Annotated in this window: 44 protein-coding genes, 1 pseudogene and 2 riboswitches (1 of these 47 cut by a window edge); of the genes and pseudogenes, 25 read left to right on the top strand and 20 right to left on the bottom strand. The window is 42.4% G+C overall.

Going from position 1 to position 54185, the window contains the following annotated elements; translation table 11 throughout:
- Positions 1-384 precede the first annotated feature (384 nt).
- On the bottom strand, positions 385-759 hold the full coding sequence (locus ACFQ1M_RS11420; RefSeq protein ID WP_386408298.1) for a hypothetical protein: 375 nt from the start codon (positions 757-759) through the stop codon (positions 385-387).
- Positions 760-870: 111 nt separating this feature from the next.
- Positions 871-2112 carry a 3-deoxy-D-manno-octulosonic acid transferase gene (locus ACFQ1M_RS11415; protein WP_386408296.1) on the bottom strand — a complete coding sequence of 414 codons (1242 nt, stop codon included), beginning with the start codon at positions 2110-2112 and terminating at the stop codon, positions 871-873.
- 101 nt (positions 2113-2213) lie between these two features.
- On the opposite strand from ACFQ1M_RS11415, the gene ACFQ1M_RS11410 reads away from it, so the two are divergent.
- Genes ACFQ1M_RS11410 through ACFQ1M_RS11400 form a run of 3 tightly spaced genes read left to right on the top strand, consistent with a single transcriptional unit; the run spans position 2214 to position 5684 of the window.
- Positions 2214-3347, top strand: coding sequence for a DegT/DnrJ/EryC1/StrS family aminotransferase (locus ACFQ1M_RS11410; protein ID WP_386408294.1), 1134 nt, complete (start codon positions 2214-2216; stop codon positions 3345-3347).
- On the top strand, positions 3344-4369 hold the full coding sequence (gene galE, locus ACFQ1M_RS11405) for a UDP-glucose 4-epimerase GalE (protein ID WP_386408292.1): 1026 nt from the start codon (positions 3344-3346) through the stop codon (positions 4367-4369). The genes ACFQ1M_RS11410 and galE overlap by 4 nt, the downstream gene beginning before the upstream one ends.
- 40 nt (positions 4370-4409) lie before the next feature.
- On the top strand, positions 4410-5684 hold the full coding sequence (locus tag ACFQ1M_RS11400; RefSeq protein ID WP_386408290.1) for a metal-dependent hydrolase family protein: 1275 nt from the start codon (positions 4410-4412) through the stop codon (positions 5682-5684).
- Positions 5685-5768: 84 nt separating this feature from the next.
- On the opposite strand, the gene fabD is transcribed toward ACFQ1M_RS11400, so the two are convergent.
- The gene (gene fabD, locus ACFQ1M_RS11395; protein ID WP_386408288.1) at positions 5769-6656 is read right to left on the bottom strand and encodes an ACP S-malonyltransferase; all 888 of its coding nucleotides are present in this window, start codon (positions 6654-6656) and stop codon (positions 5769-5771) included.
- A 329-nt stretch (positions 6657-6985) separates the two neighbouring features.
- Positions 6986-7915, bottom strand: a complete 930-nt coding sequence (locus tag ACFQ1M_RS11390; RefSeq protein ID WP_386408286.1) for a dihydrofolate reductase — start codon at positions 7913-7915, stop codon at positions 6986-6988.
- 57 nt (positions 7916-7972) lie between these two features.
- Here ACFQ1M_RS11390 and ACFQ1M_RS11385 point away from each other — a divergent pair, with 57 nt between their 5' ends.
- Together ACFQ1M_RS11385 and ACFQ1M_RS11380 are read left to right on the top strand one after the other, a co-directional pair.
- The gene (locus ACFQ1M_RS11385; RefSeq protein ID WP_386408284.1) at positions 7973-9049 is read left to right on the top strand and encodes an aminotransferase class V-fold PLP-dependent enzyme; all 1077 of its coding nucleotides are present in this window, start codon (positions 7973-7975) and stop codon (positions 9047-9049) included.
- A gap of 153 nt (positions 9050-9202) precedes the next feature.
- Complete coding sequence (locus ACFQ1M_RS11380; protein WP_386408283.1) at positions 9203-9499, top strand: isoamylase early set domain-containing protein; 297 nt, start codon at positions 9203-9205, stop codon at positions 9497-9499.
- Between the two features lie 82 nt (positions 9500-9581).
- On the opposite strand, the gene ACFQ1M_RS11375 is transcribed toward ACFQ1M_RS11380, so the two are convergent.
- The 12 genes from ACFQ1M_RS11375 to ACFQ1M_RS11320 all read right to left on the bottom strand — a co-directional run bounded on the left by ACFQ1M_RS11375 (position 9582) and on the right by ACFQ1M_RS11320 (position 23456).
- Complete coding sequence (locus ACFQ1M_RS11375) at positions 9582-12290, bottom strand: T9SS type A sorting domain-containing protein (RefSeq protein WP_386408281.1); 2709 nt, start codon at positions 12288-12290, stop codon at positions 9582-9584.
- Between the two features lie 256 nt (positions 12291-12546).
- The gene (locus tag ACFQ1M_RS11370; protein ID WP_386408279.1) at positions 12547-12828 is read right to left on the bottom strand and encodes a DUF427 domain-containing protein; all 282 of its coding nucleotides are present in this window, start codon (positions 12826-12828) and stop codon (positions 12547-12549) included.
- Between the two features lie 11 nt (positions 12829-12839).
- Complete coding sequence (gene egtD / locus ACFQ1M_RS11365) at positions 12840-13814, bottom strand: L-histidine N(alpha)-methyltransferase (protein ID WP_386408277.1); 975 nt, start codon at positions 13812-13814, stop codon at positions 12840-12842.
- A gap of 16 nt (positions 13815-13830) precedes the next feature.
- A complete protein-coding gene (gene egtB, locus ACFQ1M_RS11360; RefSeq protein WP_386408275.1) occupies positions 13831-14997 on the bottom strand; it encodes an ergothioneine biosynthesis protein EgtB in 1167 nt (388 codons plus the stop codon).
- A 95-nt stretch (positions 14998-15092) separates the two neighbouring features.
- Complete coding sequence (locus tag ACFQ1M_RS11355) at positions 15093-15974, bottom strand: energy transducer TonB (protein WP_386408273.1); 882 nt, start codon at positions 15972-15974, stop codon at positions 15093-15095.
- A 12-nt stretch (positions 15975-15986) separates the two neighbouring features.
- Positions 15987-16811, bottom strand: a complete 825-nt coding sequence (locus ACFQ1M_RS11350) for a thymidylate synthase (RefSeq protein ID WP_386408271.1) — start codon at positions 16809-16811, stop codon at positions 15987-15989.
- A 103-nt stretch (positions 16812-16914) separates the two neighbouring features.
- A complete protein-coding gene (locus tag ACFQ1M_RS11345; RefSeq protein WP_386408269.1) occupies positions 16915-18345 on the bottom strand; it encodes a S41 family peptidase in 1431 nt (476 codons plus the stop codon).
- 149 nt (positions 18346-18494) lie between these two features.
- The gene (locus tag ACFQ1M_RS11340; RefSeq protein WP_386408267.1) at positions 18495-19280 is read right to left on the bottom strand and encodes an AraC family transcriptional regulator; all 786 of its coding nucleotides are present in this window, start codon (positions 19278-19280) and stop codon (positions 18495-18497) included.
- A gap of 17 nt (positions 19281-19297) precedes the next feature.
- Complete coding sequence (locus ACFQ1M_RS11335; protein ID WP_386408265.1) at positions 19298-21010, bottom strand: nucleoside transporter C-terminal domain-containing protein; 1713 nt, start codon at positions 21008-21010, stop codon at positions 19298-19300.
- A 12-nt stretch (positions 21011-21022) separates the two neighbouring features.
- Positions 21023-21652, bottom strand: a complete 630-nt coding sequence (locus tag ACFQ1M_RS11330; RefSeq protein WP_386408263.1) for a bifunctional nuclease family protein — start codon at positions 21650-21652, stop codon at positions 21023-21025.
- 78 nt (positions 21653-21730) lie between these two features.
- Complete coding sequence (locus tag ACFQ1M_RS11325) at positions 21731-22696, bottom strand: electron transfer flavoprotein subunit alpha/FixB family protein (RefSeq protein WP_386408261.1); 966 nt, start codon at positions 22694-22696, stop codon at positions 21731-21733.
- 19 nt (positions 22697-22715) lie between these two features.
- A complete protein-coding gene (locus tag ACFQ1M_RS11320; protein WP_386408259.1) occupies positions 22716-23456 on the bottom strand; it encodes an electron transfer flavoprotein subunit beta/FixA family protein in 741 nt (246 codons plus the stop codon).
- A 181-nt stretch (positions 23457-23637) separates the two neighbouring features.
- Between ACFQ1M_RS11320 and ACFQ1M_RS11315 the strand changes: the two genes are divergently transcribed.
- From ACFQ1M_RS11315 to ACFQ1M_RS11300, 4 genes and pseudogenes are all read left to right on the top strand, one after another.
- Complete coding sequence (locus ACFQ1M_RS11315; protein ID WP_386408257.1) at positions 23638-24615, top strand: pyruvate dehydrogenase complex E1 component subunit beta; 978 nt, start codon at positions 23638-23640, stop codon at positions 24613-24615.
- Positions 24616-24691: 76 nt separating this feature from the next.
- Positions 24692-27205: a DUF5686 and carboxypeptidase-like regulatory domain-containing protein gene (locus ACFQ1M_RS11310; protein ID WP_386408255.1), complete on the top strand. Its 2514-nt coding sequence runs from the start codon at positions 24692-24694 to the stop codon at positions 27203-27205.
- A gap of 278 nt (positions 27206-27483) precedes the next feature.
- A complete protein-coding gene (locus ACFQ1M_RS11305; protein ID WP_386408253.1) occupies positions 27484-28011 on the top strand; it encodes an inorganic diphosphatase in 528 nt (175 codons plus the stop codon).
- 229 nt (positions 28012-28240) lie between these two features.
- A pseudogene (locus ACFQ1M_RS11300) lies at positions 28241-30403 on the top strand (sodium-translocating pyrophosphatase); the annotation flags it as partial.
- 137 nt (positions 30404-30540) lie between these two features.
- On the opposite strand, the gene ACFQ1M_RS11295 reads toward ACFQ1M_RS11300, so the two are convergent.
- Complete coding sequence (locus ACFQ1M_RS11295) at positions 30541-30960, bottom strand: CBS domain-containing protein (RefSeq protein ID WP_386408251.1); 420 nt, start codon at positions 30958-30960, stop codon at positions 30541-30543.
- 232 nt (positions 30961-31192) lie between these two features.
- Here ACFQ1M_RS11295 and ACFQ1M_RS11290 point away from each other — a divergent pair, with 232 nt between their 5' ends.
- Complete coding sequence (locus ACFQ1M_RS11290) at positions 31193-32332, top strand: MBL fold metallo-hydrolase (RefSeq protein WP_386408249.1); 1140 nt, start codon at positions 31193-31195, stop codon at positions 32330-32332.
- Positions 32333-32337: 5 nt separating this feature from the next.
- Here the strand turns inward: ACFQ1M_RS11290 and ACFQ1M_RS11285 are convergent, their stop codons facing one another.
- From ACFQ1M_RS11285 to ACFQ1M_RS11275, 3 genes are all read right to left on the bottom strand, one after another.
- Complete coding sequence (locus tag ACFQ1M_RS11285) at positions 32338-32952, bottom strand: deoxynucleoside kinase (RefSeq protein WP_386408247.1); 615 nt, start codon at positions 32950-32952, stop codon at positions 32338-32340.
- A 1-nt stretch (position 32953) separates the two neighbouring features.
- Positions 32954-33745, bottom strand: coding sequence for a hypothetical protein (locus ACFQ1M_RS11280; RefSeq protein WP_386408245.1), 792 nt, complete (start codon positions 33743-33745; stop codon positions 32954-32956).
- 262 nt (positions 33746-34007) lie between these two features.
- Positions 34008-37301 carry an amidohydrolase family protein gene (locus ACFQ1M_RS11275; RefSeq protein ID WP_386408243.1) on the bottom strand — a complete coding sequence of 1098 codons (3294 nt, stop codon included), beginning with the start codon at positions 37299-37301 and terminating at the stop codon, positions 34008-34010.
- A gap of 265 nt (positions 37302-37566) precedes the next feature.
- Between ACFQ1M_RS11275 and metK the strand changes: the two genes are divergently transcribed.
- From metK to metF, 15 genes are all read left to right on the top strand, one after another.
- Entirely contained in the window at positions 37567-38826 is a 1260-nt protein-coding gene (gene metK / locus ACFQ1M_RS11270; RefSeq protein ID WP_386408241.1) for a methionine adenosyltransferase, read from the top strand.
- Positions 38827-39034: 208 nt separating this feature from the next.
- A riboswitch (SAM riboswitch) is annotated at positions 39035-39144 on the top strand.
- 110 nt (positions 39145-39254) lie between these two features.
- Positions 39255-40547, top strand: coding sequence for an O-acetylhomoserine aminocarboxypropyltransferase/cysteine synthase family protein (locus ACFQ1M_RS11265; protein ID WP_386408239.1), 1293 nt, complete (start codon positions 39255-39257; stop codon positions 40545-40547).
- A 96-nt stretch (positions 40548-40643) separates the two neighbouring features.
- Positions 40644-41645 (top strand): alpha/beta fold hydrolase, encoded by a 1002-nt coding sequence (locus ACFQ1M_RS11260; protein WP_386408237.1) that lies wholly within the window; start codon positions 40644-40646, stop codon positions 41643-41645.
- A gap of 42 nt (positions 41646-41687) precedes the next feature.
- The gene (locus ACFQ1M_RS11255; RefSeq protein WP_386408235.1) at positions 41688-42809 is read left to right on the top strand and encodes an aspartate kinase; all 1122 of its coding nucleotides are present in this window, start codon (positions 41688-41690) and stop codon (positions 42807-42809) included.
- A gap of 4 nt (positions 42810-42813) precedes the next feature.
- Positions 42814-43242 (top strand): OsmC family protein, encoded by a 429-nt coding sequence (locus ACFQ1M_RS11250; RefSeq protein WP_386408233.1) that lies wholly within the window; start codon positions 42814-42816, stop codon positions 43240-43242.
- The gene (locus ACFQ1M_RS11245) at positions 43220-44440 is read left to right on the top strand and encodes a trans-sulfuration enzyme family protein (protein WP_386408231.1); all 1221 of its coding nucleotides are present in this window, start codon (positions 43220-43222) and stop codon (positions 44438-44440) included. The genes ACFQ1M_RS11250 and ACFQ1M_RS11245 overlap by 23 nt, the downstream gene beginning before the upstream one ends.
- A gap of 142 nt (positions 44441-44582) precedes the next feature.
- Complete coding sequence (locus tag ACFQ1M_RS11240; protein ID WP_386408230.1) at positions 44583-44843, top strand: DUF2061 domain-containing protein; 261 nt, start codon at positions 44583-44585, stop codon at positions 44841-44843.
- Positions 44844-44889: 46 nt separating this feature from the next.
- Positions 44890-46983, top strand: coding sequence for a nitrite reductase (locus ACFQ1M_RS11235; protein WP_386408228.1), 2094 nt, complete (start codon positions 44890-44892; stop codon positions 46981-46983).
- Positions 46973-47737: a uroporphyrinogen-III C-methyltransferase gene (gene cobA / locus ACFQ1M_RS11230; RefSeq protein ID WP_386408226.1), complete on the top strand. Its 765-nt coding sequence runs from the start codon at positions 46973-46975 to the stop codon at positions 47735-47737. Before ACFQ1M_RS11235 ends, cobA begins: the two co-directional genes overlap by 11 nt.
- Positions 47738-47741: 4 nt before the next feature.
- Positions 47742-48314 carry a precorrin-2 dehydrogenase/sirohydrochlorin ferrochelatase family protein gene (locus ACFQ1M_RS11225; protein ID WP_386408224.1) on the top strand — a complete coding sequence of 191 codons (573 nt, stop codon included), beginning with the start codon at positions 47742-47744 and terminating at the stop codon, positions 48312-48314.
- A gap of 90 nt (positions 48315-48404) precedes the next feature.
- A complete protein-coding gene (locus ACFQ1M_RS11220; RefSeq protein WP_386408222.1) occupies positions 48405-49460 on the top strand; it encodes an NAD(P)/FAD-dependent oxidoreductase in 1056 nt (351 codons plus the stop codon).
- Between the two features lie 133 nt (positions 49461-49593).
- Positions 49594-49694: riboswitch (SAM riboswitch) on the top strand.
- Between the two features lie 104 nt (positions 49695-49798).
- Positions 49799-50806: a homocysteine S-methyltransferase family protein gene (locus tag ACFQ1M_RS11215; protein ID WP_386408220.1), complete on the top strand. Its 1008-nt coding sequence runs from the start codon at positions 49799-49801 to the stop codon at positions 50804-50806.
- Between the two features lie 9 nt (positions 50807-50815).
- Complete coding sequence (locus ACFQ1M_RS11210; protein ID WP_386408218.1) at positions 50816-51169, top strand: four helix bundle protein; 354 nt, start codon at positions 50816-50818, stop codon at positions 51167-51169.
- The gene (metH, locus tag ACFQ1M_RS11205) at positions 51170-53878 is read left to right on the top strand and encodes a methionine synthase (protein ID WP_386408216.1); all 2709 of its coding nucleotides are present in this window, start codon (positions 51170-51172) and stop codon (positions 53876-53878) included. It begins immediately after the preceding gene.
- Positions 53879-54072: 194 nt separating this feature from the next.
- Positions 54073-54185, top strand: the 5' end (the start) of a protein-coding gene (gene metF, locus ACFQ1M_RS11200; RefSeq protein ID WP_386408214.1) for a methylenetetrahydrofolate reductase [NAD(P)H]. It continues 841 nt past the right edge of the window; the window shows 113 of its 954 coding nt (coding positions 1-113); it begins with the start codon at positions 54073-54075; its stop codon lies beyond the right edge, outside the window.

The following is a 54185-nucleotide window of genomic DNA, read 5'->3' as shown; positions in this document are numbered from 1 at the left end:
CTACTCACTCCTGACTCATAAGGCTTCGCTCTTTGGATGTTTTGGAAGAAATTAAAAAGGACAAGAAGCATGGCTTCTTGCAACTTTGCATTTGCAGCAGTGGGTCTTTTCTGGAAGGCTCGGCGCAGGCCGAGCAATCCTACTCACTCCTGACTCATAAGGCTTCGCTCTTTGGATGTTTTGGAAGAAATTAAAAAGGACAAGAAGCATGGCTTCTTGCAACTTTGCATTTGCAGCAGTGGGCCTTTTCTGGAAGGCTCGGCGCAGGCCGAGCAATCCTACTGTTTTCGGGGTATAGCTGAACGTTAATTGAACAAGATCAACTTCTTTAAAACAAAAAAGCGCCCCATCAAAGGGCGCTTCTATTTTTATTGTGGAGATGACTTATTGCTCCACTTGTTCTTTTAAGTCTTTGGCGGCCTTTTTAGTATCTTCTACAGCCTTATCCGCAGCGTCCTTAACATCAGATGCCGCTTTTTCAGCAGCCTCCTTAGCGTCACCCGCAGCTTCTTTGGCATCTTCCACAGCGCCGTCTACTGCTTCTTTGGCATCTTCGGCAGCTTCTTCCGCTTTATCCATCGCGTTCTTAGCGGCATCGTTAGCCTCATCTATCGCCTCATTAGCTGAGTCTTTTGCGTCTTCTGCCATCTCTTCAACTTTCTCAGAGACCTCTTCAGACTTTTCCTTAGTTTCTCTACATGATACAAATGATACGCTTAGGGCAAGTATCATGGTCAATGCAAAAATCACTCTTTTCATAAACTTAGATTTTAAAGTTAATTTATTGATTTGCTCCAATGTTAACATAATTTATCTTTAACTCAAAATATGTGTTAACATTTTTTTAAGAAATCGACAAACAACATGTTTCTATACCCTTGTACGTAGAAAATCCATGATTTGGATGGTTGCTCCTCTATTTTTTTGTGTGAATTCTCTATTAATGGTACCAATTCGATCACGCTCAGCGTTGTCAGTGAGCAGTCGGTGTAGTGTTCGAGCCAATTCCTCTTTTGACGCTATCGAAAGAATACCGCCAATGCGAACCAGGTCTTTAGCTTCTTTGAAGTTCTCATACACTTTGCCGATGACGACCGGAATACCAAAAACAGCAGGTTCCAAAGTATTATGAAGCCCAGTACTTCCCATACCACCTCCAACATAGGCGATGTCTGCATAGCTGTAGACCTTTGTGAGCAATCCAATGCTGTCAATGATCAGTACTTCATAGTCTTCTAGCTCCTTATCTGTTTTTTCTGAGAATAAGACCGTCTTTTTGGTAATGGCATTTTTTAGACTTGCCACCTGCTCAGCTTTTACATGGTGCGGCGCGATAATGAACTTTACATCGTTAACTGCTGTTTCATTTATAAATGGCACCAACAACGCTTCATCCTCTGGCCAAGAACTCCCAATTGTGACACATAGATTATTTTGCTTGAATGCTTCGACAAACTTCAATGTATTATCGCGCTCCAAGATCTCTGCAACGCGGTCGAAACGTGTATCTCCGCTAACACTGACATTCTCAAATTGAAGTTCGTTGAGAAGGGTTTTAGAATTTTCATCTTGTACAAAGAAATGGTCGAAAGTCCTTAATGATCTTCGCATCCATCCACCATAGGATTTAAAAAAGGCCTGCTCTTTTCGAAAGATTCCAGAGATAAGGATAGTTCTTATGTTTCGGTGTCGTAATCCTGAAAGATAATTGGGCCAAAACTCGTATTTCACAAAGACCGCGAGTTTGGGCTGGACAAGATCCAAAAATTCAGAAACATTTCTTTTCGTATCTAGAGGCAAATAGGTAATAAGGTCTGCCGCCTTGCTATGCTTCTTCACTTCATATCCAGAAGGAGAGAAGAAGGTTACCAAGGTCTTATAGCTTGGAAATTCCGTTTTCAATTTTTCGATGACTGGCAAGCCTTGTTCAAATTCTCCCAAGGAAGCCACATGGAACCAAATAATGTGGTCTTCTGTATCGATATGGTTTCTTAGCTGTTGAAAAATCGTCTTTCTTCCATCGACAAAAAGCTTGATCTTGGGACTAAAAAATCGAATGATCTTTAAGGCAAAACCAACGATGATAACAGCGATATTATATAAGACACTCACAGGCAAAACTAGTTGAAGCTAAAATACAAGTTCTGCATGAAAATCATTGGCTACCCCTGTACAATTTCGTAATATTGTTAGAATAATAGTATGAAGATATCATGAAGAAAATTCAGATGGTAGACCTAAAAGGTCAATATGCACATATAAAGGATAGGGTAGATGCTTCTGTATTGGAAGTCATAGAATCTTCTGCCTTTATCAATGGTCCTGAAGTACATTCGTTCCAAAAAGAATTGGAAGAGTATCTAGGAGTTAAAAACGTGATCCCTTGTGCCAACGGTACCGATGCCCTGCAGATAGCCATGATGGGATTAGGTCTTAAACCTGGCGATGAGGTGATCACAGCAGATTTCACTTTTGCTGCTACCGTTGAGGTCATAGCACTCTTAGGTTTGACACCAGTATTGGTGGATGTCGACCCTATTAACTTCAACATTGACATTCACGCGGTACAAAAGGCGATCACACCGAGGACCAAGGCAATAGTTCCTGTGCACCTCTTTGGTCAATGTGCCAACATGGATGCCATTATGGAAATTGCCGAGGAGCACAACCTTTTCGTCATTGAAGACAATGCACAGGCCATAGGGGCAACCTATACTTCGAAGGATGGTACTAAGAAAAAAGCTGGAACCATCGGACATGTTGCATCGACCTCATTTTTTCCTTCCAAGAACCTAGGATGTTACGGTGACGGAGGCGCAATATTTACCAATGATAATGATTTGGCACATACGATTCGCGGGATAGTCAACCATGGGATGTACAAACGATACCATCATGATGTAGTAGGTGTAAACTCGCGATTGGATTCTATACAGGCGACCATCTTAAGGGCGAAACTCCCACACCTCGACGCCTATAACAAAGCGAGGCAAGATGCTGCCAGAAAATACTCGGCGGCCTTTTTGGATAATGAAAAGATCATTACCCCTTTTATTTGTGAAAGTTGCGATTGCCATGTATTTCATCAATATACCTTGCGATTAAAAGGCGTGGATAGAGATGCCTTAGTAAAGCACTTGAACGATAACGATATTCCTTGCGGCGTCTATTATCCCATTCCATTGCACAAGCAAAAGGCCTATGCAGACGACCGCTATGATGAAAACAATTTTAAGGTTACCAATCAGTTGGTCGAAGAGGTCATCTCCCTACCGATGCATACGGAGTTGGAAGATGAACAAATTTCCTTCATCACGGCGAAGGTCTTAGAATTCGTAAACAAATGAAAGTACTAGTTACCGGAGGACTTGGATTTATCGGCTCGCATACGGTCGTTGAGCTTCAAAACGAGGGATTTGAAGTGGTGATCATCGATGATTGCTCTAATGCCAATGAAGATGTCTTGGAAGGTATTACTAGCATTACTGGAACACGGCCTTTGTTCGAAAGGTTTGACCTGAAAGACAAGAACCGTGTTAAAGACTTTTTCAACAGACATGATGATCTTGATGGTGTCATACATTTTGCGGCCTCCAAGGCAGTTGGAGAAAGCGTTGAGAAACCTTTGTCCTACTACGAAAATAATATTAACACCTTGATATATCTTCTTCAAGAGCTGAAGAACAAAGAAAAGGCATGTTTTATCTTTAGCTCGTCATGTACCGTGTATGGACAGGCAGAAAAACTTCCTATTGGCGAATCGGCCCCGATCAAACCAGCCGAATCTCCTTATGGAAACACAAAGCAGATAGGAGAGGAGATCATTAGGGACACTTGTAAGGTAAATGAACACTTGAATGCAATCTCACTGCGATATTTTAATCCTATCGGAGCGCACCCCTCGGCCGAGATCGGCGAGTTGCCTATCGGTGTTCCCCAAAACTTAGTGCCATTCATCACGCAATCGGCCATAGGTATTAGAGGTGAACTTTCTGTTTTTGGAGATGACTATCCAACAGAAGATGGTACCTGCATCCGTGATTATATCTATGTAGTAGATCTTGCAAAGGCTCACGTGGTGGCCCTTCAACGATTGATCAATGAGAAAAGTGCTTCAAACTATGAGGTATTTAACGTAGGGACAGGAAAAGGTAGTTCTGTATTGGAGGTCATACAAAGTTTTGAGAGAGTATCTGGAAAAAAACTTCAATATCGTATAGCGGATAGGAGGGCAGGAGATGTTGTAGCAGCCTATGCCGACACAACGAAAGCCAACAAAGAATTGGGATGGAAAGCAATGTCGACATTAGATGGAGCCATGGATTCTGCCTGGAAATGGGAACAGAAATTAAGATTAAAAACGCACTAACATAGCATTAATTGATTCAAAAAAGTAAATCAACTAAGAAATGAAAAGATCACTATTTATTTTCACATTTCTCCTATCCTTAGGAATGTTTGCCCAAAAGGCTTACCTACATTGCGGGAAATTGATCGATACCGAAAAAGGAAAGGTGTTGACAAATAAGACCGTTATCGTTGATGGAAATCAGATCATGGCGGTAGAGAATGGTTTTTCAAAGGTTCCCAGCGATGCTGTCGCCATAGATCTAAAAGATAAGACCGTGATGCCGGGACTGATAGACATGCACGTGCATATCGAAGGAGAGACCAATCCAGGAAAGTACCTTGAACCATTTACCTTAAATGAGGCCGATGTGGCTTTCAACGCTGCAGAGATCGCCGAACGTACGCTTATGGCAGGGTTCACTACAGTAAGAGACCTCGGAGGTAGTGGAGTTAATGTTGCATTGAGAAATGCCGTTGCCAAAGGAAAAGTGAGAGGACCTCGAATCTTTACCGCAGAAAAAGCGCTGGGAACCACAGGTGGACATGCCGACCCTACCAATGGTCGCAAACGCGAGCTCATGGGAGACCCGGGGCCTAAGGAAGGTGTTGTAAATGGTGTTGATGATGCTAGAAAGGCGGTAAGGCAACGCTACAAGAATGGGGCCGACTGGATAAAGATAACCGCTACTGGCGGTGTTCTCAGCGTTGCCAAAAGTGGCCAGAATCCTCAATTCACGGAAGAAGAGATATTGGCGATCACTACCACCGCCAAAGAATACGGAATGCAGGTAGCGGCACATGCGCATGGTGACGAGGGGATGCAGCGTGCGGTTCGCAATGGCGTTAAGACTATCGAGCATGGAACATTGATGAGTGAAACGACGATGGACTTGATGAAAGAAAAGAATGCCTATTATGTGCCAACTATTACCGCAGGAAAGTTCGTGGCAGCAAAGGCAAAAATAAAGGGATATTATCCAGAGATCATCGTTCCTAAAGCTTTAGAAATTGGTCCGAAGATCCAAGACACCTTTAGAAAAGCCTATAAAAGAGGTGTTGGTATCGCCTTTGGTACAGACGCCGGAGTATTTCCGCATGGAGAAAATGGTAAGGAGTTTGGTTATATGGTCGAAGTTGGCATGTCTCCTATGGAAACCATACGATCGGCCACGGTTACCAATGCCGAGCTGTTAGGCATGAAAGATAATTTGGGAAAATTAAAGAAAGGGTATTTGGCGGATATCATTGCGGTAAACGATGATCCTACAGAGAACATCAGCACCATGGAGAATGTGGTGTTTGTGATGAAGGAAGGAAAGATATTCAAACGATAACGATCATTGATCAAGAAAAAATACGAAGGCCCGAAAAGTAAGTAACTTTCGGGCCTTTTTATATGTCAAAGTTCATTTATTGCTTTATTCTTCAATTGTTGCACCAGCGGTCTCGGCATTTCTGTCGATCTTTTTCACCAATCCCTGTAATACTTTTCCTGGGCCAACTTCAGTGAATAGTGTGGCACCATCGGCGATCATGTTTTGTACAGACTGTGTCCATTTTACTGGTGCCGTGAGTTGTGCCATCAGATTTTTCTTTATTTCATCAGCACTGGTGACGGCTGTGGTCGTTACATTTTGATATATTGGACAATTAGGTGTATTGAAAACGGTGCTCTCAATTGCTGCTGCCAATTCTTCTCTAGCAGGCTCCATCAGTGGAGAATGAAATGCCCCACCAACAGGCAGTACCAAGGCTCTTCTGGCACCGGCATCCTTTAGAGATTCACAAGCTTTGTTGACGGCCTCAACTTCACCAGATATCACCAATTGTCCAGGACAGTTATAATTTGCTGGGACCACAATACCATCGATCGATGCACAGATCTTTTCTACAGCATAATCATCTAAACCTAAGACCGCAGCCATGGTACTTGGCTTTAGTTCGCAAGCCTTTTGCATGGCCATAGCGCGCTGTGCGACCAACTTCAGGCCATCTTCAAACTGAAGCGTGCCATTGGCAACCAAAGCAGAGAATTCCCCTAACGAATGACCTGCCACCATGGCTGGTTTGAAGCTATCGCCCAAGACTTTGCTTAGAATCACCGAATGCAAGAAAATAGCAGGTTGGGTAACCTTGGTTTCTTTTAGATCATCAGCAGAACCTTCAAACATGATATCGGTGATAAGAAAACCCAAGATATCGTTGGCCTGCTCGAAAAGCTCCTGTGCAACAGGTGATCTTTCATAAAGGTCAAGCCCCATTCCCGTATATTGTGCTCCCTGTCCAGGAAATATGTATGCATTCATGCGTCTTTGGTTTTATAAGACAAAAATAAGAATATAAATTGAAGGGAAGTGAATACAAAAAGTGCAAAAAAACGAAGAGATTGGCCAACCACAACCAATCTCTTCTGAGGCTTTCATAAAGTGTTAAATCCAGTTCTAAACATCAAAATCATCACTCCAACACTTTAATTCTACCACTAGACCAATAACCAATTAATCTAAAAAAATAAGATCTAAAAACTTTCTTAGTTCAAAGGTATTTGGTTGGTAGTAAAAACAGTGATAGGCTTGTTTGGAAATACTTTTTTTAGATAAACGACCAAAATCATAGATAAACGGAAGACGAGCAGCTAAGCATCACGACGTTCATATCTTATGAAAGTGAACTCAAATAGATGTTTTTCATCTTTTGGATGAAACTTTTCATCCACTACCTTCCATATCGATTCGTTGATCTCTGGAAAATAGGTATCGGCTTCGAACTCATGATGTACGCGTGTCAATTCTATTCTATTGGCAAACTCCATAGCTTGCTTGTAGATCTCTCCCCCGCCGATGATAAAAGGTTGCTTGTCGCTTTGTGACACCTTAAGGGCTTCTTTAAGAGAATTTACCACAATGGTATTCTCGGGAGAGTAATCTGTTCTTCTCGTGATCACAACATTGGTTCGATTTGGCAATGCACTTGGCATGGATTCGAATGTCTTCCTTCCCATGATCACATGATGCCCTTTTGTTAGCTCTTTGAAATGTTTTAGATCATCGGATAAATGCCAGATCAAATCGTTGTCTTTGCCTATTGCGTTATTTTCATCAGCTGCAGCTATAATGGTGATGGTTTGTTTTTTGGTAGGCTCGGAGGCTGTTAATTTTAATTTATCCCGTTGGATCTCGGATTCGGCCATGAGCTTTTCCTCATTCAAAAGTGAGGTCTTTAACTTTTGAATGCGTTCTTGCTGTTTCACCATCAATTTTTGCATCTGTCTATGTTCCCACGCGGCTCCCATAAATCTGCTGGTTACGAACACATCAAAGAGATGCGCTAAAAACAATGTGCCCCAAACAGCGATAGCTAAAATCGACCAGTTAAGACCAAAGGGCTTTACTTCCCTACCATAATCCAATGCCAGATTTACAAATAAGAGAGCGATACATCCAACGATGAAAAATACAAAGTGATAATATAGGCGTTTTTTTTGCCTGATCCTATTTTGAGCATATTGTGCCAATTCGAGTTGGTCCGAATCAATGGCGGTGGACTTATTCTTTTTGAAGAGCATAAATTGATACCTTTAGGTCGTTATAACAAAGCTACCACTTTTAGGGCATATTCATCCATGGAAAATTTTAGAAAACAATTTCCCGCAATACGAAATAGAATCTATTTAAATACGGCGGCAGCTGGGTTGCTTCCAGAGTCGATTGTAGAATGGCGTCAAGAACATGATCTGGACCTTATGCTAAGAGGTAGTGTGTTTAGAGAAGAACAAGCGAATGTAATTGAGGATGTGCGTCATGTCTTGGCCAATTTTTTTAACGCTAAAAAAGAAAATATAGCCTTATTGCCAAATTTCTCCTATGGCTTTAACCTGCTTTTGGAAGGTGTGGACCAGGCAACAAAGTTTCTTCTGATAGAAAGTGACTATCCCTCCATAAACTGGCCAGTTGAGCAAAGGGGCTTTAGTGTTGACTATGCGCGATTGGATGCGCAGTTGGAGCAGAATATCATGGAAGCCTTTGAGCGAGACGTGCCAGATATTTTTGCTTTCAGCTTGGTGCAATATACCAATGGAATCGCTATAGATCTTCAATTTTTGAGTGTGTTGAAGACCACCTACCCAAATACCATTTTCATTGCGGATGGGACACAATTTTGTGGGACATGTCCAGTTGATTTTGAAAATGCTCCGATAGATATTCTTATTTCTAGTGGTTACAAATGGCTTTTGGGCGGATACGGGAATGGTTTTTTGATGAGTAAAGAAACAGTTCAACAAAGATTCACTCTTAGATCGATCGGCTTCAATTCTACCAACATAAGCTTCGATAAGAAGAAGGCCTCATTTGCGAGTCGCCTAGAGCCAGGACATCAAGATTCATTGGTCATCGGTAGTTTGGGTGAAGGTGTGAAGTTCTTAAATAAAGTCGGTTTGACAACCATACAATCATATTTAAATAAACTCTCTCACCATTGCAAAGATACACTCGCTTCAAGAGGACTCATCTCCGATGAAATTGCATCGCGTGGGGTCCATTCTTCCATATTCAATATCAAAGGTGATGCCGCCTTGTTCCAGCGATTGCTCGCAAACGATGTAGTTTGTTCCCGCAGAGGAAGCGGTATAAGAATAAGCTTACATTTCTATAATGAAATGGATGATTTGGAAAGATTGTTCTCAATTTTACCTTCTTAGGACCTCGAAAAAATTTACTTAAAATATTGCCGATTCTATAAAATGACCACTCATTTTTTTTCTACTTCACAAAAGTGACAGGCTCCTTTGGCTATGTTGTTTTTAATTTTTTCATTTACAACCAGTTAACCAAATACATTAAATTTAAAAGTTATGGCGATCAGCAAGCAATATTTAAAGAGTAAACCTGTGTGTAAAGTTACGTTTACCGTACCGGCCAAGGAAGCAAATAAAGTTTCTGTTATCGGAGATTTTAATGATTGGAATGCCGAGGTAAGCAGTTTGAAAAAGCTGAAAAACGGTAATTTTAAAGGGACCCTGAATGTTCCTGCCAATAATTCCTATGAATTCAAATATTTGGTAGATGGTGCCTATTGGAATGATGAGGCAGCGGACCGCTATCAATGGAACGACTATGCAGGGGCAGAGAACAGTGTGGTAGAAGTTTAATTTTATTCTGATATTAAAAAAATCAAAGCCGCCCTCTAAATTGGAGGGCGGCTTTTTAGATATCTTAGGTCTGCTATTCTGTCTATTTCTTCACAAACTTGGAAGTGAATGTTTTCCCTTCACCATTAAGTTGTGCGATGTATAGACCAGGCGATAAATTCCCCACGTTAATCCCATTAGTAGATAGCTCCCCAAAAGAAACCACCTTTCCTGAAAGATCATAAACTTTGTAGTCCTCAATAGAAGACATCGTTTCAGCATCAAGCTCAAACTTTAATAGATCAGTGGCCGGGTTTGGATAAGCGCTCACAGCAACCTTTTCATTATCCTCAACGCCGAGTGTTGGATCCGATACTGTAACTTCGAACATACCGTTTCCATGTGTTCCTACCAATAATTTGTTGTCAGCAGGTCTATACGACATAGAGCTTACCACCGCCTGTCCAACAAGGTTTTGCCCTTCGATCGCCCAATCTGTAGTAAGCGGGTTGAGCGTGCTATAAAGACCTCTTCCAGTTCCTACGAAGTAAAGTGGATTTCCACCAACTTCGGTGATCATGGCAGAACGAACCGAGAATGATGTTAGGTTTCGTTCAACATTGGTCCATGTTGGTGTAGCGCTTGTTGCGTTCGTGGTGAGAAATATATTAATAGCACCATAATTCGAATAAACAGCTAGTACAATATCATTATTAGTAGGGTGAACGGCTAAACCAGATACCGTGGCACCAGGGGTCGCAGCTGAAGGAGTTATGTCAATTGCGGGACCAGTATTTGCTGCGTTTTGAGGATCATCCAATCTATATATTTGACCAGGTCTTGAATTTGCTGGGGTCGTTTGATCTATAAAGCCCCTAGTTCCTGCAAGCAAATAACTACTGGCGGCATTATACGCTCCTCTGGTAGTTGCAAATGCGGATATGTTGTCAGCACCAAAGTTTGACATGTTGGTCCATGTTGCTGTTGTTACATTGGTTGCATCTGTGGTTCTGTACAGTGTGCTGTTACCAGCGTAATACAGCGCATTGTTATTATCTTGATCTAGATGCCAAAGCGTAACGAACAGAGCGGCATTACCAGAAGGAGACCCAGAGGGTTTGATATTAACAGAACCGCCCCCAACTGTTGCGTTCAACCTTCTAATATTACCTTGTTGCGAACCGAAGAATACAATTAAGGCACCCCCATCTCTAGAGATGTCCGCCGAGACTCCATCACCGCCAGAAAAGAAAAGCTGTGTGGTGTCATCACCATTACCTCCTATGGTTCCTCCAATGGTAGTTCCGTTATCTTGGGCGCCTCCGATGGTTCCGTTAGAGCCAACAAGTGGGTCGATCCCAACATCATAATACTGGTAGGTCTGGTAGTCATTGTTAAGGTTCACCCAAGTTACAGTAGCTGCCCCGACGTTATCGGTTCTATGGATTCCTCCATCCGTTCCTGTATATAGTATGGAGGTATTTGTCGGATCAAATACCATTGCATGAATATCCGGATGGTGATTAACACCACCTGCATTATATAAACCATACGATAGCTCACTGACATAACCTCCGATTCTAATAAATTCTGGATCGGTAGTAATGTCCGCGATCTTATATGCGTTAGTACCACCAATGACCACAAAATTCTGATCGTCTGGCTTTACGCTCACAACAAGGTCGTAGCCTCCTTGTACCGCAAATGGATCATTACCCGCCAAATCTGTAGTTCCTTCATCCGGTAATTTTGCGGAATAATCTGTCCAAGTGCTAGTTCCTTGGTTCCACTGCCAAAGGTCTGCCTCGATCGCACCGCTATTGCCATTGGTGAATAAAGCATATAGAATATTTTGATTTGAAGGAGCTAGGCCAAGTACGATTCTTCGATCAGCTGCCCAACCAGTTGGATTTTCTGGAGTAGCAGGGGAGGTGATGGCATTTTGAGCAATTCGAGTCCAAGAACCCGTGGTATTATTACCTGTGGCCGATGTCCAGACACCGTTGATATCATCGTCAGTGTTTCCACTAAAGGCAGCATACACTCTACCGTTATTGGCTATTACTAGGTCTGTTACAAAGGCGGTGCTAAAAGATGAATTGGCCTGCTCCACCGTCCAAGAAACGCCGTCGAAACGTTGAATGGCACCTACACAGGCCGCAAATAATTCTCCCGTAGTCGGGCTTACTTCTATTTTTGTGATCACATCAAAGAGAGAGTCAAAGGCGGTTTGTACCGAAGCAGTACTTGGCAATTGACTCCAGTTTAAACCTCCATCGGTAGATTGCCAGATTCCCTGTCCAAGATAAAACGCTCCAGATCCACTGGCACTGTTGCCTAATGTTTCTCCAGTCGCATAATACCATACATTTTCGAAGCCAGAACGAGGATCCTGTACGATAGATGTGACATTATGAATTTGATCGTTCGGAGAAACTTTGGTCCAGCTGGCACCTCCGTTGGTCGTTCTGAAAACGCCACTACTAACACCACCAGCAATCATGGTCTGATTGGTATTGTCACTACGGTCGATGACAAATGTTCTGGTACGTCCTCCTAAATTGCCTGGACCTCTAGAAATTACCGCGGCTTCTGGGGCTCTTAGTGTAGATCGTATGCGAATTGAGCGCTCGGCCTCCGCTTTTTCTAGTAATTTTTCCTCTTTGGGAATTTCTCCTGTGCGGGGGTCGGCTTGAAGCTTATATTCGTACTTCACTCTTTCGTCATGGAAACGCGCGCGCTCTTCCATGGTCTTTTTCTTATTGCCGCGCGGAAGTGGTTCGATGGTTACCATCGAACTTTCATCGTTCATAACCTTGGGGTCTTCATTTTGAAATATAAACAAAGACAAGCCTATAACGAAGGCTAAAGCAAGTAGTAGTAATTTTTTGGTTTTCATCATGTTTTTTTTATGGTCATATTTGAGATCTGACCGATAGTTGAATAATAGATTTTAGATCTAACGAATTTCCAAAATAATGGACGTAAAGATATCATATTTTCATTAATAGGGGTTAAATTTCCGATTATCCGAATCATTATTCTGATAATCAGTTTATTATGTAAAACTAGTCGATGATCTGTACGCCTTTCCAAAAAGCGACATGATTTTTGATTCCTTTTGCAAGCTCACTAACTTCGGGATAGAACCAAGCTGCATCCTTGTTTTCCTTACCCTCTACCGATATGGTGTAATAATGGGCCAATCCTTTCCAGGGACAAGTAGTATGGGTATCACTTGGTTTAAAGAACTCTTCTTTTATGCTATCGTGAGGAAAATAATGATTGTTCTCTACTACCACGGTCTCCCTGCTCTCTGCAATGATCGTATTGTTCCAAACTGCTTTCATAATAATATCTTTTAGTCAATTTTTTTCGTAAACACGTAATCCTTGTACCAATTATCGTCATCTGTGAACGACTGTTGGATGGTCAATCCAGCTTCATTTGCCAACCATGCAACTACTTTGTCATCATATTTTTGCGAAATTTCGGTATGGATGGTCTCCCATTGATCAAAGCTTACATTTAGATTCAATGCCTCAATGGTCACCTCTTGTTTTTTGAGAGATACCAAGTAGCTCTTAGCGGTTCCCGTCTCTGGATCATATACTTCCCAATGTTTAAACTGCTTCAAATCGAAATTCGCTTTGAGGTCATTATTGATCCTCTCTAGCAAATTCAAATTAAAAGCTGCGGTCACACCAGTTTTATCGTTATAGGCGTCCAAGATCGTCTGTGGATCTTTCTTCTGGTCAAAACCCATAAAGAGCAAGTCTCCAGGATTCATGGCTATCTGAATATTTCTAAGGAACGTGATCGCTTTAGGATGTAGGAGGTTTCCAATATTAGACCCTAGCATAAGAATCACCTTTTTGCGATGCCGTAATTCGGCCAGTCGTTCTAAAACCTTGAAATACATGCCCTGCTGAGGACGTACTTTCGCTTTGGGGAACTCATCGCTTAAGGATGCCTCCAAAAGATCTAATGAATTCTGACTTATGTCAATAGGCATATAGGTGAAATCGGATGATCTTCGAAGTAGTTCCTTGAGTAGGATCTTGGTCTTTTTCCCATCACCTGCACCAAGTTCTATAAGATCAAAGCCTTCCCCTGATTCGAAGAGTTGGGCGATATCCGATCTGTAAGTTGATAGTATTTCAAACTCTTTTCGAGTTAGGTAATATTCAGGGAGATCCATGATCTTCTGAAAGAGTTCGTCCCCTTTTTCATCATAGATATATTTCGAATAGAGGTATTTTGGATAGGAAGAGAGGCCCTGATAGACGTCTTCTTCAAAGATGGAATTAAAGATAGTGGTGATTTTGGATTGCATTTTTTCTTTGTCGTAATTATTTGGCTAGCCTTAATCCAGTGAATTGCCAACGGAGTTGTGGATGGAAAAAGTTGCGATATGTAGGTCTTGTGTGATTATTAGGAGTGGCTACAGAGCCTCCTCTGAGTACTTTCTGATTTACCATGAATTTGCCATTGTATTCGCCCAAAGCGCCATCGGCTTTCTCGTAGCCCGGGTATGGTAAGTAGGCGCTCTCCGTCCATTCCCAACGACTGCCCCAATCAAAGTGTACTTGGGCAATTTCCCATTCAAATTCGGTAGGAAGTCGCATCCCTTTCCATTGTGCATAGGCAAAGGCTTCGTAATAAGAAATATGGGCCACAGGGGCGCTTAGATTCAATTTTGAAAGTCCTTTTAAGGTGTATTGATGCCATTCTCCATCGATCTTATGCCAATATTCCGGAGCCACGATAGCATTTTGGTTCACCCAATCCCAACCTTCGGCATGCCATAGGTCGAATCGTTCATAGCCACCTTCTTCAACAAATGCAAGAAATTCCGTATTTGTGACCAGTTTATTGGAGATTTGAAATTCATGAAGATAGACCTTATGTTTGCCTAGCTCATTATCGTAACAGAAATCACTTCCGGCATGCCCAATTTCATAAATGCCTTCGGTAACTATAGTCCAATCCTGAGATGTGCTTTCCAGAGGATTTTCTTCAAATCCCTCACTGTAGGTTGGAAATAAAGGATTGTTCCCTAAAATGTATTTGATATCTGTGATCAGTAGCTCTTGATGTTGTTTTTCGTGATGAATGCCGATTTCCAGAAGTTTAAACAATTCGGTCTCGTTGTCGATGTTCATATCTAAAAGGCGTTCCATATGCATATCTACATATTTTCGATAGTCATATACCCTTTGAACAGATGGACGCGTAAGATTGCCTCGATTGGCTCGTATCACTCGCTTGCCGACGCTCTCGTAATAGCTGTTGAATACAAACGCAAAATCCGTATCAAATAGTCGATAGTCCGGTAAGAAGGCCTTCAAGATGAACTCTTCAAAGAACCAGGTAGTATGTCCTAGGTGCCACTTTGGAGGGGAAACATCGACAATAGGTTGTACCACAAAGTCCTCAACCTTCAACGGAGCACAGATACGCTCTGTATCTTTTCTGGTCTCGAGAAAAAATGTGGAAGTCGTTTTAGCAGTATGCATGGAAAAGTCCTATCTGGTTGATTTTCCGTAAAGTTAAGCAATTTTAGACGGGGCACTAAAAATTATAATTGATACGATGAAATTCTTCTTTGTCGCTATCGAAGCCTAAATACTATCGGGATGGTAAAGCGAACACTATTTGGCTTACCATTTCTTTTGCCATGTTTCATTGTGGGAAGTAATTCGATGATTCTTCTTCCTTCCTCTTCTAACATAGGAGATGGCCCACGCGTTTTAACGTTTTCCAAATTGCCCTCTTTTGAGATTGCAAAGAGGACATAAACTCTCCCCTCCAATCCCATTTTTTTGGCTTCCTCTGGATATTTGAAATGCTTCTGGATGTGCGCTACCATTTTACTTTGGAAACAAGCTTTTTGGTCTGCTTCTTCGACCTCCTCGCATCCTGGAAAAATGGGGATCTCGTCAACTACGCCACCCGTATACTCTTCTTCAGGCGGCACATAATTAAGTGTAGTGCTCTCTTCGGATTTGCCAATGGCATAAGAAAAATAAAAATAATGGTTGGAAATGGTCGGCTCGGATTTTCTGTGTATCAGTTCTATTTGATCGAGATCAAAGATGACCCCTTCTAGATCTGCTTCTGCCTGTTCGCCTAAATACTTGGTGTTTTCACCAAAACTCACGTAGCTCAAATCTTCATCAATACTGGTCTCCGTATCGAAAACTATCTTCACAGAGGTCCATAAGGTGTCTTTTTTGCTATTTGCGAGTTTTTCGAGGTATTCTTGGTTGTTCAAAAACACTGAGACCTTCTTTTCTAAATAATCCGCAACACATTTTGGGTCTTTTCTGTCATTGCAGGCCAAAAGTATGATCTGTTCCTGCGGGAAATATTTGGGATTCAAGTCTTGTGATGCGACTTGTGATGAGTCTTGTGATACGACCTGTGATGCGTCCTGTGCTTTCAAAGGCAGGCACATCATAAATATCAATAAGGGCAATAAAACGCTTCTCATAAAAAATAAGGTTTACACGGCTACAACACCCTTAATATGTGGATGTGGATCATAATTTTCCAAAGTGAAGTCTTCAAATGTAAAGTCAAAGATATCCTTTACCTCAGGGTTGAGTTTCATCGTTGGTAAAGGTCGGGGATCTCTTGAAAGTTGAAGATCAAGTTGTTCCAAGTGATTGTTATAGATATGTGCATCTCCAAAGGTGTGGATAAAGTCGCCTGGTTGATATCCGCAGACTTGAGCTACCATCATGGTGAATAAGGCATAAGAGGCAATATTGAATGGAACTCCTAAAAAGACATCCGCACTTCGTTGGTATAATTGACAGGACAGTTTGCCATCGGCCACATAGAACTGAAAGAACGCATGGCAAGGAGGGAGGGCGGCCTTTCCATTGGCCACATTCTCTGCAAATGATACCGAGGTGTCAGGCAAAACGCTTGGGTTCCATGCCGAAACAAGCATCCTACGACTATCTGGATTGTTCTTTAAAGTATGAATGACCTCTTTGATCTGATCGATCTCGTCACTGTTCCAATTGCGCCACTGATGTCCATAGACCGGGCCCAGGTCGCCATGCTCATCTGCCCACTCGTTCCAAATGCGAACACCATTGTCTTGAAGGTATTTCACATTGGTATCGCCCTTCAAAAACCATAATAATTCGTAGACTATCGATTTGAGATGTAGTTTTTTCGTGGTGACCATCGGAAATCCTTCGCTCAGGTCAAAACGCATTTGATATCCAAAGACACTTTTGGTGCCGGTACCAGTACGGTCTTCTTTGGCGTTTCCGTTTTCTAAAACGTGTTTTACAAGGTCGTGATACTGCTTCATAAGGTCGTCATCTTCAAGAAGACTAAAGTATAAAAAAGCCTCTCAAAAAAATAACGGAGAGGCTGGGATTTTATTAAGATGTTATCAACGATGTAAGAGCCTGTTATTGCTTTGGTTTTACCGTTTCAATTAGGTCCAACGTAAAATTCATTTGCGTATCAGTATGACTCAAAAAATCTTCGAATTTCTGCATTACTTCATAATCTGGAATAATACCTCTGCCATAGATTTGATTCTTTTTTGATGGTACATCCTGCTCCAAGTTCACTATAGAAAATTGTGTTACGATTTTTGATCTTGGTAAGACATATGATAAGGGAGTGTGGCCATTATGGCCATAATAGCCACCAGCTGTCTCTTCTCCGATCACTATGCTATTCTTATTACCAGCCACCATAGCAGCAAAAAGACTGCCAGCCGATGCAACACTAGGGCTGATGAGCAAATAAATGGTTCCGCGAAAGGCATTTTCACTTGGTTTTCTTATCATGTGATCAGCACTCGAAGAATCCTGATAGAATTTTCCATTTTTCTCTAAAGGGAACGATCTTCTTAGCATCTTGTTGTATTTCCCGACGCCGAAAGGTCGAAGAAAAGCAGGGATGTTGCTCTTAATATGTCTAAGCTCTGGAATCTTGTTGAAGCTTATCCAAGCTTCTTTATTTTCAACGAAATTTCTTGCTGCCAAATAAGAATAAGTGACCAGATCATTTGGGTCGGTCCCTCCAGTGTTGTTTCTAATATCAAGAATTAAATTTTCTATACGATCCTCTTTTAATTTCATGAAAACACTATCCAAAAACCGCACATAACGTTTGTGCGTAACAGTTTTCTCATTTCCCATCGAGAACGAGTTGATCGTCAATTTCCCTGTGGAATTATCAATGCTCTTATAATGATAAATTTCATTTTCTGGGCAATCTTGGTAAGTGTATTTATCAAAAGCAATGGAGTATCTTTTAGCAAAATTGCGATAATATGATGCATAGCTTACACTTTTCAGTTGCGTATGCTTCAACTCATTGGACTCTTTTTGCCGATAAGTGACTTGGAAGGTATCTTCGAGTCCATAATTCAAACGATAGTACTTACTAAAATGACTATTTATTCCTATTGATTTTCCTGAGATGTTTTTTCCATCTGTTGTGTAATATTTAAAAAGTTCTGGAATGATGGTGGTGATTGCACGATCATTGATCGCCAATATTTCTGCACCTAAGGGGATCTTGCCAGTTTCGAAGTTAACGATAACTTTTCCTTCAATTAATTTAATGGGATATGGGAAGTAACCGCTTTCTTCCATTTTCATCGATGCCGATATTTTAGAAATGAGAAATGTTTCGTTGTGTACACTTCCCTCGAAATCGGTCAATGTGCAAATGAGATTGTAGAACTCTCCATACGTGCTTAGATTTTTGATTTCTTCTTCCGCCCATTTATAGATGCTGTCAATTTCTTTGACACTGCGATATTTGTGAAGACCTGAGTTTGCCTTAAAGCGAATATCTTTGAAGACTTGTAAATCTTTCTTCATTCTCTGGGTGGAAAATTGTGCGTCCAAAGATTGTGCGTCAAGAAATAGTGGGGCTAAGAAAATTATGAATGTCACTATGAATCGGATCATATTTTTTGTTTTCAAAACTAAAGGCGGCAGATTTAGTGGACTTGTACAATCTTGGTTATTTATGTCAAGTTGTTTTTATATTGTTTCGGAGCGATACCCACAAAGCGCTTAAAGGTTTTCGAAAAGTGAGCTATGTCAGAGAAATTAAAAGTATATGCAAGATCGGTAAGATTTGTACTCTTGTTTATAATAGCCTTGGCTGAAAATATACGCTTCATCAAAATATAGTTCATAGGCGACATCCCTGTGGTGTTCTTGAACTTTTTAGAAAAATTGAACTTATCCATTAAGGCGATCCTCGAAATATCTTCAACGGTTATTTTTTCCTTGAACTTGGTATCTATAAATTCAAAAATGAGATTCCAATCTTCCTTAAAACAAAAATCGTCATCATTGGCTTTGACTGAGCTGTGCGGCAGCAATAGAACAATGAATTCTTTTAGAGTCTTTTCAAGTACGATCGGATCGTTTTTTTCAAAAGCTTTCTTCAAACTAAAGAATGCAACTTCCAATGTCTCATCGCTAAAGGAGCGTTTTTCAAAAAAGACTCCTTCTTTTTGGGCAAAGGTATCTAAGGTGTGTTGGTCTAGATAGAGCGTGTGGAAGCTCAATGGGATTTCATTGTCTATGACGGGGTTAGAATGAACCTCGCGGGGGTTAGTGATGGAAAAGGAGCCAGCTTCACTATAGATTTCCCTGTTCTTAAGTTTAACACATTCGATGCCTTTGGTGATCAACGAAATACAAAAAGTTTCGTGAAAATGTTCTGGAAATGGTTGCTGCTGTGCAACAACAGTGAGCATTTCCATTTTTCCAAATGAATTTATTTTTTTAAGTACATTCATTGGTGAACGAATAATATTTACCCAATGATCATCCCTGCGATCGTTGCGGAGATCAACGAGGCGATCGTTCCTCCTATCAACGCTTTCATGCCAAACTCTGATAAGGTCTTTCGCTGCCTCGGTGCAAGAGAGCCAATACCGCCAATTTGGATACCGATAGAGGCGAAGTTGGCAAACCCACAAAGCATATAGGTCGCCATAATGATCGATTTATTATAGGTCAAATGTATAGGGTTTGAAGGGTTCTTAAGGTCGGCCAATTGGATATACCCCACAAATTCGCTCGCGGCCAATTTAATCCCTAATAGTTGCCCCATCATCATTACGTCCTCTTTGGCAACCCCGATCAACCACATCAACGGTGCAAAAATGGTCCCCAATATGGCCTCTAATGACAGTGCGGGGTAAGCTGTGTTGGCCGCCATCCAATCATTAAGGGTCGAAACACCTCCTATCCAGCCGAGAATGCCGTTGATCATCGCGATAAAAGCGACAAACACCAATAGCATCGCACCAACATTCACTGCTAGGCGCAGTCCTTCGGTGGTGCCGTTGGCAATGGCATCTAAAATATTGGAGCCGATCTTCTCGGAGGAGACCTTTACATCGGTATTGATTTCTTCAGTTTGGGGATAAAGTATCTTTGATATTACGATCGCACCGGGAGCTGCCATTACGGAAGCCGCCAGTAGATGCTTCGCAAATTGAAGTCGCAACTCTGGATCGTCTCCACCAAGGAAGCCAATGTAAGCCGCAAGTACAGCCCCTGCTACCGTGGCCATGCCGCCGATCATGACCAGTAAGATCTCTGAACGATTCATCTTTTCAAGATAGGCCTTTATTAAAAGTGGGGCTTCTGTCTGCCCAAGAAAGATATTACCGGCTACACTGAGACTTTCAGCCCCTGAGATCTTCAGGGATTTTGAGAGTAACCAAGCCAATCCTTTAACTACTTTTTGAATGATCCCGAGATAGAACAATACCGATGTCAAAGCAGAAAAGAAAATGATGGTCGGTAATACCTGAAATGCAAATATGAAACCAAAGGTGTCCATATCTACAACCAACCCTTCAAACAAAAACTTGCTTCCGGCTCTCGTATATTCCAAAACTTCAACAAATAGCCCCCCAACAAATTCAAAAACCGCTTTGATTAATGGAACCTTTAGGACCCCAATGGCGATCAGTAACTGAAAAGCAAGTCCGATGCCAACAGTTTTCCAATTGATGCTTTTTCTGTTGCTGCTAAAAAGAAATGCGATGAAAATGAGTGTCGCCATGCCTAATAGGCCTCGCCAGAGGCTGCCCATCGAGAATCCTTGACTAGGGATGATATCTGATTCCATTTCTTTGGTTTTGGTACTGACTGGAGTGGCAATTTTGGTAGAGAATTTATATGCAATCCCTTTTTCAGTAAACACCAAGGTCGAATCCGTAACCTCCGTGATCTTGTATTTTCTTATCGTATCATTTGGTTGATCGTAATAAAAGACCAGTAAATTGTTCTGGTAGATATAGTTGCCCGATGCCTTCAAGTTGTCTTTGGCGCTGAGATGATACTGGAACTCTCCTTTATCTAGTTTGAGAACATCTTTTTCTTCGTCGATCTCAAACAGCCTTTGGCCCTGTTGGTCCTCAATAGCCTGGAACTGCCATGTGTTTTCGATGTTTTGCGAATTTGCAACGCTTGCACCAAAAATGGCTAGTAGTACAATAATCAATTTCTGCATGTTGGGTCTGATTTACTTTTGATCTCTTCGCGAGATCTCATCTCTGATCTTAGCCGCTTTTTCATAATCTTCATTTGCAACGGCGCCATCTAGCTGTGTGTATAGTTCTTGCAGGGAAAGTTTGGAGAAATCGTATTTGCTTTGCCCTTTGGTCTCAGAGGTCTCGGTAAATATCTCGTCTACGATAATGCTCTCGTCATCTGGTTGCTCCTCTTCTTCTTTGGGATTTACCTTGAGATAGATACCTGCCTTGTCCAAAATGGTCTTGTAAGTAAATATCGGAGCATTGAATCGCAATGCCAAAGCGATGGCATCGCTGGTTCGTGCATCGATGATCTCTTCGATCTTATCACGTTCACAAATGATACTGGAATAAAAAACACCATCGACCAACTTATGGATGATCACTTGTTTTACAATGACGTCGAAACGGTCTGCAAAATTTTTAAAAAGGTCATGCGTGAGAGGACGTGGTGGCTTGATCTCCTTTTCCAGAGCGATCGCTATGGACTGCGCTTCAAATGCGCCAATGACGATCGGCAACTTGCGTTCGCCATCCACTTCGTTCAAAATAAGGGCATACGCCCCATTTTGTGTCTGGCTATAAGAGATTCCTTTTATGTTAAGACGCACTAAACTCATAATCAAATAAAAAGGCTGTCTAAACGGGCTTTTGTGTACCATTTAGACAGCCCTATATTGGGCACAATTTAGGAAAAATTATGCGTTCTGTGCTTTAAATTCCTTTAATTTTTCGATGAGGTCGGGCACGATTTCAAAAGCATCCCCGACAATACCGTAGTCCGCTGCTTTGAAGAATGGAGCCTCGGGGTCATTGTTGATCACCACTTTTACTTTCGAAGAGTTAATTCCCGCCAAATGTTGAATGGCTCCAGAGATACCTACGGCAATATATAGGTTAGAGGCAACCGGTTTTCCTGTCTGTCCAACGTGCTCACCATGCGGTCTCCAACCAAGGTCTGAAACTGGTTTAGAGCAGGCGGTTGCCGCTCCTAAAACCTCTGCAAGCTCCTCGATCATTCCCCAGTTTTCAGGGCCTTTCAATCCACGCCCTCCAGATACGACGACCTCGGCATCTGCGATGGTCACTTTACCAGTGGCCTTATCAATAGATTCGACTTTGATTCCATCGGTTCCATCTAGTGTCGGGCTGAAAGCTTCCTCGCTTGCGCTTGCGCTATTCTCTACAAGTCCGTATGCATTTTTTGATACGCCTATCACCTTAACATCCGTACTGATCTCGGTATGACTGAAAGCCTTATTGGTAAATGCGGTCCTCTTTACGGTAAATGGAGAGGCACTTTCTGGAAGTGCAACAACATTGGATGCATATCCAGCATGAAGTGCTACTGCAACTAAAGGAGCAAGATATTTGCTGTCTGCCGAAGAGCTCAACACCACTACTTTAGCGCCTTCTTTTTCCGCTGCTTGTGTAACGACCGCAGCATACGCTTTGGCATTGAATTTCTCAAGACTCGTATCAGTGACCTTCAATACTTTCTCAACACCGTAATTTCCTAACTCGGAAGTATTAGAGGCATTGATAGCGACGGCGGTCACTGTCGTGCCAAGCATGTCTGCCACACCTTTAGCGTACGACGCTACCTCGAGGGCCGCCTTTTTAAAGTTTCCCCCTTCTGATTCTGTATATACTAAAACTGACATAATTTCTTAAATATTGTTATTAAATAACTTTTGCTTCATTGTGAAGAAGATTTACTAACGCTTCCGCAGAGTCAACCAGTTTAACGGCTCCTTTTGGGGCTGGTTTTTCAAATTTGACAGCAGCTGTTTCTTCTGTTGCGTCGACTGGTTCTACCACATTCAACGGTTTTTTTCGCGCCATCATAATTCCACGCATGTTAGGGATTCTTAGATCGCTTTCTTCAACAAGACCTTTTTGGCCTCCCACGACCAACGGAAGAGAAGTGGATACGGTTTCTTTTCCGCCGTCGATCTCCCGGACCGCTTTGGCAGAAGTTCCTTCAACCTCAAGACCAATACAGGTGTTAACAAAATTAGCACCAATGAGCGCCGCAAGCATTCCGGGAACCATGCCACCATTGTAATCGATAGATTCCCTACCGGCGATCACAAGGTCGTAGCCACCATTTTTCACTACTTCAGCTAGTTGCTTGGCAACAAAGAAACCATCAGATGCCTCTGCGTTCACTCTGATCGCTGTGTCTGCACCAATGGCCAACGCCTTTCTTAAGGTAGGCTCGGTCTCAGCGCCTCCAACGTTCACAACATCCACTGTAGCTCCCTGTTTTTCTTTGAACCACATGGCACGTGTCAAGCCAAACTCGTCATTTGGATTAATCACAAATTGTACACCATTTGTGTCAAATTTGGTATCCCCTTCCGTAAAGTTGATCTTAGAAGTGGTGTCCGGCACATGGCTAATACATACTAATATCTTCATTTTTTTAGCTAATTTTTAGAGCATTAAAAATATGGGCACGAAGATACTGATAAAATCTCAAATATACTATGCGTGCATAATAAATTTTTGAAGTTTTTTTACGCCGATACTGTTACGAGAATTAGAATTACTATTTTTGTTTTCTTGAAAAACAATCATAAAAGAAAGCGGTCACTATATAATGAGAACGATACAATTTAGAGAAGCCATAGCAGAGGCCATGAGTGAAGAGATGAGAAGCGACGAGTCTATCTATCTGATGGGAGAGGAAGTTGCCGAATACAATGGTGCGTACAAAGCCTCCAAAGGAATGCTAGATGAGTTTGGGGAGAAGCGAGTTATCGACACTCCTATATCCGAGTTGGGCTTTGCCGGCGTGGGAGTAGGAAGTACCATGACGGGGAATCGCCCTATCATTGAATTCATGACATTTAATTTTGCTTTGGTCGGAATCGATCAGATCATCAATAATGCGGCAAAGATTCGACAGATGTCCGGTGGTCAGTTTAAATGTCCTATTGTTTTTAGAGGTCCTACCGCTTCTGCAGGTCAATTAGCGGCAACGCATTCCCAGGCTTTTGAAAGCTGGTATGCCAATTGCCCTGGTCTCAAGGTCATAGTGCCATCTAATCCTTATGATGCCAAGGGGCTCCTCAAATCTGCTATCAGAGACGATGACCCCATAATATTTATGGAGTCTGAACAGATGTATGGAGATAAGGGAGAAGTGCCAGAAGGAGAATATACCATTCCGATTGGAGTAGCAGAGATAAAACGTGAGGGCAGCGATGTAACCATTGTTTCGTTTGGTAAGATCATCAAAGAGGCCTACAAAGCGGCAGACACTTTGGCAGAAGAGGGAATTAGCTGTGAGATCATCGATCTTCGTACGGTTCGCCCAATGGATAGTAAGACCATTATCGAGTCGGTTAAGAAGACGAATCGCTTGGTGGTGTTGGAAGAAGCTTGGCCATTTGGCAATGTTGCTACAGAGATCACCTATCAAGTTCAATCGCACGCTTTTGACTATCTTGATGCGCCGATCGTAAAACTCAATACTGCCGATACTCCTGCACCCTATTCACCAGTGTTATTGGAAGAGTGGTTGCCAAATAGTGGCGATGTTATAAAAGCCGTAAAAAAAGTAATGTACAGATAAAACACTTGCTAGTGTAATGCTTTATAAGCTTCATCGACTTTAAGTCGATGAAGTTTTTTTATCTTCAAAAAATTGTATGAAGAAAATTTTATCTTTTGCCTTTTTGTTTGCGGTAGTTTGTGCTGCTTTAGGGCAGACCAAAGTAAGTGGTATTGTCCTGGACGACTTTGGTGACCCTGTACCCTTTGCCAATGTTATCTTCAAAGATTCATCCAAAGGCACGATTACCAATGATGATGGCCGATTTTATTTGGAGTCCGATGAACGATATGAAGCACTCATCGTTTCTTTTGTTGGATTTACCACCCAAGAGGTCGCTTTGGAGAAGAGTGTCACTTACAATCTCGAAATTACCTTGCCACAAGGTGAACAGTTAAAAGAGGTGATCGTCTACACTGGAAAACAGTCCAAGAAGAATAATCCAGCCGTTGATATTCTGAGAAAGATCTGGAACAGAAAACGCAACAACGGATTACGGCAGTTCGAACAATACCAATACGATAAATACGAAAAGATCGAGTTTGATCTGAATTCGATCGATAGCGCATTGATCAAGAGTAAGCTTTTTCGAGGTATGGAATTTATCTTTGAAGAGGTCGATACCTCAAGGGTGACGGGAAAGACCTATTTACCCATGTTTATCAATGAAGCATTTTCTCGAGTATATGGCGATAACGTGATCAAGGAAGAAAAGGAAAATCTCCTTGGAAACAAGAACTCTGGATTTAGTAGCAATCAGAATATCATCGGCTTTGTGAACGATCTGTATGCCGACTACGATATTTACGATAATTATCTAAAATTCTTTGATAAGAGTTTTGTGAGCCCACTTTCGAGAACAGGAATTGACACCTATAATTACGTGTTGGTAGATTCTGCCACCATAGACAACAAATGGTGCTACAATATCATATACTATCCTCGAAGAAAGAACGAACTTACCTTCAAAGGTGACTTCTGGGTGAACGATACTACTTGGGCCATCAAGAAGATCAATCTTCAAGTGACAAAGAGCGCAAACATCAATTGGGTAAAGGAAGTGTATATCGAACAGGAATTTGATGTCCTTAACGACTCGGTCTTTTTGGTAAAGCGAGACTATATGCTTACCGACTTTGCCTTGTCAAAAAAGGAAAAGTCGAGAGGTATTTATGGCAAGCGAACAACATTATATGATAATTATGCCTTCAACATAAAGAAGGACAAAGGTTTTTATGATGAAGAGGTCGACCCGTATAATCAGGCAATTTACGAACGCGACAGTGCCTTTTGGGCTAAGAATCGGTTAGAGAAGTTGAATGAGGACGAAATGGGAGTCTATAAGATGCTCGATACTCTAAAAACGGTCCCAAAGTTCAAGCGTCTGTATAGTTTAGGAAGCATCCTTGCTTCGGGATATGTTGAAGTGGATAAATGGGATTTCGATTATGGACCTATTTTTTCCACCTTTGGTTTTAATGATGTGGAAGGGATTCGGTTGCGAGCCGGAGGGCGCACCTATTTTGGCCCCAACGATCGCTGGCGACTGGAGGCTTACACGGCCTATGGTTTCAGGGATCAAAAGTTTAAATATGGCTTGTCTGGGAAATGGTTGTTAGATAGGAAGACAAGACTTACCATTGCAGGAGGAAATCGACGAGATGTAGAACAGACCGCCGTTAGCCTTTCTGCCACGACCGATGTTCTTGGGCGCAGCAATGCCTCATCGTCCTTGCTTGCCGCAGGAGACAATAGCAGACTTACGAATATAAACCTTACCACAGCCTCTGTTTCTTTTGAACCTTTCAAGAATTTGAACTTGAGCATCGGGGGGATCTATAAGACATTTAAATCTGCCTCTCCTGAAACTTTTAGCTTGGATTATATCGATGCTCTTTCCCCAACGGGGATTTCTTCAGAATTGAAACAGACAGAGATCAATGTCACCTTGAACTATACCCCAGGCAGAAGAACGATCGGCTATGGGGTAGAACGCAAGGACGAGAACGATAATTATACCAGATCTTTTTTAAGTTACACCAAAGGTGTAGACGGCTTTCTAGAGAGTGGATTCGATTATGAAAAACTGCAACTTTTCTATGCTAGGCCTTGGCAGGTAGGAGGATTTGGAAGACTCTATACCACCTTGGAAGTTGGGAAAACATTTGGAGAGGTCCCTCTAAGTTTGCTAAGTGTGGTCCCGGGAAATCAATCCTACTTTTCTATCTACAACACCTTCTCCCAACTCGATTTTTACGAATTTGTTACGGATACGTATGCCACCCTTCACATCGAGCATAATTTTAACGGCAGACTGTTCTCTAGGATCCCTTTGCTAAGAAAGCTGAATCTACGTGAGATCATCGGTGTACGAGGGGCTTGGGGTGATATTTCGGATGGTAACATCGCATTGAATCAACCCGCGTTTCAAAGCCTTACGTTAAATCCCAATGCCATTGCACCCAATGAGAAGATCTATTGGGAGTACTCTTTAGGTATAGGGAATATTTTCAAAGTTTTTCGTATCGACTTCAACTTTAGAGGCAATTACTTCGAAAACATCAATGCCAGAAAGTTTGGCGTCACCGGGTCCTTTGGTTTTTACTTTTAATAAGAACCATTTCATAAAAGGCATGTTGTCATCGAAAAGTGATGCGTTCATGTTCGCCATAGGCTTTGTTGTGAGATAGTAATTCATTTACGTCACGCTTTTATTCATCGTTCGAAAGCGCAATGATTTACACAAACTTAACCGCGAATACTTGCAGAAGCGCTAGTTTTCATTACTTTTGCACCCGCAATTGGAGAAACTGCAATTTTTTCCAGCGGCAATTTCAAGTTTAATTTTAATATTGCCCCAAAACGATAGCTTGGGTAAAAGAATAGAATATGAGTGCTAAAGAAAGACAAGTTTGTGACGTATTGATAGAGATTCCAAAAGGAAGCAGAAACAAATATGAGTACGATTTTGAATTGAAGAAGATTCGTTTCGACCGTATGTTGTTCTCCTCGATGATGTATCCGGCAGACTATGGTTTCGTGCCAGAAACTTTAGCTTTGGATGGAGATCCGCTAGATGTGCTGGTCTTAGGAGAGCAGCCTACATTTCCCATGTGTGTGGTAGAGGTGAAGCCGATAGGAGTATTTCATATGGCCGACGAGAAAGGGCCAGATGAAAAGATCATCTGCGTACCTGTGTCCGATCCCGTTTGGAACAAACTTAGCGATCTCAAAGATGTGAATCCTCACCTTATCAAAGAGATCGAACATTTCTTTCAAGTGTATAAAGACCTAGAAAAGAAAAAAGTCGATGTTGGTGGTTGGGGTGATGCAGACGAAGCATACGAAATATTAGACAAGTGTATAGCCCGCTACGAAAATAGCGAGCATAAAGCAAAGGAGAGCTTCACGATCTAATTTCCTACGATATTCATCATAAAATATGCAACCGCAGCTACGTCCATGTAGCTGCGGTCTCTTTATTGTCAAAAACTTGGCGGCACGCTTTTGGAGAGGTCCTACGAGAATTCACCAGACTTAATTCGTAATTAGCATTGATTTTGCTACTTTTACCGACATTAATTTAAAATACCTCTGTTTTATTTTGAAAACGAGGTAGGACTAATTTACTAACCAAATATTATATATGGAATCTAACATGATCTATGTGCCCATAGCATTATCTATCTTGGGTCTTATTTTTATGGCGATCAAAGCTTCTTGGGTGAAAAAACAAGATCCTGGAAACGAAAAGATGCAGTCAATCTCCAAAAGTATCAAAGAAGGAGCATTAGCTTTTTTAAATGCTGAATATCGCCTATTGCTTATTTTTGTTGTTATTGCCTCAGTTGCACTTTTTGCAATTTCTTATTTCGTCGATACGACGAGCTGGATGATCGTTCCTGCCTTTATCGTGGGAGCCATTTTCTCGGCACTTGCCGGAAACATCGGTATGCGAATCGCTACCGATGCCAACGCCCGCACAACACAAGCCGCAAGAACCAGTTTGCCACAAGCACTGAAAGTGTCTTTTGGAGGGGGAACCGTTATGGGTCTCGGTGTTGCTGGTCTCGCTGTTCTGGGCTTAAGCCTGTTCTTTATGTTCTTCACCAATCAATTTATCGGAGGAGAAGGTAGTTTTTACAATAACATGACGATAGTGCTAGAAGCATTGGCGGGATTTTCGCTAGGAGCAGAATCGATTGCACTTTTCGCACGTGTCGGGGGAGGGATCTATACAAAAGCTGCGGATGTCGGCGCAGACCTTGTTGGTAAGGTCGAAGCAGGTATCCCGGAGGATGACCCACGAAACCCGGCGACCATCGCTGATAATGTCGGTGACAACGTTGGAGATGTTGCCGGTATGGGTGCAGACCTTTTTGGTAGTTATGTGGCCACAGTATTGGCAGCTATGGTTCTTGGAAACTATGTTATCAAAGATATGAGTGATAACGGAGGTTTTAGCGATGCATTCAATGGTATGGGGCCTATTCTTTTACCCTTGGTCATTGCTGGGGTTGGTATTGTTGCTTCGATCATAGGTACATTCTTAGTGCGAATAAAAAATAATGACGCAAAAGAGGCGGAAGTGCAAAAGGCGTTAGACCTTGGAAACTGGACGGCCATCATTATAACTGCCATCGCTGGGTGGTTCTTGATTCGCTGGATGCTACCAGCTACTATGAAAATGAATTTCTTCGGAGAGGGAATCAAAGACATACCAAGCCGACATGTATTCTACGCCACCTTGATCGGTCTTGCCGTAGGGGCGTTGATATCGGCAGTAACGGCTTACTTTACGAGTTTAGGTAAAAAACCAGTAATGGATATCGTTCAAAATTCTTCTACTGGTGCCGCTACAAATATCATCGCAGGATTATCTGTGGGAATGAAATCCACTTTTGGATCGGTCCTACTCTTTGCAGCGGCAATCTATGGTTCTTATGAACTTGCAGGATTCTACGGTGTCGCATTAGCGGCTTCTGCTATGATGGCAACAACCGCAATGCAGCTTGCCATTGATGCTTTTGGTCCAATTGCAGACAATGCAGGTGGCGTTGCAGAAATGAGCGAGTTGCCAGAAGAAGTGAGAGGAAGAACTGATATTTTAGACTCCGTTGGAAATACGACTGCGGCTGTTGGTAAAGGATTCGCGATAGCTTCTGCAGCATTGACCGCTTTAGCGCTATTTGCAGCCTATGTGACCTTCACAGGAATAGACGGGATCAACATCTTTAGAGCAGATGTGTTGGCCATGCTTTTTGTTGGAGGCATGGTGCCTGTGGTCTTCTCGGCTTTGGCCATGCAATCCGTTGGAAAGGCAGCGATGAAGATGGTAGAAGAAGTGCGTCGGCAGTTTCGTGAAATTCCTGGTATCTTAGAAGGTACAGGAACTCCAGACTATGGGAAATGCGTCGATATCTCCACACAAGCCGCCCTCAAAGAAATGCTGCTGCCTGGTTTGATGACGATTATTTTCCCAATTATCATTGGATTTGTCTTTGGTGCTGAGCCGCTAGGAGGATATATGGCCGGTGTTTGTGTGAGTGGTGTAATGTGGGCCATCTTCCAAAACAATGCAGGAGGTGCTTGGGACAATGCAAAAAAATCTTTTGAAGCTGGTGTAGAGATCAACGGAGAAATGACCTATAAAGGCAGTGAGGCTCATAAGGCTGCGGTCACTGGAGACACCGTCGGGGATCCGTTTAAAGATACTTCGGGTCCATCGATGAATATCCTAATAAAGCTTACCTGTTTGGTAGGGTTGGTGATCGCACCGATCTTAGGCGGCCACGCAACGGAAACTGCCGTGGTAGAGGATGAGGTGAAAGAAATTACGGTAGAGACTAAGGATGCAAAAGAGGATTTGGCCTATATCATTAAATAGCCATCTTCGTCAATAAGCATAAAAAAAGCCACCTCAACGGTGGCTTTTTTTATGAACTTCTAAAACTGCTCCAGCAGGTAATTAATGAGGTCGGTAGTGGTTACGATACCGACAAGTTTACCATTATCAACAACTGGCAGCGCATGAAACTCCTTGCTCGCCAATATTTCGGCTACCTCCTTGATCGTGTCGGAGGCACCTACGGTAACGAGCTTCTTCGCCATCACCTGTTCTATGGTAAACATATTGTAAACCATCGTTTCAACCTCATTGTCATCGTCATCTACAGCATCAGCAAAGCTGATTCGCAACAGGTCGGTGTAACTAAGCATTCCAATGATCTTATTGTCTTTCACCACAGGGATATGCCGGATCTTTTTCTGTTTGAATAGCCTTTCAGCTGTAGTTAGATCATCCGTGCTATTAAGGGTTACTACATTTTTAGTCATTATTGACGAAACTGGCATTCTTTTTTTCATGATCGACCATTTATTTGATTCACACTTAAAACTAAAAATACTACCGTACAAAAAGTATGATAAATGTCAATTCTGAAGGTGCTCCATATCCGTTTCGCTAAAAGTGTATTGTATTCAGTAACTTGTTCCAAATATAAAGCCACGTGAGTCTGGCCAATTATAGATTAGGATAGTAAATGGTCGAAGTTTTGTTTGCTCATTCAAGTAGCCTTCAAATCCAGAAAGAGCCTATATGAAAATATTAAAGAAAATACTCAAACGTATCCTATTGACTATTGGGTCCTTGACTATTTTGCTGGTTATTGGCTATATTGTATTTGTCAATTTTTATCCCGCATTTGGTGGCGATGTTTCGGATAAGTTGAAAGCTACATATGAAGGTTCGGACAATTTTAGAGATGGTATTTTCGTCAATAAAAAGGAAGTGCCCGAAGATCATAGTTTTTTGGAAACGCTGCAGATCGCAAGAAAGTTTTTCTTTACCGAAGTTCCCAACGGAATCCCAAACGAGAATATAGAGGTTCAGAAGGTCGACTCTGCAAATGTCGCCGATTATCAAGGCAAAACAAGGTTGATCTGGTTTGGGCACTCTACTTTTCTGTTGCAGATGGAAGGTAAAACTATTCTTATCGACCCCATGTTTGGTGAAGTACCCGCTCCTCACCCTTGGTTAGGAAATGAACGTTTTAGTGAGAAATTGCCTATCGAAGTGGAAAAACTCCCAAGCATCGACGCGGTGATCCTCTCTCACGACCACTATGACCATTTGGATCATAAGACCATTCTCAAATTAAAGGATAAAGTTTCTCGCTTTTATACTCCTTTGGCCGTCGGAGTGCATTTGAAAGCATGGGGAGTAGAAGAATCACGTATAGTGGAACTCGATTGGTGGGACATCGTAAATTTTGGAGGCTTGCAATTTATTTGTACACCCGCGCAGCACTTTTCTGGGCGAAAATTAAATAATCGCCAGAGTACCTTATGGAGTTCTTGGGTGATAAGATCAGTTTCTGAATCAATTTTTTTTAGTGGAGATAGTGGCTATGGGCCACATTTCAAAGAGATAGGCGATGTGTATGGACCGTTCGATCTTGCAATGTTAGAATGTGGGCAATACAATGAGTCCTGGCCAGATGTTCACATGTTTCCTGAAGAAACCGCGCAAGCGGGAATTGATCTGCGAGCCAAAAAAATAATGCCAATTCATTGGGGTGCATTCAAACTGGCACTGCATGCTTGGACCGACCCTGTTGAACGCGTCACCAAAAAAGCGAACGAGCTTCAAATCCCAATTACTATTCCAGAGATTGGGGAACCCATCTTTCTCAAAGAAGATTCTTCTGAAAATAATTGGTGGTGGAGAAAAGAATAGGAAAATTAGAACAATCCGTGAAGTTCTGCCTCTACCTTGTTGATGATCTCGCCCAAATCCTCTGGCTTGTCTACAAAGTCCAGCTTGTCTACATCGATGATCAACAATTTCCCTTTGGTATAATTGTGTATCCAAGCCTCATAGCGTTCATTCAGCCGGCTCAAATAATCAATGCTGATAGAATTTTCATAATCCCTACCACGTTTGTGGATTTGCGCGACCAGATTGGAAATAGAGCTTCTTAAATAGATCAAAAGGTCTGGGGGTTGTACCAAACTCTCCATAAGATCGAATAAGGATTTGTAGTTCTCAAAGTCGCGATTGGTCATCAATCCCATGGCATGCAGGTTGGGAGCAAAGATATGCGCATCCTCATAGATGGTTCTGTCTTGGATGATCTGTTTGCCGCTCTCTCGTATTTCAAGGATCTGTCTAAATCTGCTGTTCAAAAAGTATATCTGAAGATTAAAGCTCCAACGTTCCATCTTCGTATAAAAATCATCGAGATATGGATTGTCAACTACATCTTCAAACTGCGCCTCCCATTTGTAGTGTTTTGCTAGTAATTTGGTCAATGTGGTCTTTCCTGCACCGATGTTTCCTGCGATAGCTACATGCATACTACTTCTGTTTTTTTGCTGAATTTAATGGGAGTTTTTCAATAAAATTTGGGCGGTAAATATACACGAATCCATCACTATGATGCAACTGCAGAAATGGCTTTTCGATAATATGTGCCTTTTTTGGTTGACTGGTGTTCTTCTGCCAATACCACAGCTCATTGTCTTTTTGCAACAATAAATTGCCATTGTGCTGCTCGATCTCAATATAGCCTTCATTTGGGAGGGTGGTAAGTAGGCTTCCATAAAAATTGAATTGGTATACCTTGGACTTCGTAAGCAACCAACAAAAATTGTAATTGCTCGTCATGGCAATAACGTCCTCTTTGATAGGCTGATTCAATGTTTGTACTTTTTCCGTTTGGTAATCAAATAACTCCAATTGATGATTGTCCAAGTTAAAGATCCAGAATTGCTTATCGATACCCGTCCTTGCATATTGAACGTTTCGAAAATTCCTGATCGTATTGAAATCTATCTTTTTTACTTCGTTCAAGGTATTATCTAGCTGTACCACCGTATTGAAATCTTGATAAAAAACGGTGATCTCCAGCGGGTTGAGAAGATCTACGCTAAAGATCTTTCCAAGTTGAAAATTATTATAGTTGTAGGTTTTCTTGTCGGTCTTTTTGAACAGTACGTTGTTTGTGATATAATAGAGGGCTCCAAAGGAATCTATTCCAACAAAACGATCCGCCTTCAAAGTGATGCTATCGCGGGTCAAAATATCGACCTCCTGCTGAGCAAATGACAACAAAGAACAAAAAAAGAAAATGAAAGAGTATCGTTTCATACGTTTCGAAAGTACGAAAAAGTACGCGGTTTAGCCTTTATTTAATCGAAGATAAAATTTCTGTATTCAAGAGGAATCAATATGGAGATATGAGTATCACGCATCGGATAATTTAAGGATTAAAATTTTTCACTGAGCTTCAAGAGTTCTCAGACGTCAACGACTAGCAAAGGGACCTGTCGGGCTTTCAAAACCCGGACAGGCCTTAAATCCTTAGGAACTATGCCATAATTCTCGAAAGTATCCTCAACGACCTTAGCTTTTAGTGCTTTATCGCATGACAACTGCAACCGGGTATCGTAAAACTCTGCGTTTCTTCATGCCACGGAAAAGCTGCATTGTATTTGTTATTTTCCCAATAGAATTTACCACGTGCCTTGGTCTCATTGCCGATCTCATTCATGGTTTCGGTGTCATATAAACGGCCATTGACCATCGTGTACCTTACCGAATTGGAGTTTTCAATGTCTTCCAAGGGATTCTCATCCAGCACGATCAAGTCCGCGAGTTTCCCAACTTTCAAAGAACCGAGCTCGTCGCCCATGCCTATATAATTGGCACCATTGATGGTTGCGGCCTTTAATGCCTCATGGTTACTCATTCCGCCAGCCTTAAGCATCCATAGTTCCCAATGGGCTCCCAAACCTTGCAATTGGCCATGGGCGCCCAAGTTGGCCTTCACACCGGCATCCGATAGTTTGGTGACGGTTTCCGAGACCAAGATATGACCATTCTTATATTCTTCTTGTGGAACTTTCGTGCGATGGCGACTTCTCGAATCCACAATATGACGTGGCGTATATTTTAAAAGTTTTTCGTTTTCCCATACATTGTCACGCTCATAATAAAAATATTCTCCATTCATTCCGCCATAATTGACGATCAAGGTAGGAGTGTAGCCAGATTGGCTGTTGCTCCAAAGGGTCACAACATCCTTGTAAACTGGAGCTACTGGAATATTATGCTCAACACCTGTATGTCCGTCCATGATCATCGTCATATTATGAAAGAAGTTAGACCCGCCCTCTGGAACTACATTTACACCCAATTCTTTGGCTGCTTGCATCACCTGCTGCCGCTGATCTCTTCGCGGTTGATTGTAGCTCTTTACAGAAGTTGCACCGAATGCTTTTGTTCTTCGAATGGCTGAACGCGCGTCATCCAGATCATTAATGACCGCCTTGAAGTCGCCATCTGCGCCATAAAGGATAAAACCTGTGGAATAAATTCTTGGGCCTACCATTTCTCCACTTTTTACCAATTCGGAAAGACCAAATACTGTTTCGCTATTGGCAGAAGGATCGTGTGCCGTGGTAACTCCAAAAGCGAGATTGGCATATAATTGCCAATGCTTTTTAGTGTTAAGTCCATCCCTAAACGCACCAATATGGGCATGGGCATCGACAATCCCTGGCATGATCGTCTTTCCAGTGGCGTCATATATCTTTGTTCCTTTGGGAATGATCATACCAGCTGGGTCTCCCGAAATTGCTTCAATTTTATTTCCATTGATGAGGATCGTACCATTCTGGATCACTTCGTCACCTTCCATGGTGATAATTCTAGCATTGGTAAACGCAATTCGTCCCTCTGGCTTGTCGGTCATCGCTTTTAGCCCAACTTTGATGCCTTTTTCACTCATTGGTGGAATACTGTCGGGTGAATTCTTTAAATAGGTAAAGCGCTCGTGGATGTCGTTACTGAAATAGTCATCACCCAAGGTCCAATGTAGTTTTGTGCCATTATTGCTCCAATGCAAATTGTAACCTGCATCTTTTGCCACTTGTGTTACAGGAAATGCCTTCGTCTTGGGGTCAAATTCCACGATTTGTCCGGTAAGAACCATAGGCGTCACATAGGCCTTGTGCAAGTTGGAGAACAAAAGCCATTTATTATCTGGTGAAGGAACGATGCTATTGGCATACTTCGATTTGAAATGGGTGCGTTCGTCTTTTCCATTGAGATCGACGCTCTTCAATTCTTTGGTCAATGAACCAAAAAACTGTCCACCAGTTTGAAAAATTACGCGTTTTCCATCAGCACTAAAAGATGGATTGATGCCACGTTCGGCTAATTTTTTTATGTTTTTTCCGCTGACATCCATGGTGTATATACCAGGTTCTTTGGTGAAAGTACGCCCTTGGTCACTATTGCCGCGTTGTTTTCCATATACGATGCTTTTCCCATCTGTGGAAAAAGAGGGGAAACGATAGATTCCCTTTTCAGCTGTCAGCTTTATTGGACTTCCACCTTTTGCGGAAATTTTATAAATGCCTCCCAGTGGTTCGTCATCCCATGTTACATAAACGATTTCTTTTCCATCGGGAGAAAAATCTGGTTCGAATTCAAAGTCTTTGCTTTCGGTCAATCTTTTAGGTTTTCCGTTGGGTAATTTCTTGGTCCAAAGACGGCCCAATGCACTGAAGACGATGGTCTTTCCATCGGGTGACGTCTTTACATGACGAATCACTTTTGCATCAAACATATCTGAATCCACCTTATGCTTGGCGCGATGGGTCTCCGCAATTTTAATATTGGTACGTACGTTAAAAGGCATGCTTGAAACTTTGGAAGTTTCGATGTTCACCTTATGAATTTTTCCTCCCGCCCAAAAAACAATTTCTTTATTATTGGGCATCCAGCTCATATTGGGATACGTACCAAAGATCGCCCAAGCCTCCATTTGATCTTTATTCAGTTGGTCATATACTGGCCATTCCTCTCCTGTTTGCAGATCATGTATAAAAAGCACGGTCTTTGTACGAATTCGTTTTATGAAAGCCAGTTTCTTTCCATCGCGAGAGATCGTTGGTCGAGAAGCGCTTCCAGGACCGCCAGTGACGGTAATGGTCTTTCCATTTTCAAAATTATATCGCTTGATCACGTAGATCTGCGAGTTGGGATCTTTGTTATATTGAAAATAACCGCCTGGATACATATCCTCACAATAATAGAGATGCATTCCATCATTGGAGATCGATGGTTCATTAACGTCTTGCTGGTCATTCTTGCGTTTGGTTAATTTAAGGCCACTTCCGCCGGTAATGTGATATTGCCACATTTCTCCTGCACCCACAGAGCGTTGTGAAGTAAAATGCTTTCTTGCGATCAACGAGTTGCCATCGGGGGTCCAAATGGCATTGTTCAGCAGTTGAGATTTCTCCTTGGTAATTTGCCTTGCGTTGCTACCATCGGTATTCATGATCCAAATATTATCGCCTCCGCCAGCATCAGAAGTAAACGAGATCTTTTTGCCGTCAGGACTAAATCTGGGCTGCACTTCAAAGGCCAGTCCCGTTCGAAGCGCTTTGGCCTTTCCTCCGCTAATAGGCATGATATAAATATCACCCAAAAGGTCAAAGGTGATCTGCTGCCCATCCGGGCTCACATCCAGATTCATCCAAGTACCCTCGTTAGTATCGAGACTCACTTCATTGATTTTCCAGTTTTCATAGGGATTGGAGACATCCCACGTCTCATCGTCTTTTTTATCTTGTGCGAAAACAAGGCCAGGGGCCATGAAGGTCAACACCATCAGCTTGATTTTGTCGATCATTTTTATTCTTTTAAAGGCCCTAAGATAACTATAATTATAGCCCATTTGTTAAAGCAATTCTTAAAACGGCCAAATGATTTTTCAAAACAAAACATTTTCATACATTTGCCTGCAATTAATCCATGAGGAAAGATTTGACTGATTGCAACCTCATTAAAAATGCTAAAGCAGTTTACCTGAATTTATTTCAGTTTCTCTACTCGAGACCTGTAAGCACTTTTTACACGCATCGTCAAATCTCTCCTTAAAATTTAGAAATTAGACTATGGCATATTTGTTTACGTCCGAATCCGTAAGCGAAGGACATCCAGATAAGGTTGCAGACCAGATCAGTGACGCATTATTGGACAACTTTTTGGCATTTGACCCAGATAGTAAGGTGGCTTGTGAAACTTTAGTGACAACGGGCCAAGTAGTATTGGCAGGAGAAGTAAAGAGCAACACCTATTTGGATGTTCAAAATATTGCTCGCGAAGTGATCAATAATATCGGGTATACCAAAGGAGAGTATAAATTTAGTGGTGACTCTTGTGGGGTGATCTCACTGATTCACGAACAATCACAGGACATTAACCAAGGGGTTGATCGCGCGACCAAAGAAGAGCAAGGAGCTGGTGACCAAGGAATGATGTTTGGCTATGCCACTAAGGAGACGCATAACTACATGCCATTGGCATTGGATATCTCTCATAAAATACTACAAGTTCTGGCTGATCTTCGTCGCGAAGGAAAGGAGATCGATTACTTGAGACCGGATGCAAAGGCGCAGGTAACTATCGAGTATAGCGACGACAATATGCCCCAGCGCATCGATACGATCGTTGTCTCTACCCAGCATGACGATTTTGATGCCGAAGAGGCAATGTTGGCGAAGATCAAAGAAGATATTATCAATATTTTGATACCAAAGGTCGTAGCACAATTGCCAGATTATGTCCAAAAATTGTTCAATGAGAATATCAGCTACCACATCAATCCTACAGGAAAATTTGTAATTGGTGGTCCGCATGGCGATACAGGATTGACCGGTCGTAAGATCATCGTTGACACCTATGGAGGAAAAGGAGCGCACGGCGGCGGTGCCTTTAGTGGAAAAGATCCGAGTAAAGTAGATAGGAGCGCGGCCTATGCAGCACGTCATATTGCTAAGAATCTAGTAGCAGCTGGTGTCGCAGATGAGGTTCTGGTACAAGTGAGTTATGCGATTGGGGTTGTTGAGCCTACTTCGATCTTTATCGATACCTATGGAACGGCGAATGTGGACCTGAACGATGGAGAGATAGCAAAGAAAGTCTCCCAGCTTTTTGATATGCGACCATTCGCAATCGAGGAACGATTGAAACTCCGCAATCCGATATACCTGGAGACGGCGGCCTATGGCCATGTTGGAAAAGAACCGCGAATAGTCACCAAGACATTCGAATCACCCTATAACAATGCTGGGCGTGTGGAAAAGAAGGTAGAGCTTTTCACCTGGGAGAAGTTGGATTATGTCGAAAAGGTAAAAGAGGTATTTGGGCTTTAATACTTTGAATATGCTGCTCTTTTAAAAGAGTTCCTACCCTATGCGAAGGCAGAGAAACCAAAAGGCGGGATACTTATTGTCGATTTAAAAATTATCCCGCCCGATTATTATCAATCTATTAAAAAAGTAGATTTTAAGGATAAAGACTTGGATATTAAATTTTTATTTCTGAATCTTTGAAAAGACAAAAGTTCTAAATTTTATTGAATTGTTATCAAGAAAGGCAGAGGGAATAGACCCGTTGAAGCCTTAGCAACCCTTTGGGTAACCAATGAAGGTGCTACATTCTACCTTGCATACTGCAAGGACAGATAACCCGCGAAAGCAACACTTCAACGCTTTCGTTCACTCACTTTTCTTGTTAATCGATCAATATTCAGCCGTATGCTGAGGCTAACAAAGATTTATTTAACACTAAAGAAAGAACCATGAGTGACCAGAAATTTTCGACCAATGCATTGCATGCAGGCCATGATGTAACCAAGAATGGAGGAACGCGAGCTGTACCGATCTATCAAACCACCTCCTATGTTTTTGACGATGCGGACCACGCTGCCAATCTATTCAATCTTTCCCAACCGGGATTTATATACACTAGATTGAACAACCCAACAAACGATGTTCTAGAACAGCGCTTGGCCACTTTAGAAGGTGGGATCGCCGCCGTCGTTACGGCTTCAGGGACAGCCGCTATCTCCACGGCACTCTTAACATTGTTAAGAACTGGAGACCATATTGTGGCATCTAGCAGTTTGTACGGAGGAACCTATAATTTACTGAGTAATACCTTACCGAGACTGGGTATCACCACCACTTTTGTGGACCCTTCCGACCCAGCAAACTTTAGAAAGGCGGCACAAGAGAATACCAGAGTTTTCTTTATAGAATCGCTAGGGAATCCAAAACTTGACGTTTTAGACCTTCAAGGAATAGCTGACGAGGCCAAAGCATTCAAAGTGCCACTCATCGTTGATAATACTGTGGCAACGCCTGCTTTGTTAAACCCGATCGAATATGGGGCAAATATTGTGATCCATTCATTGACAAAATATATCGGAGGAAACGGAACGTCGCTCGGGGGCGTCATCATCGATGCTGGAACCTTTGATTATGGAAATGGTAAATTTCCAGAATTCACTGAACCGTCGCCAGGTTATCATGGACTGGTGTATCACGAGGTGCTCGGTCCTGCAGCATTTATTGCTAAAGTAAGGATTGAAGGACTTAGAGATTATGGTGGAGCGCTAAGCCCTTTTAATGCATTTCAGATTCTACAAGGCCTTGAAACCTTGGAGGTCCGTATCAAAAAGCATAGTGAGAATGCATTGTCGCTTGCAAAATGGCTGGAGCAGCAAAAAGAAGTGTCATGGGTCAATTATCCTGGACTGGAAAGCAGTAAATACAAAAAATTGTCTGAGAGATACTTGCCAAAAGGGCAAAGTGGAATTGTCACTTTTGGTGTAAAAGGTGGATTCGAATCCGCTAAGACGGTTGCTAACGAGACGAAGATTTTCTCCTTGTTGGCAAATATCGGAGATACCAAGTCGTTGATCATCCATCCTGCAAGTACTACCCATCAACAGCTGAATGACGCCTCCCAAGAGTCAACAGGAGTGACGAAAGATCTCATACGTCTCTCAGTAGGCCTCGAGGATATAGAGGATTTGAAGTCCGACCTTACCGCTGCCTTCGCCAAAATAGATCGGTCGGTATTTGCATAATTCGATTGATAGGACCCGCAAAGATTTTTACAAGACCTGCAAGGTTTCCAGAACCTTGTAGGTCTCAGAAAAAAGTAAAGTGAATATAAGTTAAGTATGACTGAGCTTCAACATATCAAGATAAAAAACTTTAAAACCGAAAGTGGGGTCGACTACGTGGAGATTCCATTATCCTACCAAGTCTTTGGCAGACGATTAATGGATGCTCCAGTGGTTTTAGTAAATCATGCCTTAACGGGAAATTCCGAGGTCGCCGGCGAATCGGGATGGTGGAAAGACATCATCGGGGAAGGCAAACTCATCGATACAAACGACTATTCCATTCTGGCGTTCAACGTTCCTGGTAATGGCTTTGATGACTTTCTTGTAAAGTCCTACAAAGACTTTAACGCCAGAGATGTCGCTCGCATCTTTGCATTAGGGGTCGAGCAGTTACAGATCAAAAAGTTATACGCCGCTATCGGTGGTTCGGTCGGTGGTGGAATTGCTTGGGAGCTAGCTGCATTAAGGCCAACATTGATAGAAAATTTAATTCCCATCGCTTCCGATTGGAAATCTACAGATTGGCTGATCGCCAACTGTTTGGTACAAGATCTTATCTTGAACAATTCCTCGAATCCTGTACACGATGCAAGGGTACATGCCATGCTTTGTTATCGCACACCCGAATCATTTCGCGAACGCTTCAATCGTACGACCAATATCGATTTGAATATGTTCAACATAGAAAGCTGGTTGTTACATCATGGCAAAAAGCTAAAGCAACGTTTTCAACTTTCATCCTATAAATTGCTCAATCAGCTCTTGGCGACCATCGATATTTCTCGAGGCAGGGAGTCTTTTTTAGAAATTGCATCGAGGATCCAATCCAATATATACATCGTAGCGGTGGATACCGACCTTTTTTTTACTGCAAAGGAGAATAAAGAAACGTTGACGGCACTGTCCAAAGTAAAAGATAATGTGTTTTATAAAGAGATTCGATCGGTGCACGGGCATGATGCTTTCCTCATTGAGTTTGAGCAATTAGAGCAATTGTTAACTGAAGTGTTCAGAAATGAGAATTATAAAGATAACCGCCAGATTTCGGTGGCCTAAGGTGAACGAGCATCGAATTGATAAATCAGAATTCAAACGAAAATGAAATATTCAGAAAGTAAAGACGTGATGACGCCATCGGGGAACAGAGGGCCTAAGACCATCAATATTGTTCTTTTCGGAATAGGGAATGTAGGAGGCACTCTTATAAAACAAATCGAAGAGGCGCAACCTAGATTTCTTGCCAAAGGGCTGCAAATTCATATTCCGGTCATCGCCAATTCTAATACGGCGTTTTTCGCAAAGCCCAATGCCGAAAAAGGATGGGAAGCTGGTTTTAAATCATTCGGGTTTCCACAGTTTATTCAAGATATCTTCAAATTTGTAAAAGAGAATGAACTGAAAAACCTCATTGCCGTTGATGCTACAGCGAGTGCGGATCTAGTCGGTGAATATTTCAGCTTGATAGAAAATGGTTTTCATATTGTATCGGCGAATAAAATTGCCAATACGCTCGATGTTGCGTTTTACACCAAACTTCGTGATACTCTAAAAAAGCATCATAGAAGATTCTTGTACGAGACCAATGTTGGCGCTGGCCTCCCTGTGATAGAGACCATCAAGAATTTGCACGATTCGGGCGAACGCATCACCAGAATAAGAGGCGTTTTTTCTGGGTCATTGAGTTATATTTTCAATCGTTTTTCGGCAGAAGAAAAATCCTTTGCCGACATCTTAAAGGAGGCTTCAGAAAATGGGTATACCGAACCTGATGCTCGTGAGGATCTCTCTGGAAATGATGTGGCACGAAAATTATTGATCTTGGCACGCGAACTGGACCTGAAACGCGAATTCGAAGACGTCAAGGTAGATTCACTCATTCCAACACAATTGAATGGAAAGACAAGTGTCAACGAATTTAAACGAAGAATCGATGAGCTGAACCCGACCTTTGAAAATAAAAAGAATCAACAGGCAAAAGGGCATGTATTAAGATATGTGGGAGAATTATCCGTCACAGAAGAGCGATTGGATGTTAAATTGGTGTCCACACCTGCAGATTCTCCCTTAGGCCAACTCAAGGGAGCCGACTCCTTAATAGAGATATACTCGGATTCTTATAAAAAGCAGCCTTTGGTCATTCAAGGTGCCGGCGCGGGTAAAGAGGTCACCGCACGTGGGGTACTGGGGGATATCGTTAAATTAGCGGAGAATTTAATTTAGAGATATGAAAATCACACTAGAACGAAAGGACAACGATTTCCACTTCGAAACAAAAAATGACCGGGGACATGTGGTCTACATAGATCACAAAGCAAAAGGAGAAAAGGCCGAGGGCCCTAGCCCCATGGAATTGCTTTTGATGGGGGTTGTTGGTTGCAGTGCCATCGATGTCGTCTCAATACTTAAAAAACAGCGTCAAGAAATTACAAGTTATAAGGCAGAGGTCGTTGGGGATAGGGTGGAAGTGGATGGTGCGAAGCCCTTTAAAGATATCCATGTTACCATTTCACTGGAAGGACAGATCACTCCTGAAAAGGCCTATCGCGCTGCCCAACTCTCTTTTGAAAAATATTGTTCTGTCTCCAAAACCATAGAGCCTACCGCAACCATTCATTACAATGTAAATCTTAATGGACAAACGATTGAAAAATAGCAGAACCTTCGTTGGAGATGAACAGGGGCTGAACTTCGAAACAACCGCCATAAGGACCCAGAATGAGCGCTCACAATTTCAAGAGCATTCGACTCCCTTATATCTTACGTCCAGCTTTGTATTTGAGGATGCCGAAGAGATGCGCGCCTCCTTTACCGAGGAAAAGGACCGTAACATCTACAGCCGTTTTACCAATCCGAACACAAGTGAGTTCGTAGAAAAAATATGTAAACTGGAAGGAGCTGAAGCTGGTTATGCCTTCGCAACAGGGATGAGTGCGGTTTTCTCCACCTTTGCCGCCTTGCTGAACAGTGGCGACCATATTTTGTCGGCGCGTTCGGTCTTTGGGTCTACACATACCTTATTTACTAAGTATCTACCAAGGTGGCAGATAGATACGACCTACTTTAAGGTCGATGAGATCGATACCATAGACGATCTCATTCAAGAAAACACAAAAGTGATCTATGCCGAATCGCCGACGAATCCTGGCGTCGATATCATCGATCTAGAAAGGCTTGGATCGATTGCAAAAAAACATGGCCTGCTGTTGATCATCGATAACTGCTTCGCCACCCCCTATTTACAGAATCCCATAAAATATGGGGCGGATCTGGTGATCCATTCCGCGACCAAACTGATCGATGGGCAAGGTAGGGTCTTAGGAGGGGCTACCGTCGGAAAAGCTGATTTGATTCGGGAGATCTATCTTTTCAGCAGAAATACCGGTCCTGCGCTATCACCATTCAACGCATGGGTGCTTTCAAAAAGTTTAGAGACCTTGGCGGTGCGCGTAGACAGGCATTGCGAGAATGCAATGAAAATTGCTCAATTCTTAGAGGAACACGAGTGTGTGAATTGGGTAAAGTATCCCTTCTTGAGATCGCATCCACAATATGAAATTGCGAAAAAACAGATGCGCCAAGGCGGTAATATCATTTCCTTCGAAATAAAGAGTGGTATAGAGGCTGGAAGAAAGTTTTTGAACAATGTTCAACTGTGTTCCTTATCTGCTAATTTGGGTGACAGCCGGACGATCGTTACGCATCCTGCATCGACGACGCATAGCAAACTTTCTGAGGAGGATAGAGGTGAAGTGGGTATTACAGACGGACTCGTCCGGGTCTCGGTCGGATTGGAACATGTTGATGATGTGATCAAAGATTTAGGTCAGGCATTGGAAATTTCGAAAATTTAGGGATTCGATATTATACTTCTGTTATTTTAATCCACTCTCATTGAGAATTAGTTAATTTTTTTAAAAGCTGTAAGAATCTAAAGAAATAAAGACTACATTTGAATAATCTACTAAATCTATAGATTAATAGTAAAATATAAATATGATCATCGATAGCATCGTTTTACAACAAGATATTAAAAAGGAAAAAGAAGTGATGGCTGCTGCCAAATCTAGGGACAGTGCCAAAAGAAGCCTATTAAAGACCATCAGCTGGCGAGTCATCGGTACCATGGATACCATCGCCATTTCATGGCTGCTTACAGGAAAGTTGGATGTAGCCTTTTCAATTGGCTCCATAGAACTTGGAAGTAAAATGCTGTTGTATTACCTGCACGAACGTGTTTGGAATCGTTTAAAATAATGTTTAATAAAAAGTTCTCCTCCTTTAGAGGGGATAGGAAGAGGCCATGCAAAGTTTTAGAACCGAAATAGAAAATCCAGTTGTTGAGAAAGACATCCTAGAATTAGAAAGAAAGATCCATCTTTTTAAAGAGGGAAAAGTAGACGAAGAGAAGTTCCGAAGCCTACGATTGGCAAGAGGTGTGTATGGACAACGTCAGCCTGGCGTTCAGATGATCCGCATCAAGATTCCCTATGGTAAAGTAACGGGTGATCAGTTGCTTCGTATTTCGGAGGTCTCTGACGAGTATTCGACTGGAAGATTGCACATCACCACTCGGCAGGACATTCAAATTCATCATGTGAGTCTGGACCGAACACCTGAGCTTTGGGCACAACTTGAAAAGGATGATGTGACGCTGCGTGAAGCCTGTGGAAATACGGTGAGGAATATCACCGCCAGTGAAGATGCGGGAATCAATCCCGAAGAACCCTTTGATGTCTCACCCTATGCGCATGCGATGTTTCAGTTTTTCCTGCGGAATCCCGTGAATCAGGAGATGGGACGAAAGTTCAAGATCTCCTTTTCTTCTTCTGAAAAAGATACTGCATTGAGCTATATTCACGATCTTGGATTCATTCCCAAGTTAAAAGATGGGAAACGCGGCTTTAAAGTGATGCTCGGTGGAGGACTCGGTTCTCAGCCAAGACATGCAGATGTCTTGTATGAGTTCATCGAAGCGGAAAAGATCATTCCTTTGACCGAGGGTGTTTTACGGATCTTTGATCGCCACGGCGAACGTTCTCGTCGTCAAAAAGCAAGAATGAAATTCCTGATAAAGGATATTGGTCTCGAAGCTTTCATAAAGCTGGTCGAAGAAGAGCAGAAGGCGCTATCGACACATAGCTATGAGATTCCGGTATCGGAAGGCCTAATTGATCTCTTAGAAACAGGCATTGAAGTTCCAAATACCGTATTGAAGGATATGGAAGCCTATGACGCGTGGAAGACCACCAATGTCATTCCTCAAAAACAAGAAGGTTTTTACGCCATTGGAATTCGTGTGCCGCTTGGAGATTTTTATACCGACAAAGCTAGAAAGCTGGCTAATTTGGTAAAGACCTATGCAGCCAACGAATTGCGTTTTACCCTTCGTCAAAATATGCTGATCAGACATGTAAAAGAAGCGCTATTACCATTCTTTTATCTCGAATTGAAACAACTTGGATTTACTCAGAAAGGATACAACACTACGGCAGATATTACCGCTTGTCCCGGGACAGACACCTGTAATCTTGGTATTGCGAGTAGTACAGGAATAGCCGTCGAACTCGAAAAAGTACTCAAAGCAGAATATCCGCAATACCTGAATAACAAAGATGTCACTATCAAGATCAGTGGCTGCATGAATGCGTGTGGACAACATAACATGGCACACATCGGTTTTCAGGGAATGTCGATCAAATCGGGGAAATTGGTGGCACCAGCGTTGCAAGTGTTGTTGGGTGGTGGTGTTATGGGCAACGGGCATGGCCGGTTTGCAGACAAAGTGATCAAGGTGCCCAGTAAACGAGGGCCGCAGGCGCTTCGAGTGATTTTAAATGATTTCGAGGCCAATGCCAATGGCGAGAATTTTTTGGAATATTACGATCGTCAGGGAGAGAAGTATTTCTATGATCTCCTAAAGCCGCTTTCCTCTATAGAGAATCTAACTGAGGACGACTTTATCGATTGGGGTCATAACAAACCCTATATCAAGGCAGTTGGTATCGGCGAGTGTGCTGGCGTGATGATAGACCTCGTCGCCACCTTATTATTTGAAAGCGAAGAGAAACTTGAAAACGCACATCGTACTATGGTGGAGAAGCAATGGTCCGATAGTATCTACCATTCTTACACGTCTTTGGTGAATACTGCAAAAGCACTGCTCACAGCCGAAGGTAAAAATACCAATACCCATGCAAGTATTGTGAAGGGGTTCGACGAGGTTTTTATTGCCAAGGGCGCCATCTCCTTGGATACCTCATTTGAAGAGCTAGTATATCGGATCAACAAGAATGAACCCTCTGAAAACTTTGCAAAAGATTATTTAGACGCGGCCATCGCTTTTTACAAGAAAGCCGATGCCTTTAGAAAACAAGAAGTAAGTCATGCACTATAGAGAACCAAAGTTAACATTGATAGGAGCAGGGCCGGGAGACCCTGATCTGCTTACTATAAAGGGAGCAAAAGTTTTGGCCGATGCGGATGTCGTTTTATACGATGCTTTGGTCAACCCAATCGTATTAGAGCACGCGCAATTCGCCGAAAAGATCTTCGTTGGAAAACGAAAAGGTTGCTATACCTATCAACAAGATCAGATCAATGAGCTCATCGTCAGCAGGGCGCACAGTCATGGGCACGTGGTTCGTTTAAAAGGAGGGGATCCTTTTATTTTCGGACGTGGTGCCGAAGAAATGGAATATGCTGCGAAGTTTGGGGTAGAAGTAGCGATGGTGCCAGGAATTTCCTCATCGTCATCAGTTCCTGCACTGCAAAACATACCAGTTACAAAGAGAGGGGCCTCAGAGAGTTTTTGGGTTATTGCGGGAACGACCAAAGAGCACAAACTGTCGAGAGACGTGAAGCTTGCAGCACAATCGACGGCAACAATCGTTATTTTGATGGGCATGGGTAAGCTGGGCGAAATAGTTTCATTATTTAAAAGAGAAGGAAAAAGCGATACGACAGTTGCCATAATTCAAAATGGAAGTCGGAAAGATGAAAGGATCGGTGTGGGTAATATTTCTACCATAGAAGACATCGTTGCAAAAAGACAGCTTAGCAATCCTGCCATTATAATCATCGGTGAGGTCGTCGAACATAGGGAGATAATAAATGAGTTGAAACACTCTCACAGAGAGGCAATAGTATGAAGTGATGGAAAAAAATGAACTATATCCCATATTCCTTAAAGTGCATCAGCTAAATATCCTTATCGTTGGTGGTGGGTATGTTGCAGAAGAGAAGCTTCACTTTTTACTGAAGTCAAGCCCTAATGCCAAGGTTACGATGGTCGCACCGATGTTTCGTGAAAATACGATCACTTTGGCCAAAAAGTTTGATGTGGAAATGATAGACGATGTTTACCACTCGGATTATCTGGATGACAAACATATTGTTATCGCAACGACCGACCGTGAGGAAGTGAATATCCAAGTATATCGGCATTGTAAAGCCCGTAATACGATGGTCAACGTAGCCGACAATCCGCCATATTGTGATTTCTATATGGGCGGAATTGTGACCAAGGGACATGTGAAAATTGCAATTTCCACCAATGGAAAATCACCGACGACGGCCAAACGTTTACGGCAATTTTTCGAAGAGGTCATTCCAGAGAACATAAATGAACTGGTTCAAAACCTAAATCTCTTTAGAAAAACGATCAAAGGAGGCTTCGAGGAAAAAGTAGAGAAACTCAATGAACACACAAAATCACTTATCGAATAAATTCCCCCCTTTGAAGCGGGGCAGCGGGATGTGACACTCTTCTTTTCTCCCTTCAAAGAGAGATTTAATTATTAATTGAATTCAAGAATAATGATAAAAACAGACATACTCATCATCGGAGCAGGCCCAACGGGCCTATTCACCGTTTTCGAAGCAGGTCTTTTAAAATTAAAATGCCATTTGATCGATGCCTTACCACAACCAGGAGGGCAATTATCAGAGATCTATCCGAAGAAGCCCATCTATGATATCCCTGGCTTTCCAGAGATCAATGCCGGCGATCTGGTAGATAATTTGCTCGAGCAAATAAAGCCCTTTGAACCAGGATACACCTTGGGAGAACGTGCCGAAACCATCGAAAAGTTAGAGGACGGCACCTTTGTGGTCACTACCAATCGCGGGACTAAGCACCATGCACCAGTTATTGCGATTGCAGGAGGCTTGGGAAGTTTTGAACCTAGAAAACCACCTATTGAGAATATCACAGACTTCGAAGACAAGGGGGTTGCTTATATCATTAGAGACCCTGAAGTATATCGTGATAAGAGGGTGGTCATCGCAGGAGGTGGTGATTCTGCTCTGGATTGGTCGATATACTTGGCCAATGTAGCTTCTGAGGTCTATTTGGTCCATCGCCGTAACGAATTTAGAGGAGCGCTGGATAGTGTAGAAAAAGTAGCGGAACTATCCAAATTGGGTAAAATCGAATTGGTAACCGAAGCAGAGGTCACACAACTACATGGAGATGAAAAGTTGACCGCCGTCACGGTAAAACATAAAGCCAATGGTGAGTCACATCTGGAGACCGATTACTTTATTCCGCTGTTTGGATTATCGCCAAAGCTCGGGCCTATTGGGAATTGGGGTCTCGAAATCGAGAAAAATGCCATCAAGGTGGATAACTCATACGATTATCAGACCAATATTCCTGGGATTTACGCCATTGGAGATGTGAATACGTATAAGGGAAAACTAAAACTTATCCTTTCAGGGTTTCACGAGGCCGCCATTATGTGTCAAAGTGCCTTTCAGCGTATCAATCCAGATAAAAAGTATGTGATGAAATATACCACAGTAGGAGGAGTTACTGGTTTTGACGGGAGCAAGAAAGAAGCGAAGAAGGAAGTGGTGAAAGCGATCATTTAACGAATTCTCAAAATCCAAGCGCCAAATCCCAATATCGGCAATGATGTTGGGATTTGGCATTTCATAATTATAAGGTTCACATTTGGTTAAAAAGCAAATGTGTCTATCTTTGTAACAGTTCATTTACAAACTGACGTTATCAAGAAAGGTGAAGGGAATAGACCCGTCGAAGCCTTAGCAACCCTCTTTCGAGAGAAGGTGCTACATTCTACAGCAATAGCAGACAGATAACCACAAAGGACATTCGTCCGTGTTTATACCATCTATTTTCTCGATAATTTTTTTGACACCTGCCATTTGGCAAACAGGGGCAGGAATCCAATTAATGGAAAAAGATCATGAAAAAGAACATATATAAAGAACTAGAAAAAAGGATTCTCGTCCTCGATGGCGCCATGGGCACCATGCTACAGCGCTACAATTTCACCGAAGAGGATTTTCGCGGAGAGCAATTTAAGGATTGGCCATCTTCTTTAAAAGGGAATAACGACCTGCTGTCGCTCACCCAACCAGCGGCGATCAAAGAAGTGCATAGCAAGTACTTCGAGGCTGGAGCCGATATCGTGGAGACCAATACTTTTTCTGGAACTACCATCGCCATGGCTGATTATGGTATGGAGGAACTGGTTTACGAATTGAATTATGAATCCGCCAAATTGGCCAAAGAGGTGGCGGATACCTTTACTAAGCAAGATCCAGAAAGGCCAAGATTCGTAGCGGGCTCCATCGGTCCAACAAACCGAACGGCGAGTATGTCACCCGACGTGAACAATCCCGGGTTTCGTGCAGTCACTTTCGATGAGTTACGAATCGCTTACAAACAACAAGTAGAAGCATTGATCGATGGAGGATCAGATATACTTTTGGTGGAGACCATTTTCGATACCTTAAATGCCAAGGCCGCCCTCTTCGCGATCGAGGAGGTAAAAGAAGAAAAGCAGATCGACATTCCCATCATGGTTAGCGGAACGATCACAGATGCGTCGGGCCGAACCCTCTCTGGACAGACCGTCGAAGCCTTTTTAATATCTATTTCCCATATTCCGCTACTCAGCGTTGGATTCAATTGTGCCTTAGGTGCGGACCAATTGCAACCATATTTGAAAAGACTTGCAAAGGAGACAACATTTTATACCTCGGCGCATCCGAATGCCGGATTGCCAAATGCTTTTGGCGAATACGATCAAACCCCTAAAGAAATGCAAGAGTTGATAGAAGGCTATCTAAAGGACGACTTGATCAATATTATTGGTGGCTGTTGCGGTACCACGCCGGCGCATATCAAATTGATCGCTGAGGTGGTCTCAAAATATAAACCAAGAAAGTTGTTTGTTGATAGTTTTTAGTTGATAGAAATGGAATATAAGGATTTGGATGTATGGAAAAATGCTAGAATACTGGTCAAAGAAATTTATGGTTTGACCAGACAGTTTCCGCGTGATGAGCTATACGGATTAGTTGCACAAATGAGAAGAAGTTTCATTTCAATCCCTTCAAATATAGCCGAAGGATGTGGTAGAAGAACAGCAGCGGATACCACTCAATATCTTCATGTGGCGAGAGGTTCTTTGTATGAGTTGGAAACTCAGCTATATCTAGCAATGGACTTAGGTTTTGCTGGAGAAGACCAGACTAAACGAATTTCTGAACAAATAATAGCATGTAAAAAACTATTGAATGGATTTATCAACTATTATAAAGCTCTTTAAATGATGAGCATTTCGATACGGTCAACAGAAAACAATCAACAATCAACCAAAAGGTATCTTACTCTAAGCGGTCTCGAACCCTTGGTTGTCACACCCGAAAGTAATTTTATCAATGTGGGCGAACGCACCAATGTTACGGGTTCTCGGAAGTTCCTGCGTCTGATCAAAGAAGAGAAGTATGATGAGGCATTGGAGGTAGCTCGCCATCAGGTTGAAGGCGGTGCCCAGATCATCGATGTGAATATGGACGAAGGGATGCTCGATGGTGTCGAGGCCATGACCATTTTTCTCAATCTTATCGCTTCCGAGCCAGATATTGCGCGTGTACCTATCATGATCGATTCTTCTAAATGGGAGGTCATTGAGGCCGGACTCAAAGTCGCTCAGGGGAAATGTGTGGTAAACTCCATCAGTCTCAAAGAAGGGGAAGAAGAATTTATAAGACAGGCAACCCTGGTAAAACGATACGGAGCCGCAGTTATCGTCATGGCCTTCGACGAGCAGGGGCAGGCGGATAATTACGAGCGACGTATCGAGATTTGCAAACGCTCCTATGACATTCTAGTAAATAAGGTGAAATTTGCGCCACAGGACATCATCTTCGATCCAAATATCTTCCCTGTTGCCACAGGAATGGAAGAGCATCGCAAAAATGCAGTTGATTTCTTTAAGGCGACCAAATGGATTCGCGAAAATCTTCCATATGCAAATGTCTCAGGTGGCGTTAGCAATGTTTCCTTTTCTTTCCGGGGAAACAATGTCGTACGAGAGGCGATGCATTCAGCATTTTTGTACCATGCTATTCAACATGGTATGAACATGGGGATTGTAAATCCGGCAATGCTTGAGGTGTATGACGAGATTCCTAAGGATCTTTTAGAACACGTAGAAGATGTGTTGCTTGATCGACGGGATGATGCAACAGAACGATTGTTAGACCTTGCCGAAACGGTAAAAGGTGATAAGAAAGAGAATGCGGCAAAAGTGTTGGAATGGCGAAACGACTCCTTGCAAGATCGCATCACTCATTCGCTGGTCAAAGGCATCGATGAATTTATTGAGATCGATGTAGAAGAGGCACGCCAATCAGTTGAACGACCCATTCAAGTGATCGAGGGCCACCTGATGAAAGGGATGAATGTGGTGGGCGACCTCTTCGGAAGTGGGAAGATGTTCCTTCCTCAAGTGGTAAAGTCCGCTCGAGTGATGAAAAAGGCGGTGGCCTATTTGAACCCCTATATCGAGGCCACCAAAGAATCTTCGAATGGGTCACTAGGCAAAATCTTGCTCGCTACGGTTAAAGGCGATGTTCACGATATCGGAAAAAATATCGTCGGGGTCGTTTTAGGATGTAACAATTATGAGATCATCGATCTTGGCGTTATGGTACCGCCCGAGAAGATCATACAAACGGCGATCAAGGAGAACGTGGACGTCATCGGATTAAGTGGGTTGATCACCCCTTCACTAGATGAGATGGTATACCTCGCACAAGAAATGGAAAAGAATGATCTGGATATTCCATTATTGATCGGTGGTGCCACCACTTCCAAAGCACATACCGCCGTGAAAATTGAACCAAAGTATACCAGAGGCGTGGTGCATGTCAATGACGCCTCAAGAGCAGTGACCGTCGTTGGGAATCTGTTGCAGGATAATCGAGAAGATTATAAAATACAGGTCAGAGAAGAGTACGAGAAATTTCGAGAACAGTTTTTAAATCGAGGAAAGAAGAAGGAGTATATTTCCATCGAGGAAGCTCGAAAAAGAAAATTTCAAATTGATTGGAATGCAAGTGAAATTAAGATGCCGAATGAATTAGGAATTCAAGTTTTAGAGGATTTCGACCTCTCGATTTTGAAAGATTATATCGATTGGAGCCCCTTCTTTCGCAGCTGGGATTTGCATGGCAAATTTCCAGAGATACTCACCGACGAGGTCGTTGGTAAAGAAGCGACAAGTCTCTTCGAAGACGCCAATCAATTATTAAAGAAGATCTTGAATGAAAAATTGCTGAAGGGCAAGGCCATCTTCGGTTTGTTTCAAGCGAATATGATCAATGATGATGACATCCTTGTCACTTCGAGCGATAGCGAGAAATCTCACACCTTCCGTACACTGCGGCAACAACTCAAAAAACGTGACGGCAAGTCAAGCTTTGCGTTAGCAGATTTCATTGCGCCTCAAGAAAGTGGTAAGCAAGACTATATTGGGTGTTTTTGTGTGACCGCCGGTTTTGGAACGGCTGAGATAGCAGCAAAATTCGAAGCTGAGCATGACGATTATAATTCGATAATGATCAAAGCCTTGGCAGATCGTTTGGCAGAAGCCCTTGCCGAATATTTGCACGAGAAAGTGCGAAAGGAACATTGGGGCTATGCTTCTGATGAGCACTTGTCCAATGAAGAACTAATAAAGGAAAGTTATAAAGGAATACGCCCAGCACCTGGATATCCTGCCTGTCCCGATCATTTAGAGAAAGAAACGATATGGGAGTTGTTGCAGGTCGAGGAAAAAATAGGCGTAAAACTTACCGAAAGTCTAGCCATGTGGCCGGCAGCCTCCGTTTCTGGCTATTATTTTGCCAATCCCGAAGCGCGCTATTTTGGGCTCGGGAAAATTACCGAAGACCAATTGAAGGATTACAGTAAAAGAAAAAATATCGATTTGGAAGTGGCTCGAAAATGGCTCAATCCGAATCTCGCATAAAAGATAGTAGTGGTCTTCTTTTTGTTACTTTTTGTCATTTCTGCGAAGGCAGGAATCCAAAAGAGAATTATCAAAAAAGATACATTTAATACCGTTAATGAAAAGTCGTACCAAAATAGCGTAGTAAAACAACAAAAGATAATAATAGATTCCTGCTCCCGAGTCCTCGGGACAGGAATGACAAATTACGAAGAGTGAAAGTAACAGAACATATAGCGGCGGCTAAGGGAAAAACGCTATTTTCCTTCGAGATCATTCCGCCAAAGAAAGGAAGGAGCATTCAAGAGTTATATGACAATATCGATCC

The sequence above is a fragment of the Sungkyunkwania multivorans genome (genome assembly GCF_042675645.1).
Taxonomy (GTDB): domain Bacteria; phylum Bacteroidota; class Bacteroidia; order Flavobacteriales; family Flavobacteriaceae; genus Sungkyunkwania; species Sungkyunkwania multivorans.
The sequence above is the reverse complement of the archived record's forward strand: the minus strand, read 5'-3'. Positions and strand labels throughout refer to the sequence as shown.

What these genes read in the sequence shown, in the direction of transcription:
- ACFQ1M_RS11410 (WP_386408294.1), top strand. Translation starts at nt 2,214, where the DNA reads ATGAAGAAAATTCAGATGGTAGACCTAAAAGGTCAATATGCACATATA.
- ACFQ1M_RS11210 (WP_386408218.1), top strand. Translation starts at nt 50,816, where the DNA reads ATGGAATATAAGGATTTGGATGTATGGAAAAATGCTAGAATACTGGTC.
- ACFQ1M_RS11310 (WP_386408255.1), top strand. Translation starts at nt 24,692, where the DNA reads ATGAAGAAAATTTTATCTTTTGCCTTTTTGTTTGCGGTAGTTTGTGCT.
- ACFQ1M_RS11345 (WP_386408269.1), bottom strand. Translation starts at nt 18,345, where the DNA reads ATGAAGAAAGATTTACAAGTCTTCAAAGATATTCGCTTTAAGGCAAAC.
- ACFQ1M_RS11370 (WP_386408279.1), bottom strand. Translation starts at nt 12,828, where the DNA reads ATGAAAGCAGTTTGGAACAATACGATCATTGCAGAGAGCAGGGAGACC.
- fabD (WP_386408288.1), bottom strand. Translation starts at nt 6,656, where the DNA reads ATGAATGCATACATATTTCCTGGACAGGGAGCACAATATACGGGAATG.
- ACFQ1M_RS11325 (WP_386408261.1), bottom strand. Translation starts at nt 22,696, where the DNA reads ATGTCAGTTTTAGTATATACAGAATCAGAAGGGGGAAACTTTAAAAAG.
- ACFQ1M_RS11290 (WP_386408249.1), top strand. Translation starts at nt 31,193, where the DNA reads ATGAAAATATTAAAGAAAATACTCAAACGTATCCTATTGACTATTGGG.
- ACFQ1M_RS11215 (WP_386408220.1), top strand. Translation starts at nt 49,799, where the DNA reads ATGAAAAAGAACATATATAAAGAACTAGAAAAAAGGATTCTCGTCCTC.
- galE (WP_386408292.1), top strand. Translation starts at nt 3,344, where the DNA reads ATGAAAGTACTAGTTACCGGAGGACTTGGATTTATCGGCTCGCATACG.
- metH (WP_386408216.1), top strand. Translation starts at nt 51,170, where the DNA reads ATGATGAGCATTTCGATACGGTCAACAGAAAACAATCAACAATCAACC.
- ACFQ1M_RS11385 (WP_386408284.1), top strand. Translation starts at nt 7,973, where the DNA reads ATGGAAAATTTTAGAAAACAATTTCCCGCAATACGAAATAGAATCTAT.
- ACFQ1M_RS11250 (WP_386408233.1), top strand. Translation starts at nt 42,814, where the DNA reads ATGAAAATCACACTAGAACGAAAGGACAACGATTTCCACTTCGAAACA.
- ACFQ1M_RS11375 (WP_386408281.1), bottom strand. Translation starts at nt 12,290, where the DNA reads ATGAACGATGAAAGTTCGATGGTAACCATCGAACCACTTCCGCGCGGC.
- ACFQ1M_RS11305 (WP_386408253.1), top strand. Translation starts at nt 27,484, where the DNA reads ATGAGTGCTAAAGAAAGACAAGTTTGTGACGTATTGATAGAGATTCCA.
- ACFQ1M_RS11340 (WP_386408267.1), bottom strand. Translation starts at nt 19,280, where the DNA reads ATGAATGTACTTAAAAAAATAAATTCATTTGGAAAAATGGAAATGCTC.
- ACFQ1M_RS11220 (WP_386408222.1), top strand. Translation starts at nt 48,405, where the DNA reads ATGATAAAAACAGACATACTCATCATCGGAGCAGGCCCAACGGGCCTA.
- ACFQ1M_RS11225 (WP_386408224.1), top strand. Translation starts at nt 47,742, where the DNA reads ATGGAAAAAAATGAACTATATCCCATATTCCTTAAAGTGCATCAGCTA.
- ACFQ1M_RS11355 (WP_386408273.1), bottom strand. Translation starts at nt 15,974, where the DNA reads ATGAGAAGCGTTTTATTGCCCTTATTGATATTTATGATGTGCCTGCCT.
- egtD (WP_386408277.1), bottom strand. Translation starts at nt 13,814, where the DNA reads ATGCAATCCAAAATCACCACTATCTTTAATTCCATCTTTGAAGAAGAC.
- ACFQ1M_RS11380 (WP_386408283.1), top strand. Translation starts at nt 9,203, where the DNA reads ATGGCGATCAGCAAGCAATATTTAAAGAGTAAACCTGTGTGTAAAGTT.
- ACFQ1M_RS11330 (WP_386408263.1), bottom strand. Translation starts at nt 21,652, where the DNA reads ATGAGTTTAGTGCGTCTTAACATAAAAGGAATCTCTTATAGCCAGACA.
- ACFQ1M_RS11260 (WP_386408237.1), top strand. Translation starts at nt 40,644, where the DNA reads ATGACTGAGCTTCAACATATCAAGATAAAAAACTTTAAAACCGAAAGT.
- ACFQ1M_RS11295 (WP_386408251.1), bottom strand. Translation starts at nt 30,960, where the DNA reads ATGAAAAAAAGAATGCCAGTTTCGTCAATAATGACTAAAAATGTAGTA.
- ACFQ1M_RS11320 (WP_386408259.1), bottom strand. Translation starts at nt 23,456, where the DNA reads ATGAAGATATTAGTATGTATTAGCCATGTGCCGGACACCACTTCTAAG.
- ACFQ1M_RS11240 (WP_386408230.1), top strand. Translation starts at nt 44,583, where the DNA reads ATGATCATCGATAGCATCGTTTTACAACAAGATATTAAAAAGGAAAAA.
- ACFQ1M_RS11420 (WP_386408298.1), bottom strand. Translation starts at nt 759, where the DNA reads ATGAAAAGAGTGATTTTTGCATTGACCATGATACTTGCCCTAAGCGTA.
- ACFQ1M_RS11335 (WP_386408265.1), bottom strand. Translation starts at nt 21,010, where the DNA reads ATGCAGAAATTGATTATTGTACTACTAGCCATTTTTGGTGCAAGCGTT.
- metK (WP_386408241.1), top strand. Translation starts at nt 37,567, where the DNA reads ATGGCATATTTGTTTACGTCCGAATCCGTAAGCGAAGGACATCCAGAT.
- ACFQ1M_RS11400 (WP_386408290.1), top strand. Translation starts at nt 4,410, where the DNA reads ATGAAAAGATCACTATTTATTTTCACATTTCTCCTATCCTTAGGAATG.
- ACFQ1M_RS11255 (WP_386408235.1), top strand. Translation starts at nt 41,688, where the DNA reads ATGAAATATTCAGAAAGTAAAGACGTGATGACGCCATCGGGGAACAGA.
- ACFQ1M_RS11390 (WP_386408286.1), bottom strand. Translation starts at nt 7,915, where the DNA reads ATGCTCTTCAAAAAGAATAAGTCCACCGCCATTGATTCGGACCAACTC.
- ACFQ1M_RS11275 (WP_386408243.1), bottom strand. Translation starts at nt 37,301, where the DNA reads ATGATCGACAAAATCAAGCTGATGGTGTTGACCTTCATGGCCCCTGGC.
- ACFQ1M_RS11280 (WP_386408245.1), bottom strand. Translation starts at nt 33,745, where the DNA reads ATGAAACGATACTCTTTCATTTTCTTTTTTTGTTCTTTGTTGTCATTT.
- ACFQ1M_RS11265 (WP_386408239.1), top strand. Translation starts at nt 39,255, where the DNA reads ATGAGTGACCAGAAATTTTCGACCAATGCATTGCATGCAGGCCATGAT.
- egtB (WP_386408275.1), bottom strand. Translation starts at nt 14,997, where the DNA reads ATGCATACTGCTAAAACGACTTCCACATTTTTTCTCGAGACCAGAAAA.
- ACFQ1M_RS11235 (WP_386408228.1), top strand. Translation starts at nt 44,890, where the DNA reads ATGCAAAGTTTTAGAACCGAAATAGAAAATCCAGTTGTTGAGAAAGAC.
- cobA (WP_386408226.1), top strand. Translation starts at nt 46,973, where the DNA reads ATGCACTATAGAGAACCAAAGTTAACATTGATAGGAGCAGGGCCGGGA.
- ACFQ1M_RS11285 (WP_386408247.1), bottom strand. Translation starts at nt 32,952, where the DNA reads ATGCATGTAGCTATCGCAGGAAACATCGGTGCAGGAAAGACCACATTG.
- ACFQ1M_RS11350 (WP_386408271.1), bottom strand. Translation starts at nt 16,811, where the DNA reads ATGAAGCAGTATCACGACCTTGTAAAACACGTTTTAGAAAACGGAAAC.
- ACFQ1M_RS11315 (WP_386408257.1), top strand. Translation starts at nt 23,638, where the DNA reads ATGAGAACGATACAATTTAGAGAAGCCATAGCAGAGGCCATGAGTGAA.
- ACFQ1M_RS11245 (WP_386408231.1), top strand. Translation starts at nt 43,220, where the DNA reads ATGGACAAACGATTGAAAAATAGCAGAACCTTCGTTGGAGATGAACAG.